General features: G+C 72.4%; 55 protein-coding genes, 1 pseudogene and 1 riboswitch (1 of these 57 running past the window's edge). Of the genes and pseudogenes, 26 read left to right on the top strand and 30 right to left on the bottom strand.

The window, feature by feature from the left end; translation table 11 throughout:
• Positions 1-106: the 3' portion of an AfsR/SARP family transcriptional regulator gene (locus AB0I91_RS18280; RefSeq protein WP_498777813.1), read on the top strand. The gene continues 2687 nt to the left of window position 1, outside the view; 106 of the gene's 2793 nt are visible here — the last part of the coding sequence; its start codon lies beyond the left edge, outside the window; its stop codon occupies positions 104-106.
• A gap of 705 nt (positions 107-811) precedes the next feature.
• Here AB0I91_RS18280 and AB0I91_RS18275 read toward each other — a convergent pair.
• The 7 genes from AB0I91_RS18275 to AB0I91_RS18245 all read right to left on the bottom strand — a co-directional run bounded on the left by AB0I91_RS18275 (position 812) and on the right by AB0I91_RS18245 (position 8468).
• Positions 812-1576, bottom strand: coding sequence for an SGNH/GDSL hydrolase family protein (locus AB0I91_RS18275; protein ID WP_499618472.1), 765 nt, complete (start codon positions 1574-1576; stop codon positions 812-814).
• Between the two features lie 241 nt (positions 1577-1817).
• Entirely contained in the window at positions 1818-2825 is a 1008-nt protein-coding gene (locus AB0I91_RS18270) for an N-acetylglucosamine kinase (protein ID WP_499618471.1), read from the bottom strand.
• Positions 2804-4072, bottom strand: a complete 1269-nt coding sequence (locus AB0I91_RS18265) for a 6-phospho-beta-glucosidase (protein ID WP_499637636.1) — start codon at positions 4070-4072, stop codon at positions 2804-2806. The genes AB0I91_RS18270 and AB0I91_RS18265 overlap by 22 nt, the downstream gene beginning before the upstream one ends.
• Positions 4069-4926 carry a carbohydrate ABC transporter permease gene (locus AB0I91_RS18260; RefSeq protein ID WP_498777805.1) on the bottom strand — a complete coding sequence of 286 codons (858 nt, stop codon included), beginning with the start codon at positions 4924-4926 and terminating at the stop codon, positions 4069-4071. The genes AB0I91_RS18265 and AB0I91_RS18260 overlap by 4 nt, the downstream gene beginning before the upstream one ends.
• Positions 4923-5903 (bottom strand): carbohydrate ABC transporter permease, encoded by a 981-nt coding sequence (locus AB0I91_RS18255; protein WP_498777803.1) that lies wholly within the window; start codon positions 5901-5903, stop codon positions 4923-4925. The genes AB0I91_RS18260 and AB0I91_RS18255 overlap by 4 nt, the downstream gene beginning before the upstream one ends.
• Before the next feature lie 2 nt (positions 5904-5905).
• Positions 5906-7234 (bottom strand): ABC transporter substrate-binding protein, encoded by a 1329-nt coding sequence (locus AB0I91_RS18250; protein ID WP_499637633.1) that lies wholly within the window; start codon positions 7232-7234, stop codon positions 5906-5908.
• Positions 7235-7244: 10 nt separating this feature from the next.
• Entirely contained in the window at positions 7245-8468 is a 1224-nt protein-coding gene (locus AB0I91_RS18245) for an ROK family transcriptional regulator (protein WP_498777798.1), read from the bottom strand.
• A gap of 140 nt (positions 8469-8608) precedes the next feature.
• Here AB0I91_RS18245 and AB0I91_RS18240 point away from each other — a divergent pair, with 140 nt between their 5' ends.
• Positions 8609-9250 (top strand): DUF3159 domain-containing protein, encoded by a 642-nt coding sequence (locus tag AB0I91_RS18240; RefSeq protein WP_498777796.1) that lies wholly within the window; start codon positions 8609-8611, stop codon positions 9248-9250.
• A gap of 6 nt (positions 9251-9256) precedes the next feature.
• Here AB0I91_RS18240 and AB0I91_RS18235 read toward each other — a convergent pair whose 3' ends face one another.
• Positions 9257-10189 (bottom strand): N-acetylglucosamine kinase, encoded by a 933-nt coding sequence (locus AB0I91_RS18235; RefSeq protein ID WP_499637630.1) that lies wholly within the window; start codon positions 10187-10189, stop codon positions 9257-9259.
• 88 nt (positions 10190-10277) lie between these two features.
• Positions 10278-13478, bottom strand: a complete 3201-nt coding sequence (locus AB0I91_RS18230; RefSeq protein WP_499637628.1) for a S8 family serine peptidase — start codon at positions 13476-13478, stop codon at positions 10278-10280.
• Between the two features lie 115 nt (positions 13479-13593).
• On the opposite strand from AB0I91_RS18230, the gene AB0I91_RS18225 reads away from it, so the two are divergent.
• From AB0I91_RS18225 to AB0I91_RS18200, 6 genes and pseudogenes are all read left to right on the top strand, one after another.
• Positions 13594-14448 (top strand): fumarylacetoacetate hydrolase family protein, encoded by an 855-nt coding sequence (locus AB0I91_RS18225; protein WP_499637625.1) that lies wholly within the window; start codon positions 13594-13596, stop codon positions 14446-14448.
• A 1-nt stretch (position 14449) separates the two neighbouring features.
• Positions 14450-15769 carry an enolase C-terminal domain-like protein gene (locus AB0I91_RS18220; RefSeq protein WP_499637622.1) on the top strand — a complete coding sequence of 440 codons (1320 nt, stop codon included), beginning with the start codon at positions 14450-14452 and terminating at the stop codon, positions 15767-15769.
• Entirely contained in the window at positions 15766-16515 is a 750-nt protein-coding gene (locus AB0I91_RS18215) for an SDR family NAD(P)-dependent oxidoreductase (RefSeq protein ID WP_498777784.1), read from the top strand. The genes AB0I91_RS18220 and AB0I91_RS18215 overlap by 4 nt, the downstream gene beginning before the upstream one ends.
• Before the next feature lie 16 nt (positions 16516-16531).
• Entirely contained in the window at positions 16532-16750 is a 219-nt protein-coding gene (locus AB0I91_RS18210; protein ID WP_499637619.1) for a hypothetical protein, read from the top strand.
• On the top strand, positions 16747-17673 hold the full coding sequence (locus tag AB0I91_RS18205) for an aldo/keto reductase (RefSeq protein ID WP_499637616.1): 927 nt from the start codon (positions 16747-16749) through the stop codon (positions 17671-17673). Before AB0I91_RS18210 ends, AB0I91_RS18205 begins: the two co-directional genes overlap by 4 nt.
• Positions 17634-17918: pseudogene (locus AB0I91_RS18200) on the top strand (L-2-amino-thiazoline-4-carboxylic acid hydrolase); the annotation flags it as partial. The gene AB0I91_RS18205 and the pseudogene AB0I91_RS18200, both read left to right, overlap by 40 nt.
• A gap of 153 nt (positions 17919-18071) precedes the next feature.
• Here AB0I91_RS18200 and AB0I91_RS18195 read toward each other — a convergent pair.
• The gene (locus AB0I91_RS18195; RefSeq protein WP_498777776.1) at positions 18072-18746 is read right to left on the bottom strand and encodes a FadR/GntR family transcriptional regulator; all 675 of its coding nucleotides are present in this window, start codon (positions 18744-18746) and stop codon (positions 18072-18074) included.
• A gap of 192 nt (positions 18747-18938) precedes the next feature.
• On the opposite strand from AB0I91_RS18195, the gene nagA reads away from it, so the two are divergent.
• Positions 18939-20138 (top strand): N-acetylglucosamine-6-phosphate deacetylase, encoded by a 1200-nt coding sequence (nagA, locus tag AB0I91_RS18190; RefSeq protein WP_499637613.1) that lies wholly within the window; start codon positions 18939-18941, stop codon positions 20136-20138.
• Positions 20139-20299: 161 nt separating this feature from the next.
• Here nagA and AB0I91_RS18185 read toward each other — a convergent pair whose 3' ends face one another.
• The 5 genes from AB0I91_RS18185 to AB0I91_RS18165 are packed head-to-tail and all read right to left on the bottom strand — an operon-like array spanning position 20300 to position 25950.
• Entirely contained in the window at positions 20300-21343 is a 1044-nt protein-coding gene (locus tag AB0I91_RS18185) for an SIS domain-containing protein (protein WP_498777772.1), read from the bottom strand.
• Positions 21340-22830 (bottom strand): glycoside hydrolase family 3 protein, encoded by a 1491-nt coding sequence (locus AB0I91_RS18180; protein WP_499637609.1) that lies wholly within the window; start codon positions 22828-22830, stop codon positions 21340-21342. The genes AB0I91_RS18185 and AB0I91_RS18180 overlap by 4 nt, the downstream gene beginning before the upstream one ends.
• Positions 22831-22836: 6 nt before the next feature.
• Complete coding sequence (locus AB0I91_RS18175) at positions 22837-23673, bottom strand: carbohydrate ABC transporter permease (protein WP_498777768.1); 837 nt, start codon at positions 23671-23673, stop codon at positions 22837-22839.
• Positions 23670-24659 carry a carbohydrate ABC transporter permease gene (locus tag AB0I91_RS18170; protein WP_499637607.1) on the bottom strand — a complete coding sequence of 330 codons (990 nt, stop codon included), beginning with the start codon at positions 24657-24659 and terminating at the stop codon, positions 23670-23672. The genes AB0I91_RS18175 and AB0I91_RS18170 overlap by 4 nt, the downstream gene beginning before the upstream one ends.
• A 7-nt stretch (positions 24660-24666) precedes the next feature.
• Positions 24667-25950 carry a sugar ABC transporter substrate-binding protein gene (locus AB0I91_RS18165; protein WP_499637604.1) on the bottom strand — a complete coding sequence of 428 codons (1284 nt, stop codon included), beginning with the start codon at positions 25948-25950 and terminating at the stop codon, positions 24667-24669.
• A gap of 241 nt (positions 25951-26191) precedes the next feature.
• On the opposite strand from AB0I91_RS18165, the gene AB0I91_RS18160 reads away from it, so the two are divergent.
• Positions 26192-26950, top strand: a complete 759-nt coding sequence (locus AB0I91_RS18160) for a GntR family transcriptional regulator (RefSeq protein ID WP_230569723.1) — start codon at positions 26192-26194, stop codon at positions 26948-26950.
• A 348-nt stretch (positions 26951-27298) separates the two neighbouring features.
• Positions 27299-28756 carry an MFS transporter gene (locus AB0I91_RS18155; RefSeq protein WP_498777762.1) on the top strand — a complete coding sequence of 486 codons (1458 nt, stop codon included), beginning with the start codon at positions 27299-27301 and terminating at the stop codon, positions 28754-28756.
• A gap of 1 nt (position 28757) precedes the next feature.
• Here the strand turns inward: AB0I91_RS18155 and AB0I91_RS18150 are convergent, their stop codons facing one another.
• A complete protein-coding gene (locus AB0I91_RS18150) occupies positions 28758-29681 on the bottom strand; it encodes a threonine ammonia-lyase (RefSeq protein ID WP_499637601.1) in 924 nt (307 codons plus the stop codon).
• A gap of 541 nt (positions 29682-30222) precedes the next feature.
• On the opposite strand from AB0I91_RS18150, the gene AB0I91_RS18145 reads away from it, so the two are divergent.
• A complete protein-coding gene (locus AB0I91_RS18145; protein WP_499611987.1) occupies positions 30223-31386 on the top strand; it encodes a S1 family peptidase in 1164 nt (387 codons plus the stop codon).
• Between the two features lie 125 nt (positions 31387-31511).
• Here AB0I91_RS18145 and AB0I91_RS18140 read toward each other — a convergent pair whose 3' ends face one another.
• Positions 31512-32267, bottom strand: a complete 756-nt coding sequence (locus AB0I91_RS18140; RefSeq protein WP_499637703.1) for a dioxygenase family protein — start codon at positions 32265-32267, stop codon at positions 31512-31514.
• Positions 32268-32275: 8 nt separating this feature from the next.
• Positions 32276-32926: a thiamine phosphate synthase gene (gene thiE / locus AB0I91_RS18135; RefSeq protein ID WP_499637598.1), complete on the bottom strand. Its 651-nt coding sequence runs from the start codon at positions 32924-32926 to the stop codon at positions 32276-32278.
• Positions 32927-32970: 44 nt separating this feature from the next.
• Positions 32971-33082: riboswitch (TPP riboswitch) on the top strand.
• Here thiE and thiO point away from each other — a divergent pair.
• From thiO to AB0I91_RS18115, 4 genes are read left to right on the top strand one after another with little or no spacing between them, the layout of a single operon-like run.
• Positions 33083-34075 (top strand): glycine oxidase ThiO, encoded by a 993-nt coding sequence (gene thiO, locus AB0I91_RS18130; RefSeq protein ID WP_499637700.1) that lies wholly within the window; start codon positions 33083-33085, stop codon positions 34073-34075. It begins immediately after the preceding riboswitch.
• A complete protein-coding gene (gene thiS / locus AB0I91_RS18125; protein ID WP_498777754.1) occupies positions 34072-34272 on the top strand; it encodes a sulfur carrier protein ThiS in 201 nt (66 codons plus the stop codon). The genes thiO and thiS overlap by 4 nt, the downstream gene beginning before the upstream one ends.
• Before the next feature lies 1 nt (position 34273).
• Positions 34274-35029 carry a thiazole synthase gene (locus tag AB0I91_RS18120; RefSeq protein ID WP_498777752.1) on the top strand — a complete coding sequence of 252 codons (756 nt, stop codon included), beginning with the start codon at positions 34274-34276 and terminating at the stop codon, positions 35027-35029.
• Positions 35030-35087: 58 nt separating this feature from the next.
• Positions 35088-35519, top strand: coding sequence for a MarR family winged helix-turn-helix transcriptional regulator (locus AB0I91_RS18115; RefSeq protein WP_230569728.1), 432 nt, complete (start codon positions 35088-35090; stop codon positions 35517-35519).
• Between the two features lie 283 nt (positions 35520-35802).
• On the opposite strand, the gene AB0I91_RS18110 is transcribed toward AB0I91_RS18115, so the two are convergent.
• A complete protein-coding gene (locus AB0I91_RS18110; RefSeq protein ID WP_499637595.1) occupies positions 35803-36102 on the bottom strand; it encodes a hypothetical protein in 300 nt (99 codons plus the stop codon).
• A 104-nt stretch (positions 36103-36206) separates the two neighbouring features.
• Positions 36207-36644: an SRPBCC family protein gene (locus AB0I91_RS18105; protein ID WP_499637592.1), complete on the bottom strand. Its 438-nt coding sequence runs from the start codon at positions 36642-36644 to the stop codon at positions 36207-36209.
• Positions 36645-36722: 78 nt separating this feature from the next.
• Here AB0I91_RS18105 and AB0I91_RS18100 point away from each other — a divergent pair, with 78 nt between their 5' ends.
• Positions 36723-37247, top strand: coding sequence for a TetR/AcrR family transcriptional regulator (locus AB0I91_RS18100; protein WP_498777746.1), 525 nt, complete (start codon positions 36723-36725; stop codon positions 37245-37247).
• Here the strand turns inward: AB0I91_RS18100 and AB0I91_RS18095 are convergent.
• Genes AB0I91_RS18095 through thiC form a run of 4 tightly spaced genes read right to left on the bottom strand, consistent with a single transcriptional unit; the run spans position 37174 to position 41084 of the window.
• Positions 37174-37731 carry a VanZ family protein gene (locus AB0I91_RS18095; protein ID WP_498777744.1) on the bottom strand — a complete coding sequence of 186 codons (558 nt, stop codon included), beginning with the start codon at positions 37729-37731 and terminating at the stop codon, positions 37174-37176. The genes AB0I91_RS18100 and AB0I91_RS18095 overlap by 74 nt on opposite strands.
• A 45-nt stretch (positions 37732-37776) precedes the next feature.
• The gene (locus tag AB0I91_RS18090) at positions 37777-38586 is read right to left on the bottom strand and encodes a class I SAM-dependent methyltransferase (protein WP_499637589.1); all 810 of its coding nucleotides are present in this window, start codon (positions 38584-38586) and stop codon (positions 37777-37779) included.
• 10 nt (positions 38587-38596) lie between these two features.
• The gene (gene thiD / locus AB0I91_RS18085) at positions 38597-39400 is read right to left on the bottom strand and encodes a bifunctional hydroxymethylpyrimidine kinase/phosphomethylpyrimidine kinase (RefSeq protein WP_498777740.1); all 804 of its coding nucleotides are present in this window, start codon (positions 39398-39400) and stop codon (positions 38597-38599) included.
• Positions 39401-39434: 34 nt separating this feature from the next.
• Positions 39435-41084 carry a phosphomethylpyrimidine synthase ThiC gene (gene thiC, locus AB0I91_RS18080; protein WP_498777737.1) on the bottom strand — a complete coding sequence of 550 codons (1650 nt, stop codon included), beginning with the start codon at positions 41082-41084 and terminating at the stop codon, positions 39435-39437.
• A gap of 218 nt (positions 41085-41302) precedes the next feature.
• Here thiC and AB0I91_RS18075 point away from each other — a divergent pair, with 218 nt between their 5' ends.
• On the top strand, positions 41303-42064 hold the full coding sequence (locus tag AB0I91_RS18075; RefSeq protein ID WP_498777735.1) for a hypothetical protein: 762 nt from the start codon (positions 41303-41305) through the stop codon (positions 42062-42064).
• Positions 42065-42941: 877 nt separating this feature from the next.
• Entirely contained in the window at positions 42942-45173 is a 2232-nt protein-coding gene (locus tag AB0I91_RS18070; protein ID WP_499637586.1) for an AAA family ATPase, read from the top strand.
• Between the two features lie 138 nt (positions 45174-45311).
• On the opposite strand, the gene AB0I91_RS18065 is transcribed toward AB0I91_RS18070, so the two are convergent.
• Positions 45312-46007 carry a helix-turn-helix transcriptional regulator gene (locus AB0I91_RS18065; RefSeq protein WP_499637583.1) on the bottom strand — a complete coding sequence of 232 codons (696 nt, stop codon included), beginning with the start codon at positions 46005-46007 and terminating at the stop codon, positions 45312-45314.
• 79 nt (positions 46008-46086) lie between these two features.
• On the opposite strand from AB0I91_RS18065, the gene AB0I91_RS18060 reads away from it, so the two are divergent.
• On the top strand, positions 46087-46524 hold the full coding sequence (locus AB0I91_RS18060; protein ID WP_498777729.1) for a hypothetical protein: 438 nt from the start codon (positions 46087-46089) through the stop codon (positions 46522-46524).
• Positions 46521-47132 carry a GTP cyclohydrolase I FolE gene (gene folE / locus AB0I91_RS18055; protein WP_498777727.1) on the top strand — a complete coding sequence of 204 codons (612 nt, stop codon included), beginning with the start codon at positions 46521-46523 and terminating at the stop codon, positions 47130-47132. The genes AB0I91_RS18060 and folE overlap by 4 nt, the downstream gene beginning before the upstream one ends.
• Before the next feature lie 80 nt (positions 47133-47212).
• Here the strand turns inward: folE and AB0I91_RS18050 are convergent, their stop codons facing one another.
• Together AB0I91_RS18050 and AB0I91_RS18045 are read right to left on the bottom strand one after the other, a co-directional pair.
• Complete coding sequence (locus tag AB0I91_RS18050) at positions 47213-47845, bottom strand: LytR C-terminal domain-containing protein (protein WP_498777725.1); 633 nt, start codon at positions 47843-47845, stop codon at positions 47213-47215.
• Entirely contained in the window at positions 47842-48138 is a 297-nt protein-coding gene (locus tag AB0I91_RS18045; protein WP_053715184.1) for a DUF3263 domain-containing protein, read from the bottom strand. The genes AB0I91_RS18050 and AB0I91_RS18045 overlap by 4 nt, the downstream gene beginning before the upstream one ends.
• 111 nt (positions 48139-48249) lie before the next feature.
• On the opposite strand from AB0I91_RS18045, the gene AB0I91_RS18040 reads away from it, so the two are divergent.
• The gene (locus AB0I91_RS18040) at positions 48250-48831 is read left to right on the top strand and encodes a peptide deformylase (protein WP_499611999.1); all 582 of its coding nucleotides are present in this window, start codon (positions 48250-48252) and stop codon (positions 48829-48831) included.
• 562 nt (positions 48832-49393) lie between these two features.
• Here the strand turns inward: AB0I91_RS18040 and pssA are convergent.
• From pssA to moeA, 3 genes are all read right to left on the bottom strand, one after another.
• Positions 49394-50365 (bottom strand): CDP-diacylglycerol--serine O-phosphatidyltransferase, encoded by a 972-nt coding sequence (gene pssA, locus AB0I91_RS18035; protein WP_498777721.1) that lies wholly within the window; start codon positions 50363-50365, stop codon positions 49394-49396.
• 4 nt (positions 50366-50369) lie between these two features.
• Positions 50370-51083, bottom strand: coding sequence for a phosphatidylserine decarboxylase (locus AB0I91_RS18030; RefSeq protein WP_498777719.1), 714 nt, complete (start codon positions 51081-51083; stop codon positions 50370-50372).
• 175 nt (positions 51084-51258) lie between these two features.
• Entirely contained in the window at positions 51259-52473 is a 1215-nt protein-coding gene (gene moeA / locus AB0I91_RS18025) for a molybdopterin molybdotransferase MoeA (protein ID WP_499637579.1), read from the bottom strand.
• A gap of 54 nt (positions 52474-52527) precedes the next feature.
• On the opposite strand from moeA, the gene AB0I91_RS18020 reads away from it, so the two are divergent.
• The 4 genes from AB0I91_RS18020 (at position 52528) to groL (ending at position 56672) form a co-directional block, all read left to right on the top strand.
• Entirely contained in the window at positions 52528-53172 is a 645-nt protein-coding gene (locus AB0I91_RS18020) for an AIM24 family protein (RefSeq protein WP_230569741.1), read from the top strand.
• Positions 53173-53252: 80 nt separating this feature from the next.
• Complete coding sequence (locus AB0I91_RS18015; RefSeq protein ID WP_033432301.1) at positions 53253-53459, top strand: cold-shock protein; 207 nt, start codon at positions 53253-53255, stop codon at positions 53457-53459.
• Between the two features lie 123 nt (positions 53460-53582).
• On the top strand, positions 53583-54833 hold the full coding sequence (locus AB0I91_RS18010; RefSeq protein ID WP_498777714.1) for a serine/threonine protein kinase: 1251 nt from the start codon (positions 53583-53585) through the stop codon (positions 54831-54833).
• A 216-nt stretch (positions 54834-55049) separates the two neighbouring features.
• Complete coding sequence (gene groL, locus AB0I91_RS18005) at positions 55050-56672, top strand: chaperonin GroEL (protein WP_498777712.1); 1623 nt, start codon at positions 55050-55052, stop codon at positions 56670-56672.
• Positions 56673-56700 lie beyond the last annotated feature (28 nt).

The following is a 56700-nucleotide window of genomic DNA, read 5'->3' as shown; positions in this document are numbered from 1 at the left end:
GGCACAAGCGGAGCTGGCGGAATCGCTTCGGTTGTTCGTACGCCTGGGCTCACCGCGCGCGATGTTGGTCCGAACGGCTCTTGAAGCCTTGACCTCCGAGGTTTAGCCGCTGTTTAGCTCGACCTGGCGAAGTCGTGGGAACTTATAGGCGCGCTGATCAATCGAGTCGCGGTCAGCGCCCGGGTGGCTCTTGGTAGGGGGAACCAGGGGGGAAGCCACCCAACCCCGACTGGCCGGCGTTCGGGGGAGAGCGCCGGCCAGTCGGCTCTGTTGAATTGCCGCTGCTCCGCAGACGGCGGGCGAGGTCGCCGGGAAGTCGACCGCTCGCGCCTCATTTTCCGACGATCGAAAAGCGTGATCGCCGGAAAATGAGCCGCGAACGATCGACGCGACCTCGCGGGCACTGCCGAGCCGCACCACATCGGATTCGAAACCGCCAACCCCGACGGCCGCACACGCAGCCCTCGCCCCAACGCCGCACAACGGACCCGCAACCACCCACCGGGTCCACCACACCCAGCCCGCCCACAACGGACCCGCACATCCGCACCTAGGCCCGATTTGACATGGGTTCGGGTGCCATAGGTTGGTCGAAGCCGGGCAGGCTTGGCGGACGCTTTTCCCGCCAGGCCTGCCCGGCTTTGGCCTGCCTGGGGTGCCCGTAAGGGCCCCATGTCAAATCGAGCCGGACTGAACCAGGCCAGACCAAACGACCCCGCACCACCAACCAACGAGCCCTGCCACCTCAAACCAGACCGCACCTACGAACCGCACGCAAGCTGCAAACCGGGCACCAAAGGCAAATCGGACTTCAGTCGCAAACCGGCAGCAGCTCCGGCCGCTTCGGCGCCAACCCGTCACCCATCGACTCACCCCGCAACTGCCGCCCGATCCACGGCACCACGTGCTCCCGCGCCCACTTCAGGTCGTGCCGCCGCTGCGTCATCCAGTCCTCGTCGATCAACGGCGGCCAGGGCGTGTTCCACGCATCGTCCGTCTCGACCCCCAGCACCTCGGCCACCCGCAACGCCACCCGCCGGTGACCCTCGGGCGACAGGTGCAGCCGGTCGTTGCTCCACGCGCGCCGGTCGTGCAGCACGGTCATCGACCACAGGTCGACCACCTTGCAGTGGTAGCGCTCGGCCACCGACCACAGGTGGCTGTTGTAGATCGCGATCTTCCCGCGCAACGACCGCAGGAACGGCGTGTGCTTCGGGTCGAACCCGGTGAAGATGACGACCTCCGCGCCGGCCGCCCGCAGGTCGGCCACCGCGATCTCGTACACCTCGGCCAACGCGTCCGCGTCGCTCCCGGGCACCAGGATGTCGTTGCCGCCACCGCACAGCGTCACCAGCTTCGGCTTCAACGCCGCCGCCAGCGGGATCTGCTCGTCCACGATCTCCTGGAGCATCTTGCCCCGGATCGCGAGGTTGGCGTACCGGAAACCCTGCTGCTTGGCGGAGATCATCGCGGCCAGCCGGTCGGCCCACCCCACGTACGTCCCGTTCGGCGCCGGGTCGTCCATCCCCTCGGTGAAGCTGTCCCCCACCGCGACGAAACTGTCGAGTCCCTCCATGCGTCCCTCCACTCCGCGCGGCACCCCCAATGACCGCGCAGAACAGCATGCAACGCGAAGTCGGCCCCACGCCAGCGCCGGTTGGCAACGCCGTTACCAAGGTGTCACTCGCTGGTGTGAACCAGTGTCGGCAATGGGTGATTCATCAGGTTCTCCCACCGGAGTGCGGCGCAAATCACTGACCCCGCCGCCTACCACCCCCTCACACCACCTACCCACCCCGCCACACCAACCTCACCGCCTACCCGACCCGCACCTCCGACTCGTACGCCGCGCGCAACCGCGCCTCCGCCCCGGCCGACGCGCCCACCGCGTCCAACCCCAACAACGCCGCCCCCACCACCGGCGGCACGTCCACCACCTTCACCCGGGCCGCCGGCGCGACCGCGCCCAACCGCGCCGCCACCGCGTCGACCACCACACCGCCCGTCCCGGTCAACACCCCACCACCGAGCACCACGTCCACCGGCTCCGCCAGCAGCTCCAACCGCGACAACGACACCCGCGCCAGCAGCACGACCTCCTCCACCAGCCGGTCGACCACCGTCCGCGCCACCGCGTCACCACCCGCCGCCACCTCGAACAACACCGGGCACAGGGCGTGCGGGTCGAACTCGACCTCCGCGAAGTGCAGCCGCTGCACCGCCTCGGCCAACGTCGCCGTCCCGTAGTGCGCGATCAGCGCGTCCAGCAACGCCGTCGGCTCACCACGCCCGTCCTCCGCCCGCACCGCCAGCCACAACGCCTCCGACCCGAGGTGACCACCGCCACCCCAGTCGCCGGAGATCCTCCCCAACGCGGGGAACCGGTGCGTCCGCCCGTCCGGCGCGACCGCCACGCAGTTGATGCCAGCCCCGCACACCACGGCCACGCCGATCCCGTCGGTCGTACCCGCCCTGAGCAGCGCGAACGTGTCGTTCCCGACCACCGACGTCGCGGACCACCCCTGCGCCTCGACCGCCGCGCGCAGGTCGTCCTCCTCCTTGGGCAGGTCGGCGCCGGCCAGGTAGGCGGCCGTGTGGGCGGCCACCGGCCCACCGCCCGGCAACCCCGCCCGCCGCGCCGCCTCGCGCACCAGCCCGTCGAACACCTCCAGGCTCCGCGCCAACCCCACGTTCTGCGGCGACGCGCCGGGCCCGCGCACGTCGGCGAGCACCCGCCCGTCCACGTCGACCAGCGCCACGGCCGTCTTGCTGTTCCCGCCGTCGAGGGCGAGCACCCGGTCGGTCACGCCGATCCCCTCGCCCACGGCAGGAAGTCCGCGTTGCGCGCCACGAGCTCGTCGGCCAGCCGTTCGGCCAACGCGTACTGCCCGACCAGCGGGTGCGCGAGCAACGCGTCCGCCACCCGGTCGCGCCCGCCGCGCACCGCCGCCTCCAACGCCAGGTGCTCGTAGCTCGTCACGTGCGCGATCAACCCGGCCACCGCCGGCGGCACGGGCGGCACGGGCAGCGGCGTCGCACCGCCGCCGTCGACCACCGCGGGCACCTCGACCACCGCGTCCGCCGGCAGGAACGGCAGCGTGCCGCCGTTGCGGACGTTCACCACGTGCTGCTCCGCGCCCGTGCCGCCGGTCAACGCGTGCACCAGCTGCACCGCCGCCTCCGAGTAGTACGCGCCCCCGCGCTGCGAGAGCTGCGCCGGCTTGGTCACCACCGCCACGTCCCCGTACAAGTCCAGCAGCTCCTTCTCCACGCCCGCCACCACCTCGGCGCGCGGCGGCTCGGTCTTCTGCCTGCGCACCACCTCGTCGTGGTCGTAGAAGTACTTCAGGTAGTACGACGGCACCATCCCCAACCGCCGCAGGAACGACCCGGGCAGCCCGATGTGCTCGCCCACCGCGTCGGCGTGCCCCGCCAGCAGCTCCGGCAGCCGGTCGACGCCGTCGACGAACACCCCCGTCTCCCAGCTCAGGTGGTTGAGCCCGACGTGCTCCAGCCGCACCGAGTCCGGCTCGACCCCCAGCAACGCCGCCGTCCACCGCTGGAACGTGATCGCCACGTTGCACAGCCCGACCGCCCGGTGCTCCTCGGCCAGCAACGCCCGCGTCACGATCCCCACCGGGTTGGTGAAGTTCACGATCCACGCGTCACCCGCCACCTCCCGCACCCGCCGCGCGATGTCCAGCACCACCGGCACGGTCCGCAGCGCCTTGGCCAGCCCGCCCGCGCCGGTCGTCTCCTGACCGACGCAGTCGCACACCAGCGGGAACGTCTCGTCCGACGCACGTGCCGCCTGCCCGCCGACCCTGAGCTGCAGCAACACCGCCGACGCCCCGTCGGCGCCACGCTCCAGGTCGTCGGTCGTGGTCACCCGCGCCGGGTGGCCCGCGTGCTCCAGCAACCGCCGCGAGAACGCCCCGACCACCTCCAGCCGCGCCAGGTCCGGGTCCACGAGCACGATCTCGTCCACTTCGAGGCTGGTCCGCCGCCCCGCGATCCCGTCGACCAGTTCCGGCGTGTAGGTCGACCCGCCACCGACAACGGTGAGCTTCACCCCTTGACCCCCGTGAATGTGATGCCCTTGACGAAGGAGCGCTGCGCGAACACGAACAGCACCACCGCCGGGACCATGATCAGCAACGTGACGGCCATCGCCAGGTTCCACTGCACGTGGTGCATGCCCTTGAAGGTCGACAGCGCCAACGACAGCGTCCACTGGTCCGGCTTCTCGCTCGTGTAGAGCAGCGGTCCGAAGTAGTCGTTCCAGGTGTAGAGGAAGCAGAACAGCGCGGTCGCCGCGATGCCCGGCCGCGCCATCGGCACGACGACCCGCACCAGCGCCTGGAACTCCGTGCAGCCGTCCACCCGCGCCGCGTCCACGTAGGACTGCGGGATCGTCAGGATGAACTGGCGCAGCAGGAAGATGCTGAAGGCGTCGAACAGGAAGTAGGGCACGATCAGCGGCCACAGCGTCCCCGTCAACCCGAGGCCCGACCACGTGTCGTACAGCGGCACGGCCACGACCTGCGGCGGCAGCATCATCGCGCCGACCACCAGCAGGAAGACCACGTTCCGGCCACGCCACCGCAGCTTGGCCAGCGCGTACGCGGCCGGGATCGAGCTGGCCAGCATCCCGACCGTGGCCAGCATCGAGTACAGCAGGCTGTTGCCCAGGTACGTCAGCAACGGCGCCTGCTCGAACACCTCCAGGAAGTTGCCCCAGTGCCACTCGCGGGGCCACAGGTCCTCGGTGAACGCCTGGCTGTCCGACATGACCGCCGTCAGGAAGACGAAGACGATCGGCAGCGTGAACATCAACCCCAGGGCGAGGCCGAGGCTGTGCACCGCCACCCAGTCCAGCACCTTGCGCCACGCGACCGGCCCGCGCGCGCCGACGGCCGCCGTCACGACTCCTCCTGGTAGGACGCCTTGCGCATCCGCTGCACCAACAACGCCGTCGCCGCGAACGAGACGACGAACAACACCGTGGCCATCGCCGCCGCGTACCCCATGTCGAAGTACCTGAAGCCCTGCGTGTACAGCCACACCGGGAACGTCAACGTCGAGTTCTCCGGGAACCCGAGCACCTTCGTCGACCCCGTCACGTCCGCCGACCCGCTCGCCGCCGAACCCGCCACCACGGCCTGCGTGAACAGCTGCAACGCCAGGATGATCGAGTTCACCACCCCGAACGCCAGCACCGGCGAGATCGACGGCAGCGTGACGTGCCACCACCGGCGCACCGGCCCCGCGCCGTCCAGCTCGGCGGCCTCGTGCTGCTCCTGGGGCACGTCCAGGATCGCGGCCAGGATGATGATCATCAGGTCCCCGGACACCCACAGCACGACCGCCGCGATCCCCGGCTTGGCCCACGCCGGATCGGCGAACCACAGCGGCCCTTCGATCCCGAACCAGCCCAGGAAGGAGTCCAGGGGCCCTTCGTTCGGCCGCATGACCAGGAAGAAGACCAACGTCGCCGCGACGGGCGGCGCCAACGACGGCAGGTAGCACAGGGTGCGCACCAGCCCCACGCCCGTCTTCAGCCGTGCGATCACCGACGCCACGCCCAGCGCGAACACCACGCGTGCGACGGTCAGCACCACCACGAACCACAACGTGTTGTGCACGGCGGTGCGGAACAGCTTGTCGGAGAACATGTAGGCGTAGTTCTCCCAGCCGATCCACTCCGGCGGGTTGATCAGGTCGTACTCGGTGAACGAGAACGCGATCGTGGCGACCAGCGGGTAGCCGAAGAACAGGGCGAACCCGAGGATCGCGGGCGCCAGGAACGCCAGCACGGTCAGGCGGTGACGGGCGCGGGCCCGGGACCGCCCCGCGGCGGGGGCGGTCCGCGCCTCGTCCACGCGCTCCAGCGTGGCCGTCATCCCTACTTGCCGCTCTTCGCGATCCGGTCGTCGATCTGCTGGTCGACTTCCGCCAGCCCGGCCATCAGGTCGGGCACCCCGCCAGCCTGCCAGGACGTGGCGAAGTCGCTGATCGCCTTGATGTGCGCGTCACCGATGGGCGTCACCGGGTTGCCCTGGAGCTTGTCGGAGGTCGCCAGGTCGATGAACGTCTTGAAGTTCTCGTCCACCTCCAGGCGCGGGTCGGCCAGCGCGGCCTTCGTGCTCGGGATGTTCTTGATCCCGTTGGCCAGCTCGACGATCGTCTCCGTGTCGAACGACAGGTGCTTGATCAGCTCCCACGCCGCGCCGGGGTTCTTCGCGCCCTTCGGGATGCCCATGATCGTGCCGGCGGTGAACCCCGTGCCGTACAGCTCGGGCTTGCCCGTCGGGAACGGCGCGGTGCCGAACCGCACGTCGGGCGCCTGGTCCTGCAGGAACGCGGTGCGGTACTCGCCGTCGATCATCATCGCGATCTTGCGCTGGTGGAACGCGTGGTCGGCGGAGTACTGCTGGCCGAGCCCCGCGCGGAACCTCTCCAGGGCGTCGTAGCCGTAGAAGTCCACGAGCTCCTTCTGGAACGTGAGCATCTGCGCCCACTCCGGGCTCGCGAGCCCCGACTTCCCGTCCGGCGCCTCCCACTTCGCGCCGAAGTGCGGCGCCCAGATCTGCGGGTTGTTGGCGTAGAACGGCATGCTCGGCAGGAAGCCCGCGACCTCGATCGAGCCGTCCGCCGCCCTCTTGGTGGTGCGCTTGGCGAAGTCCAGCAGCTCCGCGGTCGTCCTGGGCGGCTCGGTGATGCCCGCCTCGGCGAGCATGTCCTTGTTGTAGTACAGCCCGTAGACGTCGCTGAGCAGGGGCATGGCGCAGCGGGTGCCCTTGTACTCGGTGTAGGAGCGCACGGCGTCCGTGATTTGGCCGAGGTCCACGTCGTCACGCCCGAGGTAGGGCTCGAGGTCCTGGAACGAGCCGCTGGAGCAGAACTGGCCGATGTTGTCGGTGGTGAACGACAGGGCCACGTCCGGCGGGTTGCCGCCGCGGATGCCCGCGGTGATCTTGTCGTCGTCCTGGCTGCCCTCGTGCTTGATCTCGGCGTTCGGGAACTTCTCCTTGAAGCTCTCCAGGGCCTTGGTGACCTCGGCCTGCTCGCGGCCGGAGTAGTTGCTCCAGACCGTGAGGGAGAACCGGTCCTCCTTGCCGGGCGCCGCCGCCGGTCCCGACCCCTCGGCCTGCTCGCCGGAGCCCGCCGCACAAGCGGTCAGGGACACCGCCGCGGCCACGCACAACAACGCTGCGCGGTGGAGCTTGCGCATGTGCTCTCCTTCATGTCGACGTGCTCGGTGCGGTCGCGTCCTGCTGGTTCGGACCGCGGAAGGGTTCGGTCGTGGCGGCGGGCAGACCGAACACCTGTTCCCTGACGACCGACAGCGCGGAGTGCAGTGCGCCGGAGCGCACCGGTTTCCCGGTCACCAGGGCGAGCTTGACGGGGGTGCGTGGCACCACCAGGCGGCGCAGCTCGGCGGCGACGAGGTCGGCGAGCGTCGTGCCGCCCGCCTGCGCGATCTCGCCGGAGAGCAGCACCAGTTCGGGGTCGAGCACGGCGATCACGTTCGCCACGCCGGTCGCGACGCGGCGGGCCAGGTCGACCAGGAACTCCCGGCCGGCCGGTCCCTCGCTCAACGCCTTCTCCACGGCGGCCTGACCGGTGCGCGCGGACACGCCGTGCGCGCGGGCCAGGCGGGCGATGCCGGGGCTGTCGAGCAGGTCGCCGTAACGGCTGCCGGTGCGCTCGGTGCCCGTGTCGGCGTGCGCGTGGTCCGGTACCCGCATCGCGTCGATCTCGCCCGCGCCGCCGGTCGCGCCGCGCAGCAGCACGCCGTTGACGACGACGGCCGCGCCCACCGCGTCCGCGGGCCAGAGCAGGACGAAGTTCCGCACGCCGACCGCGCGGCCGGCGATCATCTCCTCCAGCGCGACGAGGTTGACGTCGTTCTCGACCGTGACGGAGGTGTCGAGGAGGGCTTCGAGCTCCTCGGGGATGTTCTTGTTCCCCCAGCCCGGCATGTGCGGCGCGTAGTTGAGGCGGCCGGTGGCCGGGTCGACCGCGCCGGGGCTGCCCACGACCACGTGGTGCAGGGCGTCGGTGGTGAGGCCCGCCTGGGTCGCGGCCTTCGTGACCGCGCTGTGGAACGCCTCCAGCACGTCGGTCTTCGGCATGGGCGCGCGGTGCTCGGTGAGCGTGGCGCCGGAGATGTCGGCGATGGCGATGTCGACCGAGTCCGGGGTGAGGTCGACGGCGGCGACGTGGGCCAGCGCGCCGTTGACCGTCCAGAGCTGCGCCCGCGGGCCGCGTCCGCCGCCGCGCAGGCCGTTGCGCAGGACCGTGCCCTCGTCTTCGAGGCGGGTGAGCAGCTGCGCGGTGGCCGGCTTGGACAGGCCGATGATCCCTTCCAGCTCCGCCCTGGTCAGCGGGCCGTTGCGGAGCAGCGCCTCGATGGCGGCGCGGTCGTTGATCTCGCGCAGCAGCCTCGGGCTCCCGGCTCGCATCGGGTCTCCTGTCCGTGACGGTCCTGTCTGGTAACTTTCCAGACGATTTCGTGGAGACGCTAGTGACGGGGCTCACGGGGGTCAATGTTCCGAGACGGGTCCGTTACCTGGGTTAGGTAGGCCTAAGGCACCCTGGAGTCATGACCGACACGCGTCAGGAGTCGCTGGCCGCACTGCTCGGCGGGCGGGGCGGGGCGCTGGACGCCTCGCTGCCGCCGCTGGCGTTCGTCGTGGGGTGGCTGCTGGGCGGGAGCTCGATCGCCGTCGGCGCCCTGGCGGCGGTCGCGTGCGGCGTGGTCGTCGGCTTGGTCCGGGTCGTCCGGGGCGGTCGCCCGCGCGCGCTGCTGGTCTCCGTGGCGCTGGTGGTCCTGGCCGCCTACGTCGCCCTGCAAACGGGCCGGGCCGAGGACTTCTTCCTCGTGCAGATCTTCCTCAACGCGGCGTCGGCCCTGGTCTGGTCGGCGTCGATCGTCCTGCGCTGGCCGCTCCTCGGCGTGGTGGTCGGCCTGATCACGGGCCAGAAGTTCCGCTGGCGGCAGGACCCCGACCTGCTCCGCGCGTACCGCTACGCGTCCTGGCCGTGGGTGGGCCAGTACATCCTCCGCGTGCTCGTGTTCGGCGCCCTGTGGCTGGCCGGCGAGGTGGTCCTGCTGGGCATCATGCGCGCCGCCCTGACCTGGCCGCTGCAGGTGGCGTGCATCGCCGTGAGCTGGTGGGTCCTCCGCCGAACCCTCCCCGCCGACCACCCGGGCCTGCGCCACCCCCGCACCCCGTCCCCCTGACCCGGGTCAGGCGGGGCGGGGGGCGGAGTCGCCCAGGACCTTCACGGCGGCCAGCCAGGCCGCGCCGGCGGCGCCCTCGGTGGCGGCGGTGACGGGCGCCGAGGTGCGGGTGGTCAGTTCGAGCTTGAGGCGCGACCCCAGCGGCTGGGCGTGGACCAGGCTGCCCATCAGGACGATCGGCGAGCGGTCGTCGGCGGGGCGGGCGGCCTCGGCCAGGTCGGCCAGGGTCCGCACGGCGGCGGTGATGATCCGGTCGGCGGACGGGGCCGTGGCGTGCGCCGTCACGAGGGGCGCGTAGGTCGCCAGGGCGATCGGCGCGGCGTTGTTCGCCACCGTGATCAACCGCCGCCACTGGTCACGTCGCGGCACGTCGGGGACGTCGGCACGGGCCAGCACGGCGGTGGTCAGCTCGTCCGGCTCGTCCCGCTCCAACGCCACCAGGGTCGCCCGCACCGCCTCACGCCCCAGCCAGAACGCCGAACCCTCGTCACCCAGCAGCCACCCGTACCCGCCGGCCGTCGACACCAGCTCGTGGTGCTCGATCCGGGCCGCGATCGACCCCGTCCCCGCCACCAGCACGGTCCCGTCGGGCGACGCCGACCCCGTCGCGAACGCCGCCTCGCAGTCCGTGATCACCCGCATCGGGCACCGCAGCCCGGCGCCCGCCCACGCCGCCTCGAACAGCGCCGCCACCGCCGGATCGCTGAGCAGCTTGCTCGACCCGGCCATGCCGAGCACGCCCGACTCGACCTTCGCCGGGTCCAACCCCTCCAACGCCGCCGTCAACGCCTGCCGGACGTGCGTGGCGGCCGTCTCCGGCGGATGGGAGTTGGGGTTCGCGCCGCCGGCCATCCCGGCGCCCAACCGGGTGCCGTCCAGGTCGAGCACCAACGCCCGAGTGCTCGTGCCGCCCGCGTCCAGACCTACTACGAAACCCATTCGCCCGAGTATGCCCAGCACGAACGAGGTCCGGCACACCCAACCGGGTTGTGCCGGACCTGGCTCTGCGTAGCAGGCCGAACGGGCGTCAGCGGACCGCGAGCACCTGCGCGCGGTGGCCGGACGCGTTGTGGTGGTGCAGCAACAGCAGTCCCCCGGCCGACTCGCCCCGCCGCACCCGCAGCACCGCGCCCGGCTCCGCCACGAACGACACCCCGCCCTCGACGCCGAGCCCCGGCCGCAGCGGGTCGAACGCCATCGGCGTGTCGATCCGGTCCACGAGCAGGTCCGCGTTGCCCGGCGCCGGGTAGTGCCCGGACGTCACGACCGTGTAGGTCAACGGTGCGCTGCCGGCCGCCGGGTCGATGCCCAACGCGGTCAACGCCACCGGCAGCACCACCACGTCGCTGTCCATGAGGTTGGTGTCCACGTCGCCGTACTGGCCGTTGAGCGGCTGCTCGTCGACCACCGCGCCGTCCGCCTCGCGCACGGTCCGCGCCAGCCACACGTCCGCCGTCACGACCTCGGCGACGCTCGGCTTCACCGCGCTCACGGTGTAGTCGTGCGCGCCGTCGCCGTTGGTGTCGATCCGGATCCCCGGGCTGGTGGCGATGCCGAGCGTGACCCAGTTCCGCCAGGTCACGACCCCGAACGCGAGCATCCCGGCACCGACGCCCGCCCCGACGTACCGCAGGTCACCGCCCCGGGCCGACCCGTTGACCGCGCACTCGGCCTGCACCCCGTCCGCGCAGTCGGGCAGCTCGGGGCTGGAGCCGTGCAGCGCGAACGCGCTCACCAACGACCGGTAGGCCTCGTCGCCCTCGCCCTGGTCCAGCGCACGTCCGCCCAGCTCCACCGCGCCGTCACCGCGGTCGACCGCCGCCACGTCCGCGACCGGTTTCGGCGCGGCGTACACCGGCACCCGGAGCGTGCGGTCGCCGGACCGCACGAGCAGCCGACCGGACGCCTCCGCCAGGAACTGCCGCGCCACGTCCGCGTGCACCTTCTCGATCGTCGGGTCGGCCGCCTTCCGCAGCTCCCCGGGCGTGACGGTCAGCGTCACGTCGACCGACGCGGTCCCGCCCGGCGGCACGACGAGCACCGGCGGCCAGACCTCGAACGCCGCGCCGGGCACGGTGGTCGCGGGCTGGTAGGTCACCCGGGCCGTGCGCACCGACGCCGACTTGTTCACCACCTCCACCGTCTTGCCCACCGACAGCGGCTCCGCCGCCTCGACCGGCCCGAACGACACGCCGACGGTGCCGGGGTCGTCCGCGACCATGGCCAGCAGGTCGACGCCGACCGCGTCCAGCGCGTCCACCCGGCCCGCGCCGACCCGCATCGGCGCCTCGGGCGTGCCGGTGGTGTGGTCGTCGCCGTCGGTCACGTCGCCGGTCGCGGTGTTCATGATCGCGGCCTTGACCTCCTCGACCGTCCACTCCGGACGCGCCTCGCGCACCAGTGCGGCGATGCCGGCCACGTGCGGCGCGGCCATGGACGTGCCGCCCATGCTCACCGCCTCGGCCCCCGTGCCTGCCGACGCGGACACGATCGTGTCACCGGGCGCGGCCACGTCCGGCTTGGCCGCCGCGGCCCCGCGCGACCCGCGCGAGGACGACGGCGTGATCGTGTCCGCCAGGGTCGGCGTCATCGTCGGCACGGCGTTGCGCAGCGAGCCGAGCATCCGCACCCGGAGCGTCCCGTCGGCCAACGCGGGCCGCACGGCGTCGGTCGCCGCACGCGTGAACTGGAACGCCGGGATGCCCGCGTTGCCCGCGATGGCGGCCTTGAAGTGCTCGCTGGTGGCGGGCAGCAGCACGCCCCGCGCGCCCGCCGCCTCGGCGTTGTCGGTCCGCGCGGCCGAGCCGCACTCGCGCGTCGCGTCGTCCTCGTCCCACTCCAGCCACACGAACCTGCCGGTCAGGTCCTCGGCGATCGGCGCGCAGCCGTCGAGGTTCTCCGGGTCGGACACCGGCACGACGGGCAGCGTCACGTCCAGCGCGGCGTACCCGGCGTAGCTCTTGCTGTACTGCCCCGCCTGGCTCGCGCCGCCCACCTCGACCCCGTCGAGCAGCGCGAACGCGTCCCGCGTGTTGGCCACCGCCAACGCCTCGGGCGTGTTCGCGGGCGAGCCGCCGACGTCGTAGAAGTCGCCGCCGTTGCCGGCCGCCGCGACCACCACCACGCCGTGCTCCACGACCTTGCGCACGAACAGGCTGTCCGGGTCGTCCTGGCCCGCGAAGTCGCCGCCCAGCGACAGGTTGACCACGTCGAGGCGGTCGCCGAAGTCGCCGTCGCCGTTCGGGTCGAGCGACCAGTCGAGGGCCTGCCCGACCAGCTCGGTCGCCCCCGTGCAGCCGAACACCTTCAACGCGTACAGCGAGGCCTTCGGCGCGGTGCCGGGCCCGATCCGCATGCCTGCCACCGCCTCGGGCGTCAACGCCGAGTAGTCGCCGGTGAACGGCGTGCCGTCGGCGTTCTCGCCGTACCCGGCGGCGGTGCCCGCGACGTGCGTGCCGTGGCCCTGGCAGTCCACGGGGTTCGGGTCGGGCGCCGGCACCGCCTGCTCCGGCTTGGCCGAGTCGTAGGCGTCGCCCGCGAAGTCGTGGCCCCCGACGACCTTGGCGGTCGGCGTCCACGGCCCGGTCGGGTCGACGGCCTCGTGGGCGGCGGTGGTGCCGGGGCCGCCGAAGTCGGCGTGCGTGTAGTCGACGCCGGTGTCGATGACGCCGATGCGCAGGCCCTCGCCGTACCGGCCGGTGTCCCGCCACACCCGCGCGGCGCGCGTCAGCTCGACCGCGCCCGCGTTGCGGACCGACTTCGGCACGGTCAGCCGCACGGACTCGACCTCGGGCAACGCGGTCAGCCCGCGCAGGCTCGCGGCGTCGGCGGCGACCACCACGCCCGGCACCGCGTTGTGCGTCTTGGCGATCTCCCGGGTGGTGGCGTCCTGGCCCCGCAGCGCGGTCAGCACCCGGTCGGCCTGCGCGTCGGCGTGCTGCCGGGCGGCTCGTGCGGCCGCCGCGGGGTCGGGCCCGCCGCGCGCCTTCTCGTCGCCGTACGCCCTGGTGGCCGGGGTCGTGGTCAGCTCGACGAACGCGGTGACCGGCCCGGTGGCGCGGGCGAGCGCCGTGCCGACCCGCTCGGACGACCCGCCGCTCGCGTGGTCGGCGCGGTTCGGCGGCAGCGGTCTGGCCGCGGGGTCGGCTCCCGAGGCGCTGCCGACGAGGAGCGTGCCGAGCAGTGCGGCGGTGGCGGTGGACGCCCACACCGCGCGGTGGAGTTTCATCGCGACCCTTCGTAACCGGGATTCATCGGACCACTAACTGGACGTCCTCTAGACGGAGCTGTCGGAGAGCGCTATACATCCGATCTGTCGACCGGCTTTTCGAGGAGGACCTGCCGTGCAGTTGCTGCGCCTGGGACCGCTGGGCTCCGAACGACCCGCCGTCCGTGCCGACGACGGCGTCACGTACGACCTGACCCCGGTGACCGACGACGTGACCGGCGCCTTCCTGGCCGACGACGGCATCGCCCGCGCGCGGGCCGCGCTCGCCGCCGGCGAACTCCACCCGATCGTGGCGGACGGCGTGCGGATCGGGCCGCCGGTCGCGGGCGTCGGCAAGATCGTCTGCATCGGCCTCAACTACCGCGACCACGCGGAGGAGACCGGCGCCCAGCTCCCGACCGAGCCGGTGGTGTTCCTCAAGACACCGGACACGATCGTCGGCCCGAACGACGAGGTGCTGGTGCCGCGCCGGTCGACGAAGACGGACTGGGAGGTCGAGCTGGCCGTGGTCATCGGCCGCGAGGCCCGGTACCTGGAGTCCGCCGAAGAGGCCTTGACCTGCGTCGCCGGGTACGCGGTGTCCCACGACGTCAGCGAGCGCGAGTTCCAGCTCGAGCGCGGCGGGCAGTGGGACAAGGGCAAGAACTGCGAGACGTTCAACCCGCTCGGCCCCTTCCTCGTGCCCGCGGCCGAGGTCGGCGACCCGCAGGCGCTCGGCATGCGGCTGTGGGTCAACGGCGTGCCGCGGCAGGACTCGTCCACCAAGAACATGATCTTCCCGGTGGCCGAGCTGGTCCGCTACCTGAGCTGGTTCCTCGTCCTCCGACCAGGTGACGTCATCAACACCGGCACGCCGGCGGGCGTGGCGCTCGGCCAACCTGAGCCCAAGCCGTACCTGCGGGCGGGCGACGTGGTGGAGCTGGAGATCGACGGGCTGGGCAGGCAGCGGCAGACGCTCGGGCAGGCGTGAGGTGACCACGGGGGCGGACCGGATCGTCGCGCTGGACGTGCTGGACGTCCGGTTCCCGACCTCGCGGGAGCTGGACGGGTCGGACGCGATGAACCCCGACCCGGACTACTCCGCCGCCTACGTCGTGCTGCGCACGTCGGGCGGCCCGGAGGGCTACGGGCTGGCGTTCACCATCGGCCGCGGCAACGACGTGCAGGCCGCCGCGATCCGGTCGTTGGCGCACCACGTGGTCGGCCGGTCCGTGCCGGAGACCGCCGCCGACCTGGCCGCGCTGTCCGCGGAGCTGGTCGGCGACTCGCAGCTGCGGTGGCTCGGCCCGGAGAAGGGCGTCGCGCACATGGCGCTCGGCGCGGTGGTCAACGCCGCGTGGGACCTGTCGGCGCGGCGCGCGGGCCTGCCGCTGTGGCGGTTCCTGTCGGGCATGACGCCGGAGGAGATCGTCGGCCTGGTCGACTTCCGCTACCTGTCCGACGCGCTCACGCCCGACGAGGCGCTGGACATCCTGCGGCGCGCGGAGCCCGGACGTGCCGAACGGGCGGAAGCGCTGGTCCGGGACGGCTACCCGGCCTACACGACGTCACCGGGCTGGCTCGGGTACGCCGACGACAAGCTGGCGGGCCTGGCGCGGCAGGCGTTGGCCGACGGCTTCGACATGATCAAGCTGAAGGTCGGCGGCAGCCTGGACGACGACGTGCGGCGGATGAAGCTGGCCCGCGAGGTCGTCGGCCCGGACGTGCGCATCGCCGTGGACGCCAACCAGCGGTGGGACGTCGGCACGGCCATCGCGTGGATGCGGGAGCTGGCGCCGTTCGACCCGTACTGGATCGAGGAGCCCACCTCGCCGGACGACGTGCTGGCGCACGGCGCGATCGCCAGGGCGTTGAGCCCGATCAGGGTCGCCACCGGCGAGCACGTGCAGAACCGGGTGGTGTTCAAGCAGCTGCTCCAGGCCGACGCGATCGCCGTGCTGCAGCTCGACGCGTGCCGGGTGGGCGGCGTGAACGAGAACGTCGCGATCCTGCTGCTGGCGGCGAAGTTCGGCGTGCCGGTGTGCCCGCACGCGGGCGGCGTCGGCCTGTGCGAGCTGGTCAGGCACCTGGCGATGGTCGACTTCGTGGCGGTCTCCGGCACCGCCGACGGCCGCGTCCTGGAGTGGGTCGACCACCTGCACGAGCACTTCACCGATCCCGCCGTGGTGCGCGACGGCCGGTACGTCGCGCCCGCCGAGCCCGGCTTCTCGGCCCGGCTGCGGGAGCGGACCCTGACCGACTACCGGTACCCGGACGGTCCGGTGTGGACCGAGTTGCAGGAGGAGCGGTGAGCGAGTTCGCAGGGCTGGTGGCGGTGGTGACCGGCGGCGCGTCGGGCATCGGCCTGGCCACCGCGCGGTTGCTGGCCGACCGGGGCGCGACCGCGGTGGCGCTGGACCTCGTCCCGGAGGTCGACCCGCCGTTGCACGGGATCAGGGTGGACGTCACCGACGACGCGTCGGTGCGCGCCGCGATCGACGAGGTGGTCGAGCGGTTCGGCCGGCTCGACGTGGTGGTGAACAACGCGGGCGTCGGCGCGCAGGGCGACGTGACGGCGAACCCGGACGACGAGTGGCACCGGGTGCTGGACGTGAACGTGGTCGGCATGGCCCGGGTCGCCCGCGCCGCGCTGCCGCACCTGCGGAAGTCGCCGTCCGCGGCGATCGTGAACACCGGCTCCATCGCGGCCTGGGCCGGTCTGCCGCAGCGCGCGCTGTACTCGGCGAGCAAGGGCGCGGTGCACGCGTTGACGCTGGCCATGGCCGCGGACTACGTGCGCGAGGGCATCCGCGTGAACGCGGTGGCCCCCGGCACGGCGGACACCCCGTGGGTGGGCCGCCTGCTCGACTCGGCGCCGGACCCGGCCGCCGAGCGGGCCGCGCTGGAGGCCAGGCAGCCGCACGGGCGGCTGGTCTCGGCGGACGAGGTCGCGGGCGCCATCGCCTACCTGGCCGGTCCGCTCTCCGGTTCCACCGCCGGCACCGTCCTCGCGGTCGACGGCGGCATGCACGGTCTGCGGTTGCGCCCGAAACCCTGAACGGACTGAGGGGACCATGAAGCGTCTCGGCATCCAGGGCGCGAAGGCGATCGTGATGGCGCCGCAGGACACCGGCGCGGTCACGTCCACTTTGGACCGTTCGGTCAAGGCGACGTGCCTCGGGTCCTCCGGCGGCGCCGGCATGTCCTCCTGTCGCAACACTCGCAGCGTCGGCGCCGGGAACACGCCACCTGTGATGGTGACCCGCTTCGCCACGGGGAAGGTGCAGGAGTGATCCCCCTGTCGCGGTTGGGGTTCGGCGGCGGTCCGATCGGCAACCTGTACGCGGAGGTGTCCGATGTGGACGCCTTCGGCGCGTTGGAGGCCGCCTGGGACGCCGGTGTCCGGTACTTCGACACCGCGCCGCACTACGGGCTGGGCTTGTCGGAGCGGCGGATCGGCGCGTTCCTGGCGGGCCGGCCGCGGGAGTCGTTCGTCGTCTCCACGAAGGTGGGCCGGGTGTTGGAGCCGGGGTTCGGCGACGGCGACGACATGGCGAACGGGTTCGCCGTGCCCGCGACGGCGTGGCGGCGGTGGGACTTCAGCGCGGACGGCGTGCGGCGGTCGTTGGAGTCCTCTTTGGACCGGCTGGGGCTGGACCGGGTGGACGTGGTGTACGTGCACGACCCGGATTCGCACGCGGAGCAGGCGGTGTCGGAGGCCGTGCCCGCGTTGCTGGCGCTGCGGTCGGAGGGCGTCATCGGGGCCGTCGGCGTCGGGATGAACCAGTGGGAGATGCCCGCGCGGTTCGTCCGGGAGACCGACCTGGACGTGGTGCTGCTGGCCGGGCGGTACACCGTGCTGGAGCAGGGCGGGGCGGAGTTGCTGGACCTGTGCGCCTCGCGTGGCGTGTCGGTGGTGGCGGCGGGGGTGTTCAACTCCGGGCTGCTGGCCCGGCCCGACGTCGGCTCGACCTACGACTACCGGGCCGCGCCGGAGTCGTTGGTGGAGCGCGCCCGGCGGATCGCCGCCGTCTGCGCGCGGCACGGCGTGACGTTGCCGCAGGCGGCGGTGTCGTTCCCGTTCCGGCACCCGGCGGTGGTGTCGGTGCTGCTGGGCGTGCGGACGGCGGCGGAGATGCGGGCCGCCGTCTTCCCGTCGCCGGTGCCCGACGCGGTGTGGGACGACCTGCGCGCCGAGGGCCTGCTGGCGCACTGATCCTCTCCGGCACGGTGGCCCGGGTGTGCGTTGTGGCGCGTAAGAGCAAACTTTGGTCAGCGCGAGGTTGGTGGTTGGAGCGTGCCGACCGTCCCGCGCGTGCGCGGGTACGGACACCGCACGTCGACGTCCACCGCTGCTTCTACGTGCGCGTCCTCGCGGGCGCCGGCGTGCCCGAACCGGGCGAGGTGTTCTGCGACGTCGACGCCGCGTGGATCGACGCCATCGACCCCGCCCGCCACCGCGTGGCCTTCCGCCGACCGACCACGATCGCCCGGGGCGGCTCCACCTGCCCGTTCCACTTCAACCGCACCCGACCCGCGTGTCCTGCGTTCGCGTCGCCTGTGTCCTCCGTTTGGAACGGCCGAGTTGACCGCCCGGAACACGGTCGGCGGGCGTCACGCCAGGTCGGACAGCCACTGCTCGACGCCCGCCACGTGCACCGTCGACCACGAACGGGCCAGTTCGGGCTGGTGCGCGGCCAGGGCGTCGACGATGGCGCGGTGCTCGGCGACGGTCCGGTCCACCGCGCCGCCCTGCGTGATGCCGCGCCAGATGCGCACGCGGACGGTCGGGCCGGCGAGGGTGTCCAGCAGCTGGGCCAGGTAGGCGTTGCCCGAGCCCTGCGCGACGGCGCGGTGGAACTCCAGGTCGTGCTCGACCAGCTCCTCCACCGACCGCGCGGACTCGGCGGCGTCGCACAACGCCCGCAGCGCGGCGACCTCGTCCGGCCCGACCCGCTGCGCCGCCATCGCCGCGGCGGCCGGTTCGAGGATGCGGCGCACCTGCAGGACCTCCAGCACGGAGTCCTCGCCGCGGTGCAGGTCGAGCACGAACGACAACGCGCCGAGCAGGTCGTCGGCACGCAGGCTGGACACGTACGTGCCGTCACCCTGCCGCACGTCCAGCACCCTGACCAGCGACAACGCCTTGACCGCCTCACGCAGGGAGTTCCGCGACAGCCCGAGCCGCTCGGCGAGGTCCGCCTCGCGCGGCAGTCGGTCGCCCGGCCTCAGCTCGCCCGAGACGATCATCTCCTTGACGCGCAGGATGGCGTCGTCGGTCACTGCCACGGCGGCCCTCGACTCGTCAGCTAGACCTCGGATGTCTGGCGCCAAGTATGGGCCACGCCGAAGCGCCGCGCGGCCAACCCGCCGAGCGGCGAAACATTCACCCATCTCTACTCTATTCGGTTATCTTATAACCATACGTGACGGCGTCCGCCACTTCCGGCCATAATGGTCTGGACCATTTGAGGAGGGACCTTGGACACGGTTGTCGCAGCTCCGCGAGCACTGCTCGGTCGGACCATCACCGGTCCCGTCAGCCTGAGGTTCAGGGCAGGCCGGATCGTCGAGGTCGTCGCGGGTTCACCACCCGACGGCGCCGAGGTGCTGACCGACGGCCTGCTCACCCCGGGCCTGGTGGACGTGCAGGTCAACGGGGCGGTCGGGGTCGACTTCGCCGAGGTGGACCCCGAAGGCATGGCGGAGGTGGCGAGAGCGCTCCCGCGAACGGGGGTGACCCGTTTCCTGCCGACCCTGATCACCGCGCCGGTGCCGGTCGCCATCCGCCAGGCGCACGCCGTGCTGGCGGCGTCGGCCACCCTGCCGCCGCACGCGGGCGCCAAGCCGCTCGGCGTGCACCTGGAAGGGCCGTTCCTGTCGCCGAAACGCGCGGGCGTGCACGACCCGGCGCTGATGGTGCCGCCGGGCCCGGCCGAGATCGACCTGCTGCTGGGCGACGCGGTGCTGCGGCACGCGCTGCGCATGGTGACGCTCGCCCCGGAGCAGCCGGGCGGCCTGGAGGCCGTGCGCAGGCTGGCGGCGGCGGGCGTGCTGGTCGCGGTCGGGCACAGCGACGCGACGGGCGAGCAGACCAGGGCCGCCGCCGAGGCGGGCGCCCGCATGGTCACGCACCTGTTCAACGCCCAGCGCCCGCTCGGCCACCGCGAACCGGGCGTGCCGGGCGTGGCGCTGGTGGACGACCGGTTCACGTTGGGGCTGATCGCGGACCTGGCGCACGTCGGCCCGGACGTCTGCCGGCTGGTCTTCAACGCCGCCGGGCACCGGGTCGCGCTGGTCACGGACGCCGTGGCCGCCGCCGGCATGCCGCCCGGCCGCTACCAGCTCGGCGGCGCGGACGTGCTGCTGACGGAGGACGGCGTGCCGCGTTCGCCGGAGGGCACGATCGCGGGCAGCGCGCTGACCCTGGACCTGGCCGTGCGCAACATCGTGTCGGTGGGGGTGGACACGGCGGACGCGCTGGCGTCGGCGACCGTCGTCCCGGCCGACGCGATCGGCGAGCCGACGCTGGGCCGGCTCGAGGTCGGCGCCGTGGCGGACCTGGTCTGGTGGGACGACGACCTCCAGCCGCGCAAGGTGTGGGTGGACGGCGAGGTGGTGTTCGACCGCGCGACGGCGTACGAGAACGCGACCGTCGGCGTGGCCGCCGCCGGGCAGTAGCCGCACGAGCGGAGAGGCCCGGGGGACGCGTCCCCCGGGCCTCTCCCGTGTTCCGAGCGTTGACTTCAGGTGTTCTGGACGCAGGACACGCGCGACGCGAACGCAGGTCGCGCGCGTTCCGGCCGTGGAACACGCGCGACGCGGACGTGGACGCGCGGTGGTCAGCGGGTGCGGGTGACCTTGTTCAGGCCGCGCGGGTTGTCCGGGTCGCCGCCGCGGGCCAGGGCCAGGCCGTGGGCCAGGCGCTGGATCGGCAGGATCTCCAGGATCGGGGCCACCTCCTCGGCCGTCTCCGCGACCGGGACGCGCAGGGCCGCGGAGACCTTGTCGGAAGCCGAACCGACCGCCAGCACGTCCGCCCCGCGCCCGTGCACCGCGTCCAGGACGTCGTGCAGGGCGTCACCGCCCTTGCCCGCACTGGTCACCGCCAGCACGGCCGTCTCCGCGTCCACCGCCGCCACCGGCCCGTGCAGCAGGTCCGCGCCGCTGTACGCCCGCGCCGCCAGGTACGACGTCTCGGCCAGCTTCAACGCCGCCTCCAGCGCCGTCGGCAGCGAGTAGCCGCGCCCGGTGGTCAGCACCCGGTCCACGAACCGGTACCGCTGCACGGCCTCGGCCACCGCGTCCGCCGAGGAGTCCAGCGTCGCCCGCGCCAGGTCGCCCAGACCCGCCGCGGCCGACCCGTCACCGCCCCGGATCCCGTCCACCAGCAGGTACAGCGCCAGCAACGTCGCCGAGTACGTCTTCGTCGCCGCCACCGCCCGCTCCACGCCCGCGCCGACGTCCACCGCCAGCTCGGCCGCGCCGTTCAGCGGCGACGACGAGGTGTTCGTCACCGCCACCGTCAACGCCCCGCGCGCCCGGGCCGACTCGGTCACCTCCAGCAGGTCCGGCGACCCGCCGGACTGCGACACCGCGACCAGCAGCACGTCCCGCAGGTCCGGCCGCGCGCCGTACAGCGTGGTCGTGGACGGCGACACCAGCCCGGCGGGCAGTTCCAGCAGCACCTCGGTCAGGTACTTCGCGTACAGCGCCGCGTGGTCGCTCGACCCGCGCGCCGCCAGCAGCACGAACCGCGGCCGGCGCTCGGCGATCACCGAGGCGACCGACGCGATGGCGTCCCGCCGGGCGAACAGGTCGGCGAAGATGCCCGGCTGCTGGTCGATCTCGGCCGCCATGTGCCTGCCGGGCTGGTGGTCGGTCATCGGAGTTCCCCCGTCGGTTCAGGTTCAGGTTCGGCGGACGGCGTGGCGGTGGCCGCGGCGATGCGCTCGGCCGCCGCCCGCAGGCACACCCGTGAACCGCCGTGGGTGTCCACGCGGGCGCCGACGCCGAGGTCAGGTCCCGGCACGCCCGTCTCGACGTGCACAAGGTCTAGACCAATAGTACCCAGCGACGACACCAGCTCGCGAGCCCACGCGTGGCGGTGTGCCTCACGCGTCACCACGACGACCGGACGTCCGGCGGCCAGCGACGCGATCTCCCGAGCGGACGTCGCCGCCACCACCGAGGTACCCGGAACGAGCTCCGTCAAATACGGCCCGAGCCCCCACGGCACGTCCCCGACCGCGATCGACGGCTCCACCGCCAGGTCCACGACCACCGGCGGCCCGGACAGCGCCAACGTGCCGCGCACCTCCAGCGCCCGCCGTGCGGCGACGAGCCCCAGCCCGGGGTCGTGCGCCTGCACGGAAGCCGCCGGGGCGCCCAGCGCGGCCGTCCGCCGTGCCGCCTCCTCCAACCGCTCCAGCGGCAGCGCGCCCGACTCCACGGCCGCCACGATGCTGTCGACCAGCCACTGCAGCCCGTCGTCGTCCAACGGCTCGCCGCCCAGGCACAACGCGTCCACCCCGGCCGCCAACGACCGCACGGACCCCTCCGCCAGGTCGCCGCCGACGGCCTTCATGTCCAGTCCGTCGGTGATGATCGCCCCGGTGAACCCCAGCTCCTCCCGCAGCACCCGCACCGCCAGCGGGTTCAGCGTCGCGGGCGCCGGACCCCACTCCGGCACGACGAGGTGCCCGGTCATGATCGACCGCACCCCCGCCCGCACCGCCGCGCGGAACGGCACGAACTCGGCCGACGCCAGCTCCGCCGGCGTCCGCGGCAGCACCGGCAGCGCCGCGTGGGAGTCCACAGTGGACGCGCCGTGGCCGGGGAAGTGCTTGGCGCACGCCGCCACCCCGACCGCCTGCAGGCCCTCCACGAACGCCGCCACGTGCGCGCCCGCCGCCACCGGGTCCGACCCGAACGACCGCACGCCGATCACCGGGTCCTCCAGCGTGAGCACTAGGTCCGCCGACGGCGCCAGGTTCAGGCTCACCCCGCACGCCGCCAGCCGCGCCCCGATCGACGCCGCCACCGCCCGCGTCAGCCCCACGTCGTCCGCCGCGCCCAACGCGTGGTTGCCCGGCACCTCCGACCCGCGGCCCGCGTCGAGGCGGGTGACGTCGCCGCCCTCCTCGTCGATCCCGATCACGACGTCCGCGCGCACACCCCGCAACTGCGCGTTCAACGCCGTGACCTGGGCGTCCGGGGCCTGATCGTCGTCACCGTCGACGGTCACCACGTTCCGCCCGAACAGCACGACACCGCCGAGCCCGTCGGCCACCCGCTTCAGCAGCCAGTCCGGCGCGGTGGTCCCGTGGAACCCCGGCAGCAGCACACCCGACGCGAGCCGGTGCAACGACATGCGGTTCTACCCCTTCACCGCACCGGCGGTGACGCCGGTGACCATCTTGCGCTGCACGATCAGGAAGAACACCAGCACCGGCAGGGTGAACAGCGCCGACGCGGCCATCGCGCCACCCCAGTCCGTGCCGAACGCGGTCTGGAACCCCGACAGCCACACCGGCAGGGTCTCCTTGGTCTGGTCCTTGACCAGCGACAACGCGAACAGGAACTCGTTCCACGCGGTCACGAACGCGAACACCGACGTGGCCACCAGGCCCGGCCCGAGCAGCGGCAGCGTGACCCGGCGGAACGCGCCCCACCGACCGCAGCCGTCCACCATCGCCGCCTCCTCCAGCTCCAGCGGGATGCCGTTGACGAACCCGCGCAGCGTCCACGCGCAGAACGGCAGCGTCACCGCGAAGTAGATCAGCGCCAGCGCCGGCAGCCGGTCGAGCAGGTCGAGGTCGCGCATCATCAGGAACATCGGGATCAGCAGCGCCTCGAACGGCGCCATCTGGGCCACCAGCAGCATCATCGCGAAGCCCTTGCGGCCCTTGAACCGCATCCGCGACAGCGCCACCGCCGCCAGCAGGCCGACCGCGATCGCCGCCACCACCGCGCTCAACGTCACCAGCAGGCTGTTGCCCAACGCGTTGAGGAAACCGGGCTTGGCCCACGCGGTGGCGAAGTTCGAGCCCGTCACCGAGAACGGCACCAGGTCGTAACCGCTGGTCAGCAGGTCCTTGCGCGGCTTGAGCGCGGTCGAGACCATCCAGTAGGTCGGGAACGCGAAGAACAACGCCACGACCAGCGCGACGACGTTGCCCGTGACCTTCTTGGCGGAACCCTTTTTCGCGATCACAGCTCGCCCTCCTGGGACCGGAGCAGCCTGCGCAGGTACTGGAAGGTGAGCAGCCCCAGCAGCACGACCATCACCACGGACACCGCCGCGGCCACGCCGAAGTGGCTCTTCGAGATGCCTTCGAGGTACTGGTAGACGGCCAACGTGGTGCTGCCGCCGTCCGGGCCGCCCTTGCGCATCGCCCAGATCTGCGCGAACACCTTGAAGTCCCACAGCAGCGACAGGAACGTCACCATCAGCAGCAACGGCCGCAGTTCGGGCCACGTCACGGCGCGGAACGTCTGCCACGCCGACGCGCCGTCGATGCCCGCCGCCTCGTAACGGTCCTTCGGGATCCCGATGGCGCCCGCGTACAGCGAGAACGCCAGGAACGGGATCGCCTGCCACACGATCAGCAGCCCGATCACGGCCAGCGTCGACGTGCCCGTGGAGAACCACGAGTGCCCGGCGAACGAGTCGAACCCGACCGCGACCAGCGTCTTGTTGAGGATGCCGTACTGCTGGTCGAAGATCCACTGGTAGACCGTGGTGGCCGCGAGCAGCGGCATCGCCCACGCCAGCAGCATCGCGACCTGGAGAACGATCCGCACGACCGGGCTGATCTGCCGCATCAGCAGCGCGATCAGCAGGGCCGCGAGGACCGACACGGCGACCACGAGCCCGGTGAACACCACGGTGCGCACCGTGATGCCCCAGAACGCCGGGTCGCCCAGGATCTCGGCGTAGTTGTCCAGACCGGTCCACACGACCTCGCCGCGGGTCAGCTCGCGCAGGTTCAGCTTGCGGAAGCTGGTCACCAGGACGGAGAGGACGGGCCAACCGATCAGCCAGAGGATGGCCGCCACGGCGGGGGCCAGCAGCAGGTAGGGCAGCGCCCGGTCGAAGGCGCCGCCCCGACGGCGCGGCGCGCCGTCCGGTGCGGCACGCCGCGGTGCCGACGAGGAGCTCGTCGGCACCGCGGCGTCGGTCGTGTGCACGGCCGTCATCCGATCGTCATCCGGCCAGGGTCTTCGACAAGGCCGCATTGGCGTCGGACGTGGCCTGGTCCAGCGGCTTCGCGCCGGTCAGGTACGCCGTCAGCATGTCCTTCAGCGGGTTCTGGCCCGCCTCGACCGCGGCCCACGACGGGGTGGTCGGGGTGACCTTGCCGTTCGGGGCGGACTCGGCCAGCGCCTTGCCGATCGGGGTGGTGGCCAGCTTGGCCGTGTCGGTCGAGGTGCCGGGCACCGCGCCGCCCTCGGCCAGCATGTCCTGGTACTTCTTGGACGACAGCAGCTTCAGGTACTCCTTGGCCAGGTCGGCGTTCTTGCTGCCGGCCGGGATGGCGAGGTTCGAGCCGCCGAGGAACACCGGGGCGGTCTTGCCCGCGGTCTTCGACGGGATCGCGAACGCCGAGGTCTTCTCCTTCAGGTCGGCGTTGGCCTTGACCGCGCCCGCGAGCTCCCACGGCAGGCCGATCATCATGCCGACCTTGCCCGTGGCGAACACCTCCATCTGCTGCGGGGTGGCCTCGTCCGCGTCCTTCGGCGCCTTGGTGCCGGAGGTGTCGACCAGCTTCTTGTAGAACTCCAGGCCGGCCTTGGCCTGCGGGGTGTCGAGCGCGCCCGCCCAGGCGGAGCCCTGCGGCTTGGCCACGTCGCCGCCCTCGTCCCAGATCAGGGACAGCAGCACGTACCAGGACTGGCCCGGCAGGTAGAGGGGCTGGAAGTCGGGGTCGGCCGCGTTGGCCGTCTTCAGCTTCTCGATCGCGGCGATCCACTCGTCACGCGACTTCGGCGCGGCGGTGATGCCCGCGGCCTCGAACAGGTCGGTCCGGTAGATGACCGTGCGGTTCGCGGCGTAGAACGGCAGGCCGTACTTCTTGCCGTCCCAGGTCAGCGAGTCCTCCAGGCCGCCCAGCCACTGGTCGCCGTTGAGGTCGGCGGCGTCCGCGCTGAGGTCGGTCAGCGTCTCCTCGGCCGCGAACTTCGCCGTCTGGGTGTTGCCCAGCTCGATGACGTCCGGCGGGTTGTTGCTGGTCAGCGCGGTGGTCAGCTTCTCCTGGATGCCGTTCCACTTCTGGATCTCGTACTTGACGGTCACGCCGGGGTGCGAGTCCTGGAACTCCTTGTTCAGCGCGTCGGTCAGGGTGGTCGGCGCCGAGCCGTCCATCAACCACACCGTCAGCGTCTTGGGTTCTCCGGAGTTTCCGCTGCCGCCGTCGGAGCTCGTGCCACATCCGGCCACGGCCACCGCGAGTGCGGCGGCACCTACGGCCAGTCCTCTCCAGCCCTTCACGTTGTGCGCCCTTTCCCCATGCCCCGATCCCACGACCGGAACTCCAAAGTGGTGTAGACCAATGCGGCCTAGAGTGTGCCTCGCCACAGGGCATGTCAAGGCCGTTGCTGGACCGTTGCAAAGTCATCGGATCATTTTCTTGGCGCTTGTCGGGGGTTCGGGCGCACGATCCGACGAGGACAAGGCATCCTGTGTCTGGGAGCGCTGGCAAGGTCGGCTGGCAAGGGGCGAGGAGGAAGGCATGCTCGAGACGAGCCCTGCGACTGGCGTGGACGCCAGGACTCGCGCGCAGCGCGAGCCGAAGTACTGGGGACTCAAGCGGCATCTGCTCGACCTCCTGCGCGCGTTGCCGCCCGGATCGCCGATCCCGACGGAACGTTCGCTGGCGGCGGAGTTCGACGTGTCGCGCACGACGGTGCGGCAAGCGCTTGCCGAACTGACCGTGGAGGGTCGGTTGCTGCGCGTGCAGGGCAAGGGCACGTTCGCCGCGGAACCCAAGGTGGCGCAACGGCTTCAGCTGTCGTCGTACACAGAGGACATGAAGGCGCAGGGCAGGCAGCCGTCGTCGCGGTTGATCGAGGCGTCGGAGATGCCCGCCGAGGCCGAGCTGGCCAGGCTGCTCGGCGTGCGGGCGGGTGCGAAGGTGCTCCGGCTGCACCGGCTGCGGCTGGCCGACGGCGAGCCGATGGCGATCGAGACCACGCACCTGGCCCTGGGCCGGTTCCGCGGCCTGCGGCGCTACCTCGCGCCGGGCGCGTCGCTGTACCAGGTGCTGCGGGAGCGGTTCGGGGTCGAGATGGGGCACGCGGAGGAGACCATCGAGACCGCGCTGGCGTCGCCGGAGGAGGCGGAGCTGCTGGGGGCCGACATCGGCCTGCCGATGCTGCTGCTGTCGCGGCACTCGTTCGACACGGAGGGCAACCCGGTGGAGTGGGTGCGCTCGGTGTACCGGGGTGATCGCTACAAGTTCGTCGCCACCCTGAACCGTCCCGCGGGCTAACCCGTGCCGCCGCCCGGTCGCGAGGCGTGACCGGGCGGCGTCCAGTGGCAAGCGGGTGGCGTTGACTCGAAGCATGATCGACGCCGCGCGTAAGGTCCTCGGTTTCCGCAGGTCAGAGGCCTTTGGTTCGATCCCGGTGCTTACGGAAGCGCAAGCGCGATCTTGAGTGCCTCATTGAGCGCGGCGAGCGTCCGTGGGCTCAGTGCACCGCCCGCGCGCACGAGCTCGTCCTGACCCAACCGCGTACCCCGCCCAGGGGGACCCCCGTTCTTCATCCTGCCGGCGGCCACCGACGGTTCCGGGTGCTCCGGGTCGGCCTGTGGACAACTCCGAGAGCAGAATGGATCTGTGGCGGAAACTGTGGTGTGGGGCACGGGCCGGGCGAAGGCCGTGCTGGCGACGACCATCCTCGGGTCGGGCATGGCGATGCTCGACAGCACGATCGTCAACGTCGCGCTGCCCCGCATCGGCGCCGAGCTCGAAGCCTCCGTGGCCGGCCTCCAGTGGATCCTCGACGGCTACCTCCTGGCCCTGGCCTCGCTGATCCTGATCGCGGGCTCGCTGGGCGACCGGTACGGCCGCCGCCGGGTCTTCACCTTCGGCGTGCTCTGGTTCGGCGCCGCCTCCCTGCTCTGCGGCCTCGCGCCGACCACCGAACTGCTCGTCGTCGCACGCGTGCTCCAAGGCATCGGCGGCGCCCTGCTCACCCCCGGTTCGCTCGCCATCCTCCAATCGGTGTTCGCCCGTGCCGACCGCGGCCGGGCGATCGGCGCCTGGTCCGGCCTGTCCGGCGTCGCCACGGCGATCGGGCCGCTGCTCGGCGGCCTGCTGGTGCAGGCCTGGTCGTGGCGGCTCGCGTTCCTGATCAACCTGCCCATCGCGGCGCTGTGCGTGTGGCTCGCCCGCCGCCACGTGCCCGAATCCCGCGACGAGGCCCTCACCGGCCGCCCGAACATCGGCGAGTCGGTCGTCGGCGCGATCGGCCTCGCGGGCATCACCGGCGCGCTGGTCGAGGCGCCGGTCCGGGGCGCCGACGCGCTCGTGGTCACCGCCGGGGTGGTCGGTGTTGCCGGCTTGGTGGTGTTCGTCGTGCTGCAACGCCGGGGCGCCGACCCGCTGGTGCCGCCCCAGCTGTTCGCCAACCGCACGTTCGTGCTGTCCAACGCCCTGACGTTCCTCGTCTACGCGGCCCTGGGCGGGGTGATGGTGCTGATGGTGCTGCAACTGCAGGTCTCACTGCACTACTCGCCGACGGCGTCCGGCCTGGCCAGCGTGCCCATCACGCTGATCCTGCTCGCCCTGTCCGCACGCTCCGGCGCGCTCGCCCAGCGGATCGGGCCACGCGCCCAACTCGTCGGAGGACCGGTCCTGATCGGCGTCGGCATGCTGATGCTGCGCTGGGTCGAGCCCGGCGCGGGCTACTGGACCGGCGTGCTGCCCGGCCTGCTGGTGTTCGGCTTCGGCCTGGCGGCCGTGGTCGCGCCGGTGACGGCGACCGTGCTGGCCGCCGCACCCGACCGGTACGCGGGGGTCGCCTCGGGCGTGAACAACGCCGTCGCCCGCACCGGCAGCCTGGTCGCGGTGGCCGTGCTGCCGGCCGTGGCGGGCCTGACCGGCGCCCAGTACGCCGACCCGACCGCGCTCACCGAGGGCTGGCAGACGGCCCTGCTGGTGTGCGCGGTCGCGTCGATCGTCGGCGGGCTGATGGCCGTCGGCGTGGACAACCGCGTCCTGGAGCCGACGCCCGAAGTGCCCGAGTGCCACAGCTGCGGCGTCGACGGCCCGCCCGCCCGCGTGCCCGACTGACTCAGAGGTACCGGGCGAACACCTCGGGGTCGACGTTCCCGCCGGACAGCACGGCCACGGTCGGACCCGAGGACGGCCGCGCGAGGTGCGCGGCCACGGTCACCGCGCCGCTGGGCTCCACCACCAGCCGCGCCCGCCGGGCCAGCACGCCGACCGCCTCGCCGATCTGCTCCTCGGACACCGTCACGATGTCGTCCACGTAGGCGCGCAGGTGCTCGAACGTCAGCTCGGACGGCTCGGCGCGCAGCCCGTCGGCGATCGTCCGGGCCCGGTCGCCCGCCGACCACCGGACCAGCGTGCCGACCCGCAGCGACTCGGCCGCGTCACCGGCCAGCTCCGGCTCCACCCCGATCACCCGCGTGGACGGGCTCAGCGCCTTCACCGCCGCGGCCACGCCCGAGATCAGCCCGCCGCCGCTGACCGGCACGAGCACCGTCGCCACGTCCGGCTTCTCGGCGATCACCTCGAGCCCGACCGTGCCCTGACCGGCGATGACGTCCGGGTGGTCGAACGGCGGGATCAGCGTCGCGCCCCGTTCCGCGACCAGCTCGGCGGCCCGCGCCTCCCGCAGCGCCATCGGCACCTGGACGACCTCGGCGCCGTGCGAGAGGGTCGCGTCGACCTTGACCCGCGGGGTGTCGTCCGGCACGACGATCACCGCGGGCACGCCGAACAGCTTCGCCGCGTAGGCGACGGCCTGGGCGTGGTTCCCGCTGGAGTAGGCGACGACGCCGCGCGCCCGCACGTCCTCGGTCAGCCGCGCCAGTGCGTTGTACGCGCCGCGGATCTTGAAGGCGCCGACCGGTTGCAGGCTCTCCGGCTTGAGCCACAACCCGTCGTCGAACCGCAGCAGGGGAGTGCGGACCGCCGCGCCCTCGATGCGGTCGGCGGCGGCCCGGATGTCGGAGATGGTGACGAGTCCCATGCGTCGATCCTCACCCCTGCGGCGGTGTGACGAGTACACGGGTCGTTACCGGAACTCCTCCTGCTTCACCCGCCCGGGGCAACAACATTCACACGTCCGTGGCTGGCTTAACCGAATCGCTTACTTCTGGCAAAACCGCCCGAATCGGTGATCGACTCACTACCTTGAGTGAGAGTTAACTGTCAAACGCTACACAGCGCAGTCACGTCGGCGTGTCCTGTGACACACTTCGCCCTCAGATGGCTCGGGCCGTAACAGGTTACGGAGTCATAACGTCGCTCGAACGGGTGAGTACTGGTCGGTAGAGATCGGGAGGAGTGCCATGCGAGACACGCGAGCGCCGTCCTTGCCGTGCGCTTCGCCGAGCTCGGGCCCGACCGCCGACTCACCGACTCGAACCCGGGCGACGACACGGGCGAGAAGTAAAGGGGTGGGGCGACCCCTGCCGCCGCCCCACCACCCGTCCCCCTAGAGCCCCCGAGAGCGGTCCCTGCAACCAGGCTCTCGGGTTCCCTGCACCCGAAGATGAGGGAGACGCCTAATGAACCGCACGAGTGCGGTCCGCCTTGCCACGGCCGTCCTGCTGGCCACCGGCACGGCTACAGCTCTCAGCGTACCGGCCATCGCGGCACCCGCCGCCCCCTATGGCGCAAGCCCGGCCGACACGGAGAGCTACCCCGCCGAGTTGCTCCAAGCGGCGCAACGTGACCTCGGCCTGACCGCCGAACAGGTCACCGCCCGTTTGGCGAGTGACACCCGGGCGGGTGAGGTCGAGTCCGCGGCGCGGTCCGCGGTCGGCAGCGCCTACGCGGGCTCGTGGATCAACGGGGCGACCGGCAAGCTGGTGGTCGCGGTGACCGACTCGGCGAAGGCGGGCGCGGCCCGTGCCGCGGGTGCCGACGCCAAGTACGTCGCCTTCTCCCACCAGCAGCTGACCGGCGCGAAGTCGACGATCGACACCCTGTCGGCGCCGTCGTCGATCACCGGCTGGCGGGTCGACGAGCAGACGAACTCGGTCGTCGTCGAGGTCAACCGCTTCCAGCGGGACGCGGCGGCGGAGGCGTTCCTGGCCTCGGCCAAGTCGGTCAGCCCGGCGGTCCGGGTGGTCGAGGTCGACCAGAGCCCGACCACCCTGTACGACACCCGCGGCGGCGACGCGTACTACATCGGCAGCGGCCGGTGCTCGGTCGGCTTCGCGGTCAGCGGCGGTTTCGTGACGGCGGGTCACTGCGGTCGGGTCGGCAACGCCACGACCGGCTACAACCGCGTCTCGCAGGGCTCGTTCGCGGGCTCGTCCTTCCCGGGCAACGACTACGCCTGGGTGCGGACGAACTCCAGCTGGACCTCGCGTCCGTGGGTCAACCGCTACAACGGCTCCAACGTCACCGTGACCGGCTCCACCTCGGCGGCGATCGGCGCGGCGATCTGCCGTTCCGGCTCGACCACCGGCTGGCGCTGCGGCACCGTCCAGGCCAAGAACCAGACGGTGAACTACGCGCAGGGCGCCGTGTACGGCATGACCCGCACGAACGCCTGCGCCGAGCCCGGTGACTCGGGCGGTTCGTGGGTCGCGGGCTCCGGCTACAGCCAGGCCCAGGGCGTGACCTCCGGCGGTTCGGGCAACTGCTCCTCCGGCGGCACGACCTTCTTCCAGCCGGTCGGCGAGATCCTCAGCGCCTACGGCTTGAGCCTGACCCGCGGCTGACCTCGCGGACACAGGCGCGCGGTCGTCCCTGTGGGCCGCGCACCGCTTGGCGAACGCCCCCGGGCCGACGGCTCGGGGGCGTTCGGCGTCCGGGCCCGACCGGCTCGGGGGCGTTCCGCGTCCGCTCAGGAGAACTGCACGGACCGCTTGGACAGCCCGTACCAGAAGCCGTCGACGGTGGTCGTGGCCTCCTGCGCGGCGCTCGCGCCCAGCGACACGAACAGCGGCGCGAAGTGCTCGGTGCGCGGGTGGGCCACGCCGGCGGCGGGAGCCTTGCGCTGGAAGTCCAGCAACGCGTCCACGTCGCCGTCGGCCAGCGCCCGGCCCGCCCAGTCGTCGAACTCGGCCGACCACGACGGCGGCCGGTAGTCGGGGGCCGCGGACAGGTCTACGCAGCTCAGGTTGTGCGTCATGAACCCGCTGCCCACGATCAGCACGCCCTGCTCGCGCAGCGGGGCCAGCCGGCGGCCGACGTCGAACAGGTCGCGCGGGTCGAGGCTGGGCAGGGACATCTGCAACACCGGGACGTCCGCCTCGGGGAACATCTCCTTCAGCGGCACGTACGCGCCGTGGTCCAGCCCGCGCCGTTCGTCGTGCGCGACTGGGCGGTCGAGCAGCCCGATGACCTCGCGGGCCAGGTCGGGCGCGCCCGGCGCGGGGTAGGTGACCTCGTAGTACCGCCGGGGGAAGCCCCAGAAGTCGTACGTGAGCGGCACGGCGGTCGTCGCGCCCAACGTGAGCGGGTCGTTCTCCCAGTGCGCCGAGACGACGAGGATCGACCCGGGGCGCGGCAGCGCCGCCGACCACGACCTCAGCTCGCCGGTCCACCGCTCGTCGTCGGCCAGCGGGGGCGCCCCGTGGCCCAGGTACAGCACAGGCATCACGCGGACTACTGTACGCCCTTTAGTTGAAGCTTCAACCAAGAGGCGGCGGCGCGGGGGTCCTCGGCCTCCGTGACGGCGCGCACGACCACGACCCGCTCCGCGCCCGCCTCCAGCACCTGCGGCAGCCGGTCGGCGTCGATGCCGCCGATGGCGAACCACGGCCGGTCGGTCGTGCCCGCCGTGGCGCGCACCAGGTCGAGGCCCGGCGCGGGACGGCCCGGCTTGGTCGGCGTCGGCCAGCACGGCCCGGTGCAGAAGTAGTCCACCCCCGGCTCGACGGCCGCCGCCCGCGCCTGCCCCACGTCGTGCGTGGAGCGGCCGATCACCACGTCGTCCCCGACGACCCGGCGCGCGAGCGGCACCGGCAGGTCGTCCTGGCCCAGGTGCAGCACGTCGGCGTCCACGGCGAGCGCCACGTCCGCCCGGTCGTTCACCGCGAGCAGCGCGCCGTGCCGCGCGCACGCCTCGGCGAGCACCTCCAGCGCCGCGATCTCCTGCTTGGCTTCGAGGCCCTTGTCCCGCAACTGCACGATGTCGACGCCACCGGCGAGCGCGGCGTCCGCGAACTCGGCGAGGTCGGGCCGCGCGGGCGTGCAGAGGTAGAGCCGTGCGTCGGCGAGCCGCCGCCTGATCCGCGTTCCGTCGAGTCCTGGCACGGGCGGCACGGTAACCGCCGGCGCGTTCCGTGCGCTACGGTGGACGTGGTCCGCACGGGAGCCTGGAACACACCGGGCTGAGAGGGAGCGTGGTTCGCTCCGACCGTCGAACCTGATCCGGGTCATGCCGGCGCAGGGAGCGTGAGTGCCTTGGCAATGCGAGTGACCGTCCTCGGCGGTGGTGTCATCGGGCTGTCCACGGCCTGGTACGCCGCGCGCGCCGGTCACGCGGTGGAGGTCGTCGACCGCGGCTCGCCGCACGGCGGCTCGTGGGTCGCGGGCGGGATGCTGGCGCCGATCACCGAGGCGTGGCCCGGTGACGAGGACGTGCTGGCACTCGGCGTCGAGTCGTTGGCGCTGTGGCCGGAGTTCGCGCGCTCGCTCGGCGTCGAGCTGAGTCCCGCGGGGACGTTGGCGGTGGCGGTCGACCGGGCCGACGTCGAGGTGCTGGACCAGTTGTGCGCCTACCTGGGCCGGATGGGGCGGTCGGCGTCCCGGTTGACAGGTCGTGAGCTGCGCTCGTTGGAGCCCGGCCTCGGATCGGTCCGAAGTGGACTGTCGGTGCCGGGTGACGTCGCCGTGGACAACCGGGCGCTGCTGCGCGCGTTGCGGGAGGCGTGCGCCGCCGACGGCGTAGCGTTCGCGGCCGAGCCCGCCGCGGAGCCGGACGTGACGGTGATCGCGGCCGGCGCGTGGAGCCGCGACCTGCACCCCCTGCTGCGCGACGTGATCCGCCCGGTGAAGGGCGAGATCCTGCGGCTGTCGGCGCGACCCGGCGCGTTGCCGCCGCCCCGGCACACGATCCGCGCCCACGTCTCCGGCCGCCCCGTCTACCTGGTGCCGCGCGAGGGCGGGTTCGTGCTCGGCGCCACCCAGTACGAGGCCGGGTTCGACGGTGACGTGACCGTGGGGGGCGTGCGCGACCTGCTGCGCGACGCCGAGGTGGTGTGGCCGGGCATCGCCGAGTACGCGCTCACCGAGGTCGCCGCCGGGTTCCGCGCGGGCAGCCCCGACAACGCGCCGGTGGTCAAGTGGCTGGAGCCCGGCGTGCTGGCCGCCACCGGCCACCACCGCAACGGTCTGCTGCTCGCCCCCGTCACGGCGCGGCGGGTGCTCTCCCTGCTCCGCGAAGGAGGAAGCAGTCGGTGAAGGCGAAGGTCAACGGTCTGGAGCGGGAACTGGCCGACGGGTCGACCGTCGCCACCGTGCTGGCGCTGCTCGACGCGCCGCCCCGCGGTGTCGCGGTCGCGCTGGACGGCGAGGTCGTGCCGCGCGCGGCGTGGGGGACGACGGTGCTGTCCGACGGTTCCGCGGTCGAGGTGCTGACCGCCGTGCAGGGAGGGTGACGTGGACGACCCGTTGGTGATCGCCGGGCGCGAGTTCGGCTCGCGCCTGGTCATGGGCACCGGTGGCGCGGCGAACCTGGCGGTGCTGGAACGCGCGCTGGTGGCGTCCGGCACGGAGTTGACGACGGTCGCGATGCGGCGCCTGGACTCCTCCGGCGGCGGTGTGCTCGACCTGCTGACCAGGCTGGGCATCCCGGCGCTGCCGAACACGGCCGGCTGCCGCACCGCCGCGGAGGCCGTGCTGACGGCCCGGCTGGCGCGGGAGGCGTTGGGGACGGACTGGGTGAAGCTGGAGGTCGTCGCCGACGACCAGACCCTGCTGCCCGACCCGGTGGAGCTGCTCGACGCGGCCGAGAAGCTGGTCGACGACGGGTTCGTGGTGCTGCCCTACACGTCCGACGACCCGGTGCTGGCGCTGCGGCTGGAGCAGGTCGGCTGCGCCGCCGTCATGCCGCTGGGTTCGCCGATCGGGACCGGGCTCGGGATCCGCAACCCCCACAACATCGAGCTGATCGTGTCGCGCGCGTCCGTGCCGGTGATCCTCGACGCGGGGGTGGGCACGGCGTCGGACGCGGCGTTGGCGATGGAGCTGGGCTGTTCGGCCGTGCTGCTGGCGACCGCGGTGACCAGGGCGCAGGACCCCGAACGGATGGCGGCGGCGATGCGCGCGGGGGTGGAGGCCGGTCGGCTGGCGAAGCTGGCGGGGCGGATCCCGAAGCGGTTCTGGGCGCACGCGTCGAGTCCGGCAGTGGGGTGATTGCGGGGCACGGCATGATGGATGCTCCATCCTGTCCGTCTGCCCGAGGAGGAGTGCCGTGACGGCCGACCAGGTCGAGGACGCCACCGCCCGGCTGTACCTCGCGATCGGCAGGCTATCCCGGCTGCTGCGGCGCACCGGGTCGCCCGGGCTCGGGCCGGGCGCGGTGTCGGCGCTGGCCACGTTGGCGCGGTGCGGTCCCATGCGGTTGGGCGACCTGGCCGCGAAGGAGGGCGTCGCGCCGCCGACGTTGTCGCGGATCGTGGCGGCGCTGGTGGAGGCCCGGTACGTGCGGCGTGAGCCCGACCCGCAGGACGGGCGGGCGTGGCTGGCGACGCCGACGCCGGAGGGCGTGACGATGGTGTCGGGCGTGCGGTCGGCGCGGGTGCGGGAGTTGCAGCGGCGGATCGAGGAGCTGGCGCCGGAACACCGCGACGCCCTCGTCAACGCCCTGCCCGCGTTGGAGGAACTGGTCGGCGAGGTCGGCTGACCGGGGGTTGTCCACAGCCGGCGCTCGCGGCCTCGGAATCGTCGTACCGCTGTGGCAGGGTAAAAGCAGGGGTCCCCTTGCCGGGGACGCCTGCGAAGCGTGGCTCCTGTCGGGGGTGCCTGCGAGGCGTTCCGTTGCCGGGATCCCGGCGAAGCGTTCCCCTGCCGGCGATGCCGGCGGTGCGTTCCCCTTGCGCAGTGCCGGCCAAGCGTCGGCTGGATGGGTCCGCGGCGGCACGTCGACCGGCGCGACCGCAAGCGCAGCCGCGTCGCCGCACCGGTGGTCACCCCTGCGCGGACCCCTCGGCTGGGGCGGCAGCCTGGTTCAGCTCCCCGGCGAACTCCGCCAACACCGCGGGCGACGCCAAGCGCGCGAACGCCGAATCCGGACCGAACCAGTCCTCCCAGACCTGTCGCACCACCTCGGGCGTGATGGTGACGCCCCGATTGAGCAGCGCGGCGAACGCTCTGGCTTCCGGCTCGTACTCGTCCCGCGGCGCCTCGAAGGCGAGCAGTGATTCCGGATCCCACCTGCTCACGACGTCGAGAACGGGCACGCAGCAGCGCACGGGTTCGGGCAGCACGTGGCACCGCCCCAGTCTCGGGTTCGGAGGGCCGTCGAGCCAAGCGAATAGCCCGAGCCTGCGGACCTCGTCGGAACGTGCCCGAAACCGCACGCGCATCCAGGTCAAGCAAGCCGTTCCGCCTCGGCTTTCAACGCCCGGTTGAACGCGTCGAACTCGCCGGTCAGCAGGTCGACGCTCGACGCGTACACCGAAGCGGAGAGGGGGCCGGTCCACGTCTCGCGGTTCACCAGGCGCGTCACGCCCGGCGACTCCTCGGACAGCTCCCACCGGTGCCGGCCGAAGAACAGGTCCGGGTCGCCGCCCTCCGAGGCCAGCAGGTGAGGCGGCTCGACGGCGGTGATCCGGCCCTCGAACTCGCGTTGCGCGGGCGACCCCCAAGCGGCCCGGGTGCGCACCTCCGCGCCCGCCACCGCCGTGCCCGACACGTACTCGATCAGCTCGTTCCACTCCCGGTACCTCGGGAAATCGGTCAGCACCGCCCACACGCGGGTGATCGGCGCGGAGATGGTGACGGTCGTCCTCAGCTCATTTTCCTGCATGATCGTGCAGGATAATTGCCCGCACGACCCGCCGTCACCCCCGATAAGCTCGCGGCCATCGCAGGAGTCAAGGGGCAGGTGCAGCAACGCGGCGTCGAACGGCGTCGCGCGCTGGTCGACGCCGCCATCGAGCTGTTCGGCCGGCAGGGCTACGCGGGCACGGGGGTCGCCGCCATCGCCGCCCGCGCCGGCGTCACGCCCTCCGCCGTCATCCACCACTTCGGGTCCAAGGAGAACCTGCTCAAGGCCGTCCTGGACGAGTTCGACGCCCGTGCCGCCGCCCGCGTCGCCGAGCACGCCGACCAAGGCGTCGAAGGACTCAAAGCCGCGCTGCTCTCCGACGCGGACTACACCGTGGAGCACAAGGGCCTGGCCACGCTGCACGCCGTCCTGCAGGCAGAGCACCTGGCCGCCGACAACGACGTCCGCACCCGCTTCCTGACCCGCAACCGCGCCCTGCGGCAGGCGTTCGCCCACCGCCTCGGCGCCGAGCGGGCGACCGAGCTGGTCGCGTTCCTCGAAGGCGCGCTCACCCTGTGGCTGCTGGATCCCGAGACGGTCGACCTGCGCGCGTTGTACGAGGGCTACCTGCGGCGACTGTGAGCAGCCACGCCACCAGCACCGCGAAGAACGCGCCCACGGTGTTGTTGATGAAGTCCTGCGCCTCGCACACCCCGATCGCGGTCAACGCCTGCACGAACTCCACCGCCCCGCTGAACGCCGCCGCCACGCCCAGCACCGCGAACGGCCGCCGCGTGGCGAGCGTGCCGAAGAACGCGAACGGCACGAGCATCAGCAGGTTCAGCCGCGCCAACGACCCCGCCATCGAGAACTCGTTCGCGACGCACATCCCGATCGGGTCGGTCGTGGCGACCGAGAACGACCCGCCCGGCCGCGCCAAGGTCACCGCCAGCGCCAACGCCATCCCGCACCCGGCCAGCACGGCGGGCAGCGCGGCCCACCCCCGCCGCCGCGCCACCACGAAGCCGACCGCGCCCAAGAACACCGATCCGGCGAACAACGCCGCCACCGCCTCGGGCTGGCTCAACACCAGCTCGGCCACGTAGGCGTCCTGAAGTGCGCTCATGCCATACAAGACGCCTGAGTTCCACAGCGGTGGCTTAGAACATCCTTAGAACCGGTACCGCAGCACCCGCCCCACGTCCCTGACCTTCGGCAACCGCGCCATGACCCACATCGGGACGCGCGCCGGCCACGGCTCGGCCGCGATCTGCGGCAGCTCCACCGACCGCACCGCGTCCACGCACCTCAACCCCTCGTGCCAGCCCTCGACGACGGTCGGGTCGTCCAACCCCCAGTGCAGCGTCGCACCCGCCCGCCGCACGGCCGGCACGAACCTCTGCAACCTGATCCCGAACGACCCGTACACGTCGAACAGCAGCTCACCCCGGCCGAACCGGCCCGTGACCCGCCGCACCAGGTCCCGCACCTCGTCCCCGGTCAGGTACATGGTCAGGCCCTCGAACACGGCGACCACGGGCCGGTCCGCGGGCACCCCGTCCCACCACCCGCCGTCCGTGACGGACGCGTGCACCAGCCGGTAGTCCCCGGCCGGTACGTCCAGCAGCCGTTCACGCAGCTCGGCGACCGCCGGGAAGTCCACGTCCACCCACCGCACGCCCGACCCGAACCCCACCCGCCGCGCCCGCGCGTCCAGCCCGCACGCCAGGTGCAGCACAGTCGCGGACGGGTGCCGGGCCAGGAAGTCGGCGGTCCAGTCGTCCAGCAGCTTCGCGCGCATCGCGACACCCGCCGCCGTCGACGCGGTGATGCCGGTCCGCGGGAAGTCGTACTCGATGCGCGACACGGCCTCGATCGCCGCCGTGTCATCGAGGATCGGGCGCTGCGCGCGGGCGTCGAGCGCCCGCGCGTACAGCGTCGCCAACATCGTCTCGGGGGCGCCGGTCAGGTCGACCTTCACCCCCTCGACGCTAGCCCTCCAACCGCCACAGCGGCGACACGGGACCGACCCCGCCACCCAACGGGTACGCGGCGGCCACCGAGCGGACGATGAAGTCCTTGCCGAACCGCACCGCCGTCGGCACGTCCGCACCCCGCGCGAGCTGCGACGCGATCGCCGACGCGAGCGTGTCGCCGCTGCCGTGCGTGTGCTTCACGTCGTAACGCGGCCCGAGCAGCTCGACGAACTCCGCGCCGTCGTACAGCACGTCGAGGCACTCCGGGTCGTCCCACAGGTGCCCGCCCTTCACCAGCACCCACCGCGGGCCCATCGCGTGCAGCGCCTCGGCGGCCTTGCGCTGGTCGGCGCGGCTGCGCACGTCGACACCGGTGAGCAGCCGCACCTCGTCCAGGTTCGGCGTCACCAGCGTCGCCCTCGGGAACAGCAACGTCCGCAACGCGTCCAGCGCGTCGTCGGCCAGCAGCTGCTGCCCGTGCATCGACGCGGCCACCGGGTCGACCACGAACGGCCCGACGTCGACCCGGTCCACCGCCGCCGCGACCGCCTCGATGATCGCCGCCGACGCCAGCATCCCCGTCTTCGCCGCGTCCACCCCGATGTCCGAGGCCACCGCCTCGATCTGCGCGGCCACCACCTCCGGCGGCACCTCGGTGTACCCGGTGACGCCCAGCGAGTTCTGCACGGTCACCGCCGTGACCGCCGTCATCCCGTGCACACCGCACGCGAACAACGTCCGCAGGTCGGCCTGCAGGCCCGCACCACCGCCGGAATCGGACCCGGCGATGGTGAGGACCCTCGGTGGCGTGGCGGCCATCAGCGCGTCCCGGCCGGGCTCACGCGTGCCCCCATCAGTCGACCACCGGCAGGTACACCTTGGCCCCGTGGTCGGTGAACTCGTGCGACTTCTCCGACATGCCCGCCTCGATCGCCTCCACAGTGGACAGACCGCGCTCCTCCGCGTACCGCCGCACGTCCTGGGTGATCTTCATCGAGCAGAACTTCGGCCCGCACATCGAGCAGAAGTGCGCCGTCTTCGCGGGCGCCGCGGGCAGCGTCTCGTCGTGGTAGGACCGCGCGGTGTCCGGGTCCAGCGACAGGTTGAACTGGTCCTCCCACCGGAACTCGAACCTCGCCTTCGACAGCGCGTCGTCCCAGTCCTGCACGCCGGGGTGCCCCTTGGCCAGGTCGGCGGAGTGCGCCGCGATCTTGTACGTGATCACGCCGGTCTTCACGTCGTCCCGGTTCGGCAGGCCGAGGTGCTCCTTCGGCGTGACGTAGCACAGCATCGCCGTGCCCAACCAACCGATCTGCGCCGCCCCGATCGCCGAGGTGATGTGGTCGTACGCGGGCGCGATGTCCGTGGCCAGCGGCCCGAGGGTGTAGAACGGCGCCTCGCCGCACCACTCCTCCTCCAACCGCACGTTCTCCGCGATCTTGTGCATCGGCACGTGACCCGGGCCCTCGATCATCACCTGCACGTCGTGCGACCGCGCGACGTGCGTCAACTCGCCCAACGTCCGCAACTCGGCGAACTGCGCCTCGTCGTTGGCGTCCGCGATCGAACCCGGCCGCAGGCCGTCACCCAGCGAGAACGTCACGTCGTACGTCCGCAGGATCTCGCACAGCTCCTCGAAGTGCGTGTAGAGGAAGCTCTCCTTGTGGTGCGCCAGGCACCACGCGGCCATGATCGACCCGCCGCGCGAGACGATGCCCGTGACCCGCTTCGCGGTCAGCGGCACGTACCGCAGCAGCACGCCCGCGTGCACCGTCATGTAGTCGACGCCCTGCTCGGCCTGCTCGATCACGGTGTCGCGGTAGACCTCCCACGACAGCTTCGCCGGATCGCCGTCCACCTTCTCCAACGCCTGGTAGATCGGCACCGTCCCGATCGGCACCGGCGAGTTCCGCATGATCCACTCGCGGGTCGCGTGGATCCGCTTGCCCGTGGACAGGTCCATGATCGTGTCGGCGCCCCACCGCGACGCCCACACCATCTTCTCCACCTCCTCCTCGATCGAGGAGGTCACGGCCGAGTTGCCGATGTTCGCGTTGACCTTCACCAGGAACTTCTTGCCGATGATCATCGGCTCGGCCTCGGGGTGGTTGCGGTTGAGCGGGATGACCGCCCGGCCGATCGCCACCTCGTCCCGGACGAACTCCGGGCTCATGCTCTCGCGCGCCGCCACGAACCGCATCTCCGGCGTGATGATCCCCGCCTTGGCGTACGCCAGCTGGGTCACCGCCCCGCCGACCGGCTCGCGCGCGGCGATCCAGTCCGCGCGCAGCTCGGGAAGTCCACTGTGGACGTCGATGGTCGCGTTGTCGTCGGTATACGGACCGGAAGTGTCGTACAGATCGACGTGATCGCCGTTGGTCAGCTCCACCCGGCGGAACGGGACCCGCACACCCTCGTCCACCTCGCGGTAGACCTTGTGCGAGCCCGAGATCGGCCCGGTGGTGACGCTCGGCTTGACCGAACGGTCGTCAAGTGCCGTCACGACATTCCTCCCTACGCCGGCATTACCCGGTCAGGTTCAGGCGGTCGGCGGCACCGGAGCCGTTGCGCTCCAGCCGCCCTCTCAGCCCGCTGTGGCGCGAGCTCCCGCGTGTTTTGAGTTGTTGTGTGTCGAGCTGTCGGCCTGACCATAGCCACGGCCCGGTGCGGATGCCAAGGTGCGGATGCCAAGCGCCACCGTTTGCGCGTACCTTTCACCGCGTGGCTGATCACCAGCCGTTCCCGCCCGGCGCCCGGCGCGTGGCCCGCCCCGCCGCCGTCTCGCCGTGCCCGTCGTGCGGCGACCTCGCGGGCCGCGGCTACCCGGCGTGCCGGTTCTGCGCGGAGCTCGTCGACCAGTACTGGCTGCTGGACTGGCAGGAGCTGCTGGCCGCCGAGCAGCTCGCCGAAGGCGGCGCGGGCGAGCGCGAGCTGGCCGAGCTCGTGCTGGCCGACGAGGTGGGCAGGCACCCGTGGACGTGCACCGACTGGGCGATGACCCTGCTCACGTGCACCCAGTGCGGCGAGGAGCTGGCCACCGGGCCCGCCGACTGCGTCCGCTGCGCCATGGCCGACGGCCTGCGCTGGTCGTGGGACCACGCCGGGTACCCGCGGGCCATGGACGCGGGCGAGCACGCGTTGCGCGTGGCCAGGGCGACGTTGCGCGCACCGCACCGCGCCCGTGCGGCGACCGTGGGCGCGTGGCGGCTGCTGGTGCCGTTCCTGCTGGTGGGGGAGTTGCCGACGGTGGGGCAGGTGCGGCGGATCAGGGCCGCGGTGCTCGCCGGCGCGTACGCCGACCTGGCCGGCTGCACCACGCACGTCGAGCTGGCGTCGTACCCCGAACTGCCCTGGCGACGCCCCGAGCGCTCACCGCGCGTCGACCACCAGGCGAAGGCCCAGCGCGACCAGCACGCCACCGCAGACGCGGTCCAGGGCGCGCCGAACCCCGGCCCGGGCGAGCCGGCCGCGGACCCGGTCTAGGGCGCCGACCAGCACCAGGTACCAGGCGCCCGCGACCACGGCCACCGCACTCCGCCGGCCGCGGACCGAGTGCCGCAACACCAGCGCCGTGCCCGGCCCGGGCGACAACGCGATCAGGAAGGACGCCACCACCAACGCCGCCAACGAACTCCACATCGCCCCACCGTGACCTGCGGCAAACCCCCTCTCCACCTCCTTCGCCCACGTCCGCCGGGTCACCCATCCGAGTGATCCTGAAAAAGGGCATGAACGAGAACGCCGTTATCGCCACCGTGAAACGTCGGTTGAACAACGAGGCCCGCAACCAACCCTCGCCCCACACCAGCCAGTCGCACCCCCCACCTGACCCAGCCACCCACCCCAACCCCACACCTGCCGCCCCGACCACCACCCCACACACCTGCCACCACCTGACCCACACCTCCGCCCGGCCCGCACCCTCCGTCTGCCCGCGTGCCCGGCCTGTCGCCTGGCCCACATCGCTGCACCCGCCGCGCTGCCGCGCATGCCTGCGCCGGTCACGTGTCGCCGCGCCGTCGTCTGCCCGGCCTGCCATGCGCCGCCGAACCTGCCGCGCGCCCCCCGCACTGCCGCCGCGCCTGCCGCGCATCGCCCGCACATGCCCCCGTCGGCTGCCCGTCAGCCACCAGCCCGGCCCACATCGACCGTCGCATCCCGCGCCCACCGCCCCGCGCGCCCCGATCAGTGGCCCGCGAATCGAGCGGTCGCTTGCCGGTCGCCTGGCCCTTGCCGCCGGATCCGGCCCGTCACCCCGATCCGGCCCGTCACCCCGATCCGGCCCGTCAGCCCGATCCGGCCCGCCCCGATCCGGCCCGACCACGCGCCCCCGGCCGCCCACCCCAACTACGCTCACCCCGTGATCACGCTGACCGCCCGCCTGTCCCCCTCGGCCCTGGACACCCGCCGCGGCGTGGTCCGCTTGCACCCGGAGGTGCTGGACGCGTTGGGCCTGCGCGCGTGGGACGCGGTGCGCCTGACCGGTGCCCGGGTGAGCGCCGCCCTGGCCGCCGCGACCGCCGGCGACGGCCCGCCCGGCGTGGTGCTGGTGGACGACGTGACCCTGTCCAACCTCGGCGTGGTGGAGGGCTCGGAGGTCGTGGTGGCCCCGGTGGACGTCGCCGCCGCACGCTCCGTCACCGTGGCCGGATCGCGGTTGGCCAGCACCTCGCTCACCCCCGAAACGCTGCGCATGGCGCTGACCGGCAAGGTGCTGACCGTCGGCGACGCCGTCTCCCTCCTGCCGCAGGACCTGGCCCCACCACCCGGCTCGGACGTGAGCGCCACGCGCCGCAAGCTGTCCAACGCCATCGGCATGACGTGGACCAACGAACTGCTCACCATCACCTCCGCCGACCCGCCCGGGCCGGTCGCCGTGCAGCCGTCGACGGTGGTCGGCTGGCGTGACGGCGCACGCACGGGTGACGCGCCCGCGGTCGTGTCGGGAACCGGCGGCACGACGACCGTCAGCGTGACCGCGACGGCGACCACCGGCGTGAGCGCGGCGGAGGTCGAGGTCGTGACGCCCGCGGTGCCGGTGGCGGACCTGGTCGGGCAGCAGGAGGCCGCGAAGCGGTTGGCGGAGTGGTTCGACCTGACGTTCAGCCACCCGGAGTTGCTGGCCCGGCTCGGCGCCGCACCCCGGCTGGCGGCACTGGTCAGCGGACCCGAGGGCGTCGGCAAGGCGACGTTCGTGCGGGCCGTCGCCCAAGGCGCCGAAGCCACGGTGGTCGAGGTCGCCGCGCCCAGCATCGCCGTGCTGGAGGCGAACGCGGCGGCGCAGCGGATCGTCGACGCCCTCGCCCGAGCCCAGTCGCAGGCGCCTTCCGTGCTCGTGCTGACCGACGTCGAGGCGTTGTTGCCCGCGGCCTCGGCGCCGCCGGTGGCGACCGTCGTGCTGGACGCGTTGCGCGCACGGCCCGACGGCGTCGCGCTCGTGGTCACCAGCGCGCACCCGGAGGCGATCGACCCGCGGCTGCGGGTGCCCGAGCTGGTCGACCGGGAACTCGTGCTGCCGCTGCCCGACGGCAAGGTGCGGACCGAGCTGCTGCGGGTCCTGCTGCGCGACGTGCCCGTCGAGTCCGATGTGGACCTCGGCGTGATCGCGGACCGGACACCGGGCTTCGTCGCCGCGGACCTGGTGGCGATGCGCAGGGAGGCGGCGCTCCGGGCCGCGCTGCGGCAACGCGACGTGGACGAGCCGCGCGTCGCGCAGGCGGATCTGGTGGGAGCGCTGGAGATCGTCCGGCCGATCTCGATGTCCACTTCGGACACTTTGCGGACCGGCGGGCTGACGCTGGCCGACGTCGGCGACATGACCGAGGTCAAGCAGGCCCTCACCGAAGCCGCGCTGTGGCCGTTGCAGTACCCGGACTCCTTCGCCCGACTCGGCGTCGCGCCGCCGCGCGGCCTCCTGCTCTACGGGCCGCCGGGGTGCGGCAAGACGTTCCTGGTCCGCGCGTTGGCGGGCACCGGTCGGCTGAACGTGCTGTCGGTCAAGGGCGCGGAGCTGATGGACAAGTTCGTCGGCGAGTCCGAACGCGCGGTCCGCGAGCTGTTCCGGCGTGCGGCCGAGGCGGCGCCCGCGATGGTGTTCCTGGACGAGGTCGACGCGCTGGCGCCGAGGCGCGGCCAGTCGTCCGACTCCGGTGTGTCGGACCGGGTGGTCGCCGCGCTGCTCACCGAGCTGGACGGGGTCGAGCCGCTGCGCGACGTCATCGTGCTCGGCGCGACGAACCGGCCCGAGCTGGTCGACCCCGCGCTGCTGCGACCGGGCCGGTTGGAGCGCCTCGTGTACGTGCCGCCGCCGGACGCCGAGGCGCGGGCCGAGATCCTGCGGGCGTCGTCGCGGAACACGCCGTTGGGGTCGGACGTGGACTTGGACGCGTTGGCCGAGGAGTTGGACGGGTACTCGGCGGCGGACTGCGCGGCGTTGATCCGGGAGGCCGCGTTGACCGCGATGCGCGAGTCGTTGTCGGCGGCGGAGGTCACGGGCGCGCACCTGGCGTCGGCGCGCGAGGCGGTCCGGCCGTCGCTGGACCCGGCCCAGCTCGCGACCCTCGCCGCCTACGCCAAGTCGCGCGAGCGCTGAGGGCTGAGCGAGTGCTGGGCGCTCGTGCCACCTGGACGGCTGCGGAGCGGGCAGGTGAGGTGGACGACCTCCGTCGGCGTCGGCCTCCGCGCGAGTACCCACCACGACGGCCGCCTCGGGGGCGCCGCCCGGCCCGGCTCAGCCGTCGGCCGGGTCCAGTCGCACGCAGCAGCGGTCCGCCGAGGGCGCGAGGCGGGCGGTCAGGTCGGTCGCGGCGAGGCCGTCGAGCAGGCCGTCGAGCAGGCTGAGGTTCATGCCGCAGACGAGCTCGGTCTGCTGCCGGGCCAGGCTGTGGAATGGGCAGTTGCCGAGCAGGATCGAGGCGTCGGGCTCGTCGGCGCGCGGCTCGAAGCCGAAGCCCTCCAGCGCGCGCAGCACGCCGGCCCGGCCGTCCTGGTCGCCACGGGCGGCCTCGCCCAGGTCGCGGCCCACCGCGCGGGCACGGCGCCGCAGCACGACACGCGGCGGTTCGTCCGAGGTCTCCACCTCGGCGAGGGCGCCGGCCAACAGGAGGCCGGCCAGCTCGTAGCGCCGGTCGGGCAGCGACACGGCGATCTGCTCGGCGGACCGCCGGTACAGCTTCGACGGCCGCCCGGCGCCGGGACCGGTGCGCCCGGTGCGGCGTTCGTGGACGACCTCCAGCAGCCCTTCGGCGACCAGTCGGTCGAGGTGGAACGCGACCGTGGTGCGGGGCACGCCCACGGCTTCGGCGGCCTCGTCGCGGCTCACTGGCGCGGGTCGGCGCACCACGAAGTCGTACAGCCGGCGACGGGTCGGCTCGTCGAGCGCCGCGACGGCCGAGATGTGCCCCTCGGGCTGGCTGACATTGTCCATTTCTAAAACCCACTTTGGTTGACTAAATCTCGGGCCAGGCACTAAGGTTAGCGAAAGTTGTCTATAGAAGGAGCGCGTCATGGCCACCGAGGTATCCGGCGCCCGGCCCGCCGGTCGTGCGTTGCCGTCCGACCCAGCCCACCAGGCGTTCCTGCTCCTGCGCGCCGCGTTCACGCTGGCACCGGTCCTGTTCGGGCTCGACAAGTTCGCCAACCTGCTCGTGGACTGGCCGCGGTACTTGGCCCCCTGGGTCGACGGGATTGTGCCGGGCACCGCGCAGCAGGCCATGTACGCGGTCGGCGTGGTGGAGGTCGTGGCGGGCGTCGTGGTCGCGGTCGCGCCGCGCTTCGGCGGCCTGCTGGTCGCAGCCTGGCTGGCCGGGATCATCGTGAACCTGCTGACCATCCCGGCGCACTACGACGTGGCGCTGCGCGACTTCGGCCTGTTCGTCGCCGCCCTCGCCCTGGCCCGGTTGGGTTCGCGGTACGCGCCGGCACGTCGTGGGCGGGCGGGGTGAGCGCCCCCGCCGCGGGCGCGCGCCGACGGCTCCACCCCGTCGGCGGGCGCGACGGCATCGACCTGGACGCGACGCGGCGGGCCGTGGCCGACCTGCTCGCCGCGCTGGGCAAGGACCCGGCGTCGGAGCACCTGGCCGACACGCCCAGGCGGGTCGCCGACGCCTACGCCGAGATGCTGACGCCACGTGACTTCGACCTGACCACGTTCCCCAACGAAGAGGGCTACGACGAACTGGTCCTCGCCCGCGGCATCCCGGTGCAGTCGTTGTGCGAGCACCACCTGCTGCCGTTCCAGGGCGTCGCCCACGTCGGCTATCTGCCCGGCGCGCGCATCCTCGGCCTGTCCAAGCTCGCCCGCGTGGTCGAGTTGTTCGCCCGCGACCTGCAGGTGCAGGAACGGCTGACCAAGCAGGTCGCGGACTGGCTGCAGGAGCACCTGGTACCCCGCGGCGTCGGCGTCGTGGTGGAGGCCGAGCACCTGTGCATGTCCCTGCGAGGTGTCCGCGCCACCGGCTCGCGCACGGTCACCTCCGCCATGCTGGGCGCGCTGCGCGACGACCCGCGCACCAGGCAGGAGTTCTTCGCCCTGACCGGCGTGCGGGGGTGAGATCCCACCTGAGCGGCCCGTCCTCCACGTGAGGACGAGGCCGCCCGATCGCGCCGACTGCCCTGCGCGCCGCCGCCGCACTAGGAGACCTTCTTGGCCGGACCCTTGTAGTCGTTGGTGACGATCACGATGATGCCCGGCTGCGCGTTCTGGATGCCGTCGAACCGGGGCTCGACCCGGGCGTTGAGGAGCCGGGCCAGTTCGCGCGCCGAGGCTTCCTCGTCGGTGCCGGGGCGGAAGTAGACCGTGGTGGTCCAGATCGTGCCCTGGGAGTAGTTGCCCTTCTCGGCGACCTCCCAGCCGGCGCTCACGACGTCGTCCGACGCGCGGGCGGCCAGGCCCTGGGTGGTGCTGTTGTTGTAGATGCGCACCGGGACCTTGGGCGTCGTGGTCACGGGCGGCGGCGGGGTCTCCGTGGTCGTCGCGCCGGCGTTGGCGGACGTCGTGGGCGCGGTGGTGCCGGCCGGCGGCGACGTCTCCGACGACGGCGGGGTGGTCGGCTCGGTGGGCGCGGCCGAGGTCCCGGAGCCGTCCGACGTGCCCGAGGTCGCAGACGGCGGGGTCGACTGGGCCGCGGGCGGGGTGTCGTCCGGGTCGCCGGTGAACAGGCTGACGAGGCCGACCACCAGGGCGATCACGGCCACGCCGAGCAGCGCGTAGCCCGCGGCGCGTGCCGGGTGCGCGGGCCCGGTCGGCTGTTCCGGATTCGTCATCGGCGCTCGACGCCCAGCCGCTTCGCCGCGCGGGCGCGTTGCCTGCCGGAGCGGGACCTGCGCAGTCTCTTGATCAACATCGGATCGGCGGCCAACGCCTCTTCCTTCTCGATCAACGCGTTGAGCAGCTGGTAGTAGCGCGTCGCGGACATGTCGAACAGCTCCTTGACGGCCTGTTCCTTCGCACCCGCGTACTTCCACCACTGGCGTTCGAAGGCCAGGATCTCGCGCTCCCGGTCGTTCAAACCGTCGTCCGGCCCCTCCGCCGGCGCCAGTGCCTCTGCGGCGTCCATCTGGCTCCTCAGCCGTGTCCCGTGCGTGGGTGCCATTACATCACGTGATCTTCGCGGGGAGTGGCTCATCGGTCGGCGCGTCCGATCCGACGCGCCGTTAGGCTGCACGCCATGGCAGTTCACCCGATCCGGATCGCCGGAGATCCCGTGCTCCACAACCCGACCCGCCCGGTCGAGGTGTTCGACGAGTCGCTGCGCACGTTGATCGACGACATGTACGAGACGATGGCGGCGGCGCACGGTGTCGGTCTGGCGGCCAACCAGATCGGGGTCGACCTGCGGTTGTTCGTCTACGACTGCCCGGATGACGAGGGTGTGCGGCACCGGGGTGTGGTGGTGAACCCGACGTTGGTGACGTCGGACGTGCCGCTGGGGATGCCGGACCCGGACGACGATTTCGAGGGTTGCCTCTCGGCGCCGGGGGAGACGTACCCGACGGGGCGGGCGTCGTGGGCGAAGGTGACCGGGTTCGACGGTGACGGCAAGCCCGTCGAGGTCGAGGGCACCGGGTTCTTCGCGCGGTGCTTGCAGCACGAGACCGATCACCTGGACGGGGTCATCTACCTGGACCGGTTGGTGGGGCGGCACAAGCGCGCGGCGAAGAAGATGCTCAAGGCGAATGGGTGGGGTGTGCCCGGGTTGTCGTGGGATCCGGCGACTTCGGAGGATCCGTTCGCGGACGACGAGGAGTAGCGCGGGGCTGGTTGGCGCGGGGGCTGGTTGGCGCGGGCGGGCGGAGCGCGGGGCGGAGCGCGGGGCGGAGCGCGCGCGGCGGTCGGCGCGTGCGGCGGTCGGCGCGTGCGAGGTCACGCTGGGCGGGTGGCGCGGGGTGGTCTCGTTCGGCTCGATTTGACATGGGGCCCTTACGGGCACCCCAGGCAGGCCAAAGCCGGGCAGGCCTGGCGGGAAAAGCGTCCGCCAGGCCTGCCCGGCTTCGACCAGCCTATGGCACCCGAACCCATGTCAAATCGGGCCTCGGTGGGGCGGTTCCGGGTCCGTTGTGGGCGGGCTGGGTGTGGTGGACTCGGTGCGGGCGCTGCGGGTCCGTGGTGGGTTGGTGGTGTGGTGGACCCGGTGGGTGGTTGTGGGGGCGTGCGGCTGGTGGGTGCGGGGCGGGGGTTGGTTGCTGGCCTCGTTGTTCCAACCGACGTTTCAGGGTGTTGAAAACGGCGTTTTGGTTCACGGTCCGAGTGGAGATCACTCGATCGTGAACGCGGTGACGGGGTGAAACAGCAGGTCAGGGGTGGGGTGCCGGTTAAGGTCGATCATGTCGGCGCAAGCCGATCTGTCGCCAGCCCCGGCGTTTGCCCGGCCTCGCCTGGCCGTTCGCCTCCGCGGCCACGTGCGTCGGGTCGACCACCCGCCGTGGCCGCCGCACGGCGCGCATCGCCGCGCCCGCCACCCGGCCGCCCAACGGCTGCCGCAACCCCAACCGCCGCGCCGCCACGCCGTGAGCCCGCTTGATCGCCCGTCGATCCGCCGCGGGCACCGACCAGGCCTCCGGGTGCTTCGCCAACCACCGGTACCGCCGGACCGAGTACGGCAGGTGGGCGAGGTACACCAGCATCGCCGCGATCAGCGCCACCAACGGGAACGTGATCACCGCCGCCGCCAGCAGCCCGACCAGCACCAACAACGGCGCGACGAAGCGCGGCGGGACCTTGATGGTCTTCACCGACAGCGTCGGGATCCGGCTCACCAGCAGCAACGCGATTCCCACGGTCCACACCGCGACGACCGCGGGGCTCGACCACCAGCCGGAGCGGCCGAGCTGCTCGTCCAGGATCAACGGCAGCAGCAGCAACAGCCCGCCGGCCGGCGCGGGCACGCCGACGAAGAACTCCTTGGCGAACGGCGGCTGCTCGACCTCCAGCAGCGTGTTGAACCGCGCCAGTCGCAGCACCATGCACACCGCGAAGATCAACGCGACGACCCAGCCCTCGCGACCGGGGTCGAACTTCCACACGTAGATCACCAGCGCGGGTGCGACGCCGAACGAGATCGCGTCCGCCAGCGAGTCGAGCTCGGCGCCCATCTTGCTGGTCGCGTCGAGCAACCGGGCGATCCGCCCGTCCAACCCGTCGAACACGGCCGCCGCCGCGATCGAGCCGATCGCCGCCCCGTAGAACCCGCCGATCGCGAAGTGCACGGCCGACAGCCCCGCGCACATCGCGAGGACCGTGATGGCGTTCGGCAGCAGCCTGATCCCCGGCCCGCTGGGAGCCATCCGCTCAGCCCTCCGCGGGTAGCTCGGCCAGCACGGTCTCGCCGCCGATCGTGCGCTGCCCGGCCTCCACCAGCACCCGGCTGCCCGTCGGCACGTACAGGTCGACCCGCGAGCCGAACCGGATCAGGCCGTAGGTCTGCCCGACGGCGACCTTGTCGCCCTCGACGACCTCGCACACGATCCGCCGCGCCACCAGGCCCGCGATCTGCACGACCACCACGTCGTGCCCGGACGGCGTGGTCAGCCACACCGTGTTGCGCTCGTTGTCCTCGCTGGCCTTGTCCAGGTCGGCGGACAGGAACTTCCCTGGCCGGTACGACACCTGCCGCACCAGACCGGGCACGGGCACGCGCTGCACGTGCACGTCGAACACCGACAGGAACACGCTGATCCGGGTCATCGGCGCGGAACCGAGCCCGAGCTCGGCGGGCGGCACGGCCTCGACCACGTGCGACACGGTGCCGTCGGCCGGTGCGACCGCGACGCCGGGACGGGTGGGCGTGGTCCGCTTGGGCTCGCGGAAGAACCACGCGACCCACGCGGTCAGCAGGCCGCCGACGACACCGGCGCGCCTGGAGTAGCGGCGCAGCAGCAGTGTCGCGACGGCAGCTCCCGCCACGAAGGGACGGCCCGCGGGGTGCATCGGGGGGACGATGCCCCGGGCGAGCTCGAGGAAGTGGGAGACGGCACCACTGTGCTTGTCGCGATCGACGGTCATGGCTCTTCCGTGTCAGGGCGGTGCTTCCGGCCCGCCACACGCTACGCGGCTCCGCCGGCCCGCGTCCGGCCCGCCCGTGCGTCCCCCGACGAACGCACGGACCGGCCGGAACCGCGATCACTCCCAGTGTAAGCCGCGTCACAGCGGCGATCAATGGCTCAGCGTCAGATCGATGTCACTCTCCGTATAGGAGGCGCACCGCCACCTCGGCTCCCGCCGCGAGCTCCGTGACGTCCTCCGGCACCTCGATCAGGCAATCGCTGACCGCCAACGCCGACAGCAGGTGCGAACCCGGCCCGCCAACGGGCGTCACCACGCGCCCCGACTCCGGGTCGTACGCGCCCCGCCGGAACTGCGTGCGCCCCGCCGGCGACGTGAGCGCCGCGCTCAACCGGGCCACCGCCATCGGCCGCTCCACCCGCGAGAACCCCATCGCGGCACGCAGCGCCGGCCGGATGAACACCTCGAACGACACCTGCGCGCTCACCGGGTTCCCGGGCAGCGTCGCCACCGCCACCCCCTGGTAGCGCCCCGCCCCCTGCGGCCCGCCCGGCTGCATCGCGACCTTCGTGAACTCCACCCCGCGCCCGGTGAACGCGTCCTTCACCACCTCGTACGCCCCCGCGCTCACGCCACCGGACGTGAGCAGCAGGTCCACCGACGCCAACCGGGGCGCGATCGCCGCGTGGAACTGCTCGACGTCGTCCGGCACGAACCGCAGCAGCTCCGCCTCGCCGCCCGCCTCGCGCACCGCCGCGGCCAGCATCACGCCGTTCGACTCGTAGATCTGCCCCGGCTCCAACGCCGCACCGGGCCCCACCAGCTCCGACCCGGTCGACAGCACCAGCACCCGCGGCCTGCGCCGCACCGGCAGCGAACCGAAGCCCAGCGCCGCCGCCAACCCCAGCTGCGCCGGCCCGAGCACCACGCCCGCGCGCAGCACCGTCGTGCCCACGGCCACGTCGTCCGCCATCCGCCGCACGTTCTGACCCACCGCCACCGGCCGGTCGACCCGCACCACCGACGTGCCGCCGTCGGTCCACTCCACCTGCACGACTGCGTCCGCGCCCGCCGGCACCGGCGCGCCCGTCATGATCCGGTGCGCCGTGCCCGCCGCCAGCGGCGCCGACGCCGGCCGCCCCGCCGGGATGTCCTCCACCACCGGCAACTCCACCGGGACCGACGCCACGTCCGCCGCGCGCACCGCGTAACCGTCCATCGCCGAGTTGTCGAACGGCGGCAACGGCACCGTCGCGACCAGGTCCTCCGCGAGCACCAGGCCCAGGCAGTCGGCCACGGGCGAGGTCACCACCGGCATCGCCCCGACCAGCCCGGCGACGCGGGCCTTGTGATCAGCGACTCGGGTCAGCGTGTTCGACACGCGCCCCATCCTGCCGCGCCCGTGGCAGACTGCTCCAACCGGCTGATCACGACAGGGGGAAAGTTGCAGGTCCGGACCCGCCACACCCCCACGTTCGGGGTGGCCCGACTCGTCCTGGCACCCGGTGAACCGGTGGTGGTCGAGCGCTCCTCGGTGCTCGCGACCAGCTACGGCATCACCGTCGACGGCCGCACCAAGTCGCCCGGCGTCAGCGCCGCGCTGTGCACCGCCGGCCCCGAAGGCGGCTGGGTGGACGTCGCGCCGCCCCTGCCCGGCGACCTGCACGTGCTCGAACTCGACGCCACGACCGGCTGGTGCGTCTCCCGCGACAGCTGGCTCGCCTGCGCCGCCACCGCCCGCCTCGACCCGTCCGCGCCGCCCGTGCGCGCGCTGCACGGCGGCGACCACGGCTTCCTCACCTACGCGTTCGGCACCGGGCCCGTCGTGCTCAGCTGCTACGGCACGCTCGACGTGGTCACCCTCGAACCGGGCGAACTGGTCACCCTCGCCGGCGGCCACGTGGTCGCGTTCGCCGACACCGTGCAGTGCCGGCTGCGCGCCGTTTCCCCCGACGCGCCCCAATCCGTGCGGAATGGCGAAGGACTCGTCCTCGACTTCGCCGGACCCGGTCTGGTGCTCACCCGGACCCGCAGCCCGCGCGGACTCGTCAGTTGGTTGCGCGACAACGGATTCAGCGCACGCTCATGACTCCATAAGGAGGTATCGGCGAACCCCCTCGTGCCTCTAGCGTGGCGGTTTGCTCAAGGTATTTCTCGAAGGAGGACGTCTTGGCTGTCGGCACGGTCAAGTGGTTCAACTCGGAGAAGGGGTACGGATTCATCGCCGCCGACGGCGGGCCCGATGTGTTCGTGCACTACTCGGCGATCCAGATGGAAGGCTTCCGGACGCTGGCCGAGGGCGACCGCGTGGAGTTCGAGATCCAGGCAGGGCGCGACGGCCGCAGCCAGGCATCGGACGTGCGGAAGGCATCGTGACCTCCGCCCGACCCGTCACCCGGCGGGTCGGGCGTCCTTCCCCCGGCGCCCAGCGCGGTCCGTTTGCTCCGTTTGCCGGGAACCCCGTGTGAGCCCCTGTACGCGGGCGTTAGGCTCCGTCGCGTGTCGGAGGACCTGAGCGGGCGACGGCTGGGCCATTACCGGATCGACGGGGTGCTCGGCCGCGGTGGCATGAGCGTGACCTACAAGGCCACGGACGTCAGGCTCGGTCGCAAGGTCGCCCTGAAGGTCATCGGCGAGCACCTCACCGCGGACGCCGAGTTCCGGGAGCGGTTCGTCGACGAGGCGCGCAACACCTCGGCGATCGACCACGCCAACATCGTGCCGCTCTACGACTTCGACGAGGTCGACGGGCTGCTCTACATCGCCATGCGGCTGGTCGACGGGCAGGACCTCGCCAGCCACATCAAGGACGGCCCGCTCTCGCCCGCGCGCACCCTGACGCTGCTCGGCCAGGTCGCCGAAGCGCTCGACATGCTGCACGGCAAGGGCCTGGTCCACCTCGACGTGAAACCGGCCAACGTGCTGGTCACGACCAAGGAAGCCGCGGGCGAGCACGTCTACCTCGCCGACTTCGGCCTCACCCGGCGCGGCGCCACCGGGCACCGCACCCGCACCGGCGACTTCCTCGGCTCACCCACCTACGCCGCGCCCGAGCACCTGCGCGGCGAACCGCTCGACGGCCGCACCGACCAGTACGCGCTCGCGTGCATGGTGTTCGCGTGCCTGTCCGGGCGGCCGCCGTTCCAGGGCGGCGTGCAGGACGTCATCCAGGGGCACCTCGGCGCGGAGATCCCGCCGTTGACCTCGATGGTGTCGCTGCCGCCCGCCATCGACGACGTGCTGCGCAAGGGCACCTCCAAGGACCCGAACCAGCGCTACGGCTCGTGCGTGGAGCTGATCGCCGCGGCGCGCGTCGCGCTGCAGGGCGCGCCCCAGGGCGCCCCGCCGCCCCGTCGCACGGACTCCGGCGCGGTGCCCATGGGGCCGCAGACCGGCGGCGTGCCCGTGGCCCAGCAGCCCGGCGGCCCGTACCGGCAGCAGCCCTACCAGCAGCAACAGCCGCCCGGGTTCCTGCACGAGCCCGTGCGGCTGCGCCCGCCCGCGCAGGTCGGCGCGAGCGCGTTCACCACGTCCGCCAAGTCGCGGCCCGCGTGGTTCGCGCCCGTGATCGCCGGGGCGGTCGCGATCGTGCTCATCGTCATCCTCGTGGTGATCCTCACGCCGAAGGATGAACCTCCGCGACCCAGCGGCAACGGCGGCGACAGCGGCACCAGCCGATCCATCGAGGTCGGGGGCACGACGAGCAAGAGGGCGCTGCCCACGAGCGTGCCCGTCCGCACGTCCCGCTGACCAGCTCTTCTTGCACTCTCCTCCGTCGAGTGCTAAACACGGTGTTGGCACTCGGAACACCTGAGTGCCAACACGCAGGCTGGGACGGTGAGGCCCGTCCCCTGTTGGGGGCTGGTCGTCCGTCGCGGGCACCGAGCCTGGCCGAAGCACCGTGTTCCGCTGCGGGCGCGCGTCCGCAGTGGCCCCATTCGTAATCAGGCGGAGGAACACACCGCAATGGCCAAGATGATCGCGTTCGACGAGGATGCCCGCCGCGGTCTCGAGCGTGGCATGAACATTCTCGCCGACGCCGTCAAGGTGACGCTCGGCCCCAAGGGCCGCAACGTCGTGCTCGAGAAGAAGTGGGGCGCGCCGACCATCACCAACGACGGCGTCTCCATCGCCAAGGAGATCGAGCTCGAGGACCCGTGGGAGAAGATCGGGGCCGAGCTCGTCAAGGAAGTGGCGAAGAAGACCGACGACGTCGCGGGTGACGGCACCACGACCGCCACCGTGCTCGCCCAGGCTCTGGTCCGCGAGGGTTTGCGCAACGTGGCCGCGGGCGCCAACCCGCTCGGCCTCAAGCGCGGCATCGAGAAGGCCGTCGAGGCCGTGACCGAGCAGCTGCTGAAGACCGCCAAGGAGGTCGAGACCAAGGAGCAGATCGCCGCCACGGCGTCCATCTCCGCGGGCGACTCGACCATCGGCGAGCTCATCGCCGAGGCGATGGACAAGGTCGGCAAGGAAGGTGTCATCACCGTCGAGGAGAGCAACGCTCTCGGGCTCGAGCTCGAGCTCACCGAGGGCATGCGCTTCGACAAGGGTTACATCTCCGGTTACTTCGTGACCGACCCCGAGCGCCAGGAAGCGGTCCTCGAGGACCCGTACATCCTGCTCTACGGCTCGAAGATCTCGTCGGTGAAGGACCTGCTCCCGCTGCTGGAGAAGGTCATGCAGGGCGGCAAGCCGCTGCTGATCATCTCCGAGGACGTCGAGGGCGAGGCCCTGGCCACGCTGGTCGTCAACAAGATCCGCGGCACGTTCAAGTCCGTCGCCGTCAAGGCGCCCGGCTTCGGCGACCGCCGCAAGGCGATCCTGCAGGACATCGCGATCCTCACCGGTGGCCAGGTCATCACCGAGGACGTCGGCCTCAAGCTGGAGAACGCCGACCTGTCGCTGCTGGGCAAGGCGCGCAAGGTCGTCGTGACCAAGGACGAGACCACGGTCGTCGAGGGCGCCGGTGACCCGGAGCAGATCCAGGGCCGCGTCAACCAGATCCGCGCGGAGATCGAGAAGTCGGACTCCGACTACGACCGCGAGAAGCTGCAGGAGCGCCTGGCGAAGCTCGCCGGCGGTGTCGCGGTGATCAAGGCCGGCGCCGCCACCGAGGTGGAGCTCAAGGAGCGCAAGCACCGCATCGAGGACGCCGTCCGCAACGCGAAGGCCGCCGTCGAGGAGGGCATCGTCGCCGGTGGTGGCGTCGCGCTGCTGCAGGCCGCCGAGATCGCGTTCGCGGGCCTGAACCTCGAGGGTGACGAGGCGACCGGCGCGAACATCGTCAAGGTCGCCGTCGAGGCGCCGTTGAAGCAGATCGCCGTGAACGCCGGCCTCGAGGGCGGTGTCGTCGTGGAGAAGGTCAAGGGCCTGCCCGTCGGCCACGGCCTCAACGCCGCGACCGGTGTGTACGAGGACCTGCTGGCGGCCGGCGTGCCGGACCCGACGAAGGTCACGCGCTCGGCGCTGCAGAACGCCGCGTCGATCGCCGCGCTGTTCCTCACCACGGAGGCCGTGGTGGCGGACAAGCCGGAGAAGGCCGGCGCCGCGCCCGCCATGCCCGAGGGCGGCGGCATGGACTTCTGATCGACCAGGTCACCTGACCTAGGTTCGA

The organism is Actinosynnema sp. NPDC049800 (assembly GCF_040656635.1).
GTDB lineage: Bacteria > Actinomycetota > Actinomycetes > Mycobacteriales > Pseudonocardiaceae > Actinosynnema.
The sequence above is the reverse complement of the archived record's forward strand: the minus strand, read 5'-3'. Positions and strand labels throughout refer to the sequence as shown.

Excerpts from the sequence above, each read along its gene's own strand:
- AB0I91_RS18275 (WP_499618472.1), bottom strand. The coding sequence starts at position 1,576 with ATGGAGGGACTCGACAGTTTCGTCGCGGTGGGGGACAGCTTCACCGAG.
- AB0I91_RS18255 (WP_498777803.1), bottom strand. The coding sequence starts at position 5,903 with ATGACGGCCACGCTGGAGCGCGTGGACGAGGCGCGGACCGCCCCCGCC.
- AB0I91_RS18250 (WP_499637633.1), bottom strand. The coding sequence starts at position 7,234 with ATGCGCAAGCTCCACCGCGCAGCGTTGTTGTGCGTGGCCGCGGCGGTG.
- AB0I91_RS18245 (WP_498777798.1), bottom strand. The coding sequence starts at position 8,468 with ATGCGAGCCGGGAGCCCGAGGCTGCTGCGCGAGATCAACGACCGCGCC.
- AB0I91_RS18240 (WP_498777796.1), top strand. The coding sequence starts at position 8,609 with ATGACCGACACGCGTCAGGAGTCGCTGGCCGCACTGCTCGGCGGGCGG.
- AB0I91_RS18235 (WP_499637630.1), bottom strand. The coding sequence starts at position 10,189 with ATGGGTTTCGTAGTAGGTCTGGACGCGGGCGGCACGAGCACTCGGGCG.
- AB0I91_RS18230 (WP_499637628.1), bottom strand. The coding sequence starts at position 13,478 with ATGAAACTCCACCGCGCGGTGTGGGCGTCCACCGCCACCGCCGCACTG.
- AB0I91_RS18210 (WP_499637619.1), top strand. The coding sequence starts at position 16,532 with ATGAAGCGTCTCGGCATCCAGGGCGCGAAGGCGATCGTGATGGCGCCG.
- AB0I91_RS18185 (WP_498777772.1), bottom strand. The coding sequence starts at position 21,343 with ATGACCGACCACCAGCCCGGCAGGCACATGGCGGCCGAGATCGACCAG.
- AB0I91_RS18180 (WP_499637609.1), bottom strand. The coding sequence starts at position 22,830 with ATGTCGTTGCACCGGCTCGCGTCGGGTGTGCTGCTGCCGGGGTTCCAC.
- AB0I91_RS18170 (WP_499637607.1), bottom strand. The coding sequence starts at position 24,659 with ATGACGGCCGTGCACACGACCGACGCCGCGGTGCCGACGAGCTCCTCG.
- AB0I91_RS18160 (WP_230569723.1), top strand. The coding sequence starts at position 26,192 with ATGCTCGAGACGAGCCCTGCGACTGGCGTGGACGCCAGGACTCGCGCG.
- AB0I91_RS18150 (WP_499637601.1), bottom strand. The coding sequence starts at position 29,681 with ATGGGACTCGTCACCATCTCCGACATCCGGGCCGCCGCCGACCGCATC.
- AB0I91_RS18145 (WP_499611987.1), top strand. The coding sequence starts at position 30,223 with ATGAACCGCACGAGTGCGGTCCGCCTTGCCACGGCCGTCCTGCTGGCC.
- AB0I91_RS18140 (WP_499637703.1), bottom strand. The coding sequence starts at position 32,267 with ATGCCTGTGCTGTACCTGGGCCACGGGGCGCCCCCGCTGGCCGACGAC.
- thiO (WP_499637700.1), top strand. The coding sequence starts at position 33,083 with ATGCGAGTGACCGTCCTCGGCGGTGGTGTCATCGGGCTGTCCACGGCC.
- AB0I91_RS18105 (WP_499637592.1), bottom strand. The coding sequence starts at position 36,644 with ATGCAGGAAAATGAGCTGAGGACGACCGTCACCATCTCCGCGCCGATC.
- AB0I91_RS18095 (WP_498777744.1), bottom strand. The coding sequence starts at position 37,731 with ATGAGCGCACTTCAGGACGCCTACGTGGCCGAGCTGGTGTTGAGCCAG.
- thiD (WP_498777740.1), bottom strand. The coding sequence starts at position 39,400 with ATGGCCGCCACGCCACCGAGGGTCCTCACCATCGCCGGGTCCGATTCC.
- AB0I91_RS18065 (WP_499637583.1), bottom strand. The coding sequence starts at position 46,007 with ATGGACAATGTCAGCCAGCCCGAGGGGCACATCTCGGCCGTCGCGGCG.
- AB0I91_RS18060 (WP_498777729.1), top strand. The coding sequence starts at position 46,087 with ATGGCCACCGAGGTATCCGGCGCCCGGCCCGCCGGTCGTGCGTTGCCG.
- AB0I91_RS18050 (WP_498777725.1), bottom strand. The coding sequence starts at position 47,845 with ATGACGAATCCGGAACAGCCGACCGGGCCCGCGCACCCGGCACGCGCC.
- AB0I91_RS18045 (WP_053715184.1), bottom strand. The coding sequence starts at position 48,138 with ATGGACGCCGCAGAGGCACTGGCGCCGGCGGAGGGGCCGGACGACGGT.
- AB0I91_RS18040 (WP_499611999.1), top strand. The coding sequence starts at position 48,250 with ATGGCAGTTCACCCGATCCGGATCGCCGGAGATCCCGTGCTCCACAAC.
- pssA (WP_498777721.1), bottom strand. The coding sequence starts at position 50,365 with ATGGCTCCCAGCGGGCCGGGGATCAGGCTGCTGCCGAACGCCATCACG.
- AB0I91_RS18030 (WP_498777719.1), bottom strand. The coding sequence starts at position 51,083 with ATGACCGTCGATCGCGACAAGCACAGTGGTGCCGTCTCCCACTTCCTC.
- moeA (WP_499637579.1), bottom strand. The coding sequence starts at position 52,473 with ATGGGGCGCGTGTCGAACACGCTGACCCGAGTCGCTGATCACAAGGCC.
- groL (WP_498777712.1), top strand. The coding sequence starts at position 55,050 with ATGGCCAAGATGATCGCGTTCGACGAGGATGCCCGCCGCGGTCTCGAG.